Annotated in this window: 48 protein-coding genes and 1 riboswitch (1 of these 49 running past the window's edge); of the genes, 25 read left to right on the top strand and 23 right to left on the bottom strand. The window is 46.3% G+C overall.

Features of this window, described 5'->3' with window-relative positions; genetic code table 11:
- On the bottom strand, positions 1–1,881 hold the 5' portion of the coding sequence (locus IEW69_RS11220; protein WP_188626955.1) for a TonB-dependent receptor. 696 nt of this gene lie to the left of the window's left edge; the window shows 1,881 of its 2,577 coding nt (coding positions 1–1,881); the start codon lies at positions 1,879–1,881; its stop codon lies beyond the left edge, outside the window.
- 147 nt (positions 1,882–2,028) lie between these two features.
- Here IEW69_RS11220 and IEW69_RS11215 point away from each other — a divergent pair, with 147 nt between their 5' ends.
- Together IEW69_RS11215 and IEW69_RS11210 are read left to right on the top strand one after the other, a co-directional pair.
- A complete protein-coding gene (locus IEW69_RS11215) occupies positions 2,029–3,093 on the top strand; it encodes a sensor histidine kinase (protein ID WP_188626954.1) in 1,065 nt (354 codons plus the stop codon).
- A 5-nt stretch (positions 3,094–3,098) separates the two neighbouring features.
- Complete coding sequence (locus tag IEW69_RS11210) at positions 3,099–3,851, top strand: LytR/AlgR family response regulator transcription factor (RefSeq protein WP_188626953.1); 753 nt, start codon at positions 3,099–3,101, stop codon at positions 3,849–3,851.
- A 60-nt stretch (positions 3,852–3,911) separates the two neighbouring features.
- Here the strand turns inward: IEW69_RS11210 and IEW69_RS11205 are convergent, their stop codons facing one another.
- The 3 genes from IEW69_RS11205 to bla form a co-directional block, all read right to left on the bottom strand.
- Positions 3,912–4,796, bottom strand: coding sequence for a PfkB family carbohydrate kinase (locus IEW69_RS11205; protein WP_188626952.1), 885 nt, complete (start codon positions 4,794–4,796; stop codon positions 3,912–3,914).
- 133 nt (positions 4,797–4,929) lie between these two features.
- On the bottom strand, positions 4,930–5,640 hold the full coding sequence (locus tag IEW69_RS11200) for a DUF421 domain-containing protein (RefSeq protein WP_188626951.1): 711 nt from the start codon (positions 5,638–5,640) through the stop codon (positions 4,930–4,932).
- A gap of 216 nt (positions 5,641–5,856) precedes the next feature.
- On the bottom strand, positions 5,857–6,585 hold the full coding sequence (gene bla, locus IEW69_RS11195) for a subclass B1 metallo-beta-lactamase (RefSeq protein ID WP_188626950.1): 729 nt from the start codon (positions 6,583–6,585) through the stop codon (positions 5,857–5,859).
- 168 nt (positions 6,586–6,753) lie between these two features.
- Here bla and IEW69_RS11190 point away from each other — a divergent pair, with 168 nt between their 5' ends.
- The 5 genes from IEW69_RS11190 (at position 6,754) to IEW69_RS11170 (ending at position 9,959) form a co-directional block, all read left to right on the top strand.
- Positions 6,754–7,116, top strand: a complete 363-nt coding sequence (locus IEW69_RS11190) for a response regulator transcription factor (protein ID WP_188626949.1) — start codon at positions 6,754–6,756, stop codon at positions 7,114–7,116.
- A 54-nt stretch (positions 7,117–7,170) separates the two neighbouring features.
- Complete coding sequence (locus IEW69_RS11185) at positions 7,171–8,373, top strand: GAF domain-containing sensor histidine kinase (protein ID WP_188626948.1); 1,203 nt, start codon at positions 7,171–7,173, stop codon at positions 8,371–8,373.
- Positions 8,374–8,478: 105 nt separating this feature from the next.
- Positions 8,479–8,994 carry an RNA polymerase sigma factor gene (locus tag IEW69_RS11180; protein WP_188626947.1) on the top strand — a complete coding sequence of 172 codons (516 nt, stop codon included), beginning with the start codon at positions 8,479–8,481 and terminating at the stop codon, positions 8,992–8,994.
- Complete coding sequence (locus IEW69_RS11175; RefSeq protein WP_188626946.1) at positions 8,984–9,586, top strand: hypothetical protein; 603 nt, start codon at positions 8,984–8,986, stop codon at positions 9,584–9,586. Before IEW69_RS11180 ends, IEW69_RS11175 begins: the two co-directional genes overlap by 11 nt.
- 76 nt (positions 9,587–9,662) lie before the next feature.
- The gene (locus IEW69_RS11170; protein WP_188626945.1) at positions 9,663–9,959 is read left to right on the top strand and encodes a hypothetical protein; all 297 of its coding nucleotides are present in this window, start codon (positions 9,663–9,665) and stop codon (positions 9,957–9,959) included.
- Position 9,960: 1 nt separating this feature from the next.
- Here IEW69_RS11170 and IEW69_RS11165 read toward each other — a convergent pair whose 3' ends face one another.
- Complete coding sequence (locus IEW69_RS11165; RefSeq protein WP_188626944.1) at positions 9,961–10,413, bottom strand: rhodanese-like domain-containing protein; 453 nt, start codon at positions 10,411–10,413, stop codon at positions 9,961–9,963.
- 214 nt (positions 10,414–10,627) lie between these two features.
- Positions 10,628–10,738, top strand: a riboswitch (SAM riboswitch).
- A 90-nt stretch (positions 10,739–10,828) separates the two neighbouring features.
- On the opposite strand from IEW69_RS11165, the gene metH reads away from it, so the two are divergent.
- Positions 10,829–14,488, top strand: a complete 3,660-nt coding sequence (gene metH, locus IEW69_RS11160) for a methionine synthase (RefSeq protein WP_188626943.1) — start codon at positions 10,829–10,831, stop codon at positions 14,486–14,488.
- 19 nt (positions 14,489–14,507) lie between these two features.
- Positions 14,508–15,461 (top strand): methylenetetrahydrofolate reductase [NAD(P)H], encoded by a 954-nt coding sequence (metF, locus tag IEW69_RS11155; protein ID WP_188626942.1) that lies wholly within the window; start codon positions 14,508–14,510, stop codon positions 15,459–15,461.
- 93 nt (positions 15,462–15,554) lie between these two features.
- On the opposite strand, the gene thrC is transcribed toward metF, so the two are convergent.
- The 3 genes from thrC to thrA are packed head-to-tail and all read right to left on the bottom strand — an operon-like array spanning position 15,555 to position 20,261.
- Complete coding sequence (thrC, locus tag IEW69_RS11150; RefSeq protein WP_188626941.1) at positions 15,555–16,862, bottom strand: threonine synthase; 1,308 nt, start codon at positions 16,860–16,862, stop codon at positions 15,555–15,557.
- Between the two features lie 19 nt (positions 16,863–16,881).
- A complete protein-coding gene (locus tag IEW69_RS11145) occupies positions 16,882–17,817 on the bottom strand; it encodes a homoserine kinase (RefSeq protein ID WP_188626940.1) in 936 nt (311 codons plus the stop codon).
- Positions 17,814–20,261: a bifunctional aspartate kinase/homoserine dehydrogenase I gene (gene thrA / locus IEW69_RS11140; RefSeq protein ID WP_188626939.1), complete on the bottom strand. Its 2,448-nt coding sequence runs from the start codon at positions 20,259–20,261 to the stop codon at positions 17,814–17,816. Before thrA ends, IEW69_RS11145 begins: the two co-directional genes overlap by 4 nt.
- Positions 20,262–20,561: 300 nt before the next feature.
- On the opposite strand from thrA, the gene rsgA reads away from it, so the two are divergent.
- From rsgA to IEW69_RS11125, 3 genes are read left to right on the top strand one after another with little or no spacing between them, the layout of a single operon-like run.
- A complete protein-coding gene (rsgA, locus tag IEW69_RS11135) occupies positions 20,562–21,482 on the top strand; it encodes a ribosome small subunit-dependent GTPase A (protein WP_188626938.1) in 921 nt (306 codons plus the stop codon).
- A gap of 1 nt (position 21,483) precedes the next feature.
- On the top strand, positions 21,484–21,936 hold the full coding sequence (gene dtd / locus IEW69_RS11130; protein WP_188626937.1) for a D-aminoacyl-tRNA deacylase: 453 nt from the start codon (positions 21,484–21,486) through the stop codon (positions 21,934–21,936).
- Position 21,937: 1 nt separating this feature from the next.
- Positions 21,938–22,264, top strand: a complete 327-nt coding sequence (locus tag IEW69_RS11125) for a nucleotide pyrophosphohydrolase (RefSeq protein ID WP_188626936.1) — start codon at positions 21,938–21,940, stop codon at positions 22,262–22,264.
- 81 nt (positions 22,265–22,345) lie between these two features.
- Here the strand turns inward: IEW69_RS11125 and IEW69_RS11120 are convergent, their stop codons facing one another.
- From IEW69_RS11120 to IEW69_RS11105, 4 genes are all read right to left on the bottom strand, one after another.
- Entirely contained in the window at positions 22,346–22,888 is a 543-nt protein-coding gene (locus IEW69_RS11120) for a hypothetical protein (RefSeq protein ID WP_188626935.1), read from the bottom strand.
- A gap of 437 nt (positions 22,889–23,325) precedes the next feature.
- Entirely contained in the window at positions 23,326–23,724 is a 399-nt protein-coding gene (locus tag IEW69_RS11115) for an HIT family protein (RefSeq protein WP_188626934.1), read from the bottom strand.
- A gap of 10 nt (positions 23,725–23,734) precedes the next feature.
- Positions 23,735–24,208 carry a transcription elongation factor GreA gene (gene greA / locus IEW69_RS11110; protein ID WP_188626933.1) on the bottom strand — a complete coding sequence of 158 codons (474 nt, stop codon included), beginning with the start codon at positions 24,206–24,208 and terminating at the stop codon, positions 23,735–23,737.
- Between the two features lie 170 nt (positions 24,209–24,378).
- A complete protein-coding gene (locus IEW69_RS11105) occupies positions 24,379–24,840 on the bottom strand; it encodes a hypothetical protein (RefSeq protein WP_188626932.1) in 462 nt (153 codons plus the stop codon).
- Positions 24,841–25,089: 249 nt separating this feature from the next.
- Between IEW69_RS11105 and IEW69_RS11100 the strand changes: the two genes are divergently transcribed.
- Positions 25,090–26,967 (top strand): M1 family metallopeptidase, encoded by a 1,878-nt coding sequence (locus IEW69_RS11100; RefSeq protein ID WP_188626931.1) that lies wholly within the window; start codon positions 25,090–25,092, stop codon positions 26,965–26,967.
- 2 nt (positions 26,968–26,969) lie between these two features.
- Here IEW69_RS11100 and IEW69_RS11095 read toward each other — a convergent pair whose 3' ends face one another.
- Both IEW69_RS11095 and rsmA read right to left on the bottom strand, forming a co-directional pair.
- The gene (locus tag IEW69_RS11095) at positions 26,970–27,902 is read right to left on the bottom strand and encodes a 2-hydroxyacid dehydrogenase (protein ID WP_188626930.1); all 933 of its coding nucleotides are present in this window, start codon (positions 27,900–27,902) and stop codon (positions 26,970–26,972) included.
- Between the two features lie 2 nt (positions 27,903–27,904).
- Positions 27,905–28,687 carry a 16S rRNA (adenine(1518)-N(6)/adenine(1519)-N(6))-dimethyltransferase RsmA gene (gene rsmA / locus IEW69_RS11090; protein ID WP_188626929.1) on the bottom strand — a complete coding sequence of 261 codons (783 nt, stop codon included), beginning with the start codon at positions 28,685–28,687 and terminating at the stop codon, positions 27,905–27,907.
- A 97-nt stretch (positions 28,688–28,784) separates the two neighbouring features.
- On the opposite strand from rsmA, the gene pdxA reads away from it, so the two are divergent.
- The 12 genes from pdxA (at position 28,785) to IEW69_RS11030 (ending at position 40,348) form a co-directional block, all read left to right on the top strand.
- Complete coding sequence (gene pdxA, locus IEW69_RS11085) at positions 28,785–29,864, top strand: 4-hydroxythreonine-4-phosphate dehydrogenase PdxA (RefSeq protein ID WP_188626928.1); 1,080 nt, start codon at positions 28,785–28,787, stop codon at positions 29,862–29,864.
- A gap of 97 nt (positions 29,865–29,961) precedes the next feature.
- Positions 29,962–30,495, top strand: coding sequence for a YceD family protein (locus tag IEW69_RS11080; protein ID WP_188626927.1), 534 nt, complete (start codon positions 29,962–29,964; stop codon positions 30,493–30,495).
- Positions 30,496–30,512: 17 nt separating this feature from the next.
- Complete coding sequence (rpmF, locus tag IEW69_RS11075) at positions 30,513–30,704, top strand: 50S ribosomal protein L32 (protein WP_073238280.1); 192 nt, start codon at positions 30,513–30,515, stop codon at positions 30,702–30,704.
- A 99-nt stretch (positions 30,705–30,803) separates the two neighbouring features.
- Positions 30,804–31,742 carry a phosphate acyltransferase PlsX gene (plsX, locus tag IEW69_RS11070; protein ID WP_188626926.1) on the top strand — a complete coding sequence of 313 codons (939 nt, stop codon included), beginning with the start codon at positions 30,804–30,806 and terminating at the stop codon, positions 31,740–31,742.
- 10 nt (positions 31,743–31,752) lie between these two features.
- Positions 31,753–32,742 (top strand): beta-ketoacyl-ACP synthase III, encoded by a 990-nt coding sequence (locus IEW69_RS11065; RefSeq protein ID WP_188626925.1) that lies wholly within the window; start codon positions 31,753–31,755, stop codon positions 32,740–32,742.
- Between the two features lie 73 nt (positions 32,743–32,815).
- Positions 32,816–33,295, top strand: coding sequence for an acetyl-CoA carboxylase biotin carboxyl carrier protein (accB, locus tag IEW69_RS11060; protein WP_188626924.1), 480 nt, complete (start codon positions 32,816–32,818; stop codon positions 33,293–33,295).
- Between the two features lie 37 nt (positions 33,296–33,332).
- Positions 33,333–34,673, top strand: a complete 1,341-nt coding sequence (gene accC, locus IEW69_RS11055) for an acetyl-CoA carboxylase biotin carboxylase subunit (RefSeq protein WP_188626923.1) — start codon at positions 33,333–33,335, stop codon at positions 34,671–34,673.
- Between the two features lie 81 nt (positions 34,674–34,754).
- Positions 34,755–35,642: a twin-arginine translocase subunit TatC gene (gene tatC / locus IEW69_RS11050; protein WP_188626922.1), complete on the top strand. Its 888-nt coding sequence runs from the start codon at positions 34,755–34,757 to the stop codon at positions 35,640–35,642.
- Positions 35,643–35,687: 45 nt separating this feature from the next.
- Positions 35,688–36,128, top strand: coding sequence for a ribose 5-phosphate isomerase B (gene rpiB, locus IEW69_RS11045; RefSeq protein WP_188626921.1), 441 nt, complete (start codon positions 35,688–35,690; stop codon positions 36,126–36,128).
- A 67-nt stretch (positions 36,129–36,195) separates the two neighbouring features.
- A complete protein-coding gene (locus IEW69_RS11040) occupies positions 36,196–37,821 on the top strand; it encodes a M28 family peptidase (protein ID WP_188626920.1) in 1,626 nt (541 codons plus the stop codon).
- 108 nt (positions 37,822–37,929) lie between these two features.
- Complete coding sequence (locus IEW69_RS11035) at positions 37,930–39,315, top strand: LutB/LldF family L-lactate oxidation iron-sulfur protein (RefSeq protein WP_188626919.1); 1,386 nt, start codon at positions 37,930–37,932, stop codon at positions 39,313–39,315.
- A gap of 220 nt (positions 39,316–39,535) precedes the next feature.
- Positions 39,536–40,348: a hypothetical protein gene (locus tag IEW69_RS11030; protein WP_188626918.1), complete on the top strand. Its 813-nt coding sequence runs from the start codon at positions 39,536–39,538 to the stop codon at positions 40,346–40,348.
- Here the strand turns inward: IEW69_RS11030 and IEW69_RS11025 are convergent.
- From IEW69_RS11025 to IEW69_RS10985, 9 genes are all read right to left on the bottom strand, one after another.
- Entirely contained in the window at positions 40,297–40,914 is a 618-nt protein-coding gene (locus IEW69_RS11025; RefSeq protein ID WP_188626917.1) for a SprT-like domain-containing protein, read from the bottom strand. The genes IEW69_RS11030 and IEW69_RS11025 overlap by 52 nt on opposite strands.
- Positions 40,915–40,950: 36 nt before the next feature.
- A complete protein-coding gene (gene feoB / locus IEW69_RS11020; RefSeq protein WP_188626916.1) occupies positions 40,951–43,062 on the bottom strand; it encodes a ferrous iron transport protein B in 2,112 nt (703 codons plus the stop codon).
- A 4-nt stretch (positions 43,063–43,066) separates the two neighbouring features.
- The gene (locus tag IEW69_RS11015; RefSeq protein ID WP_188626915.1) at positions 43,067–43,282 is read right to left on the bottom strand and encodes a FeoA family protein; all 216 of its coding nucleotides are present in this window, start codon (positions 43,280–43,282) and stop codon (positions 43,067–43,069) included.
- Between the two features lie 147 nt (positions 43,283–43,429).
- A complete protein-coding gene (locus IEW69_RS11010) occupies positions 43,430–46,249 on the bottom strand; it encodes an outer membrane beta-barrel family protein (RefSeq protein WP_188626914.1) in 2,820 nt (939 codons plus the stop codon).
- A gap of 288 nt (positions 46,250–46,537) precedes the next feature.
- On the bottom strand, positions 46,538–46,933 hold the full coding sequence (locus IEW69_RS11005) for a VanZ family protein (RefSeq protein WP_188626913.1): 396 nt from the start codon (positions 46,931–46,933) through the stop codon (positions 46,538–46,540).
- Between the two features lie 3 nt (positions 46,934–46,936).
- Positions 46,937–47,317 carry a glycine cleavage system protein GcvH gene (gene gcvH / locus IEW69_RS11000; protein WP_188626912.1) on the bottom strand — a complete coding sequence of 127 codons (381 nt, stop codon included), beginning with the start codon at positions 47,315–47,317 and terminating at the stop codon, positions 46,937–46,939.
- A gap of 69 nt (positions 47,318–47,386) precedes the next feature.
- The gene (sov, locus tag IEW69_RS10995; protein ID WP_188626911.1) at positions 47,387–54,520 is read right to left on the bottom strand and encodes a T9SS outer membrane translocon Sov/SprA; all 7,134 of its coding nucleotides are present in this window, start codon (positions 54,518–54,520) and stop codon (positions 47,387–47,389) included.
- An 18-nt stretch (positions 54,521–54,538) separates the two neighbouring features.
- Positions 54,539–55,123, bottom strand: coding sequence for a Holliday junction branch migration protein RuvA (gene ruvA, locus IEW69_RS10990; protein ID WP_188626910.1), 585 nt, complete (start codon positions 55,121–55,123; stop codon positions 54,539–54,541).
- Between the two features lie 15 nt (positions 55,124–55,138).
- Positions 55,139–57,430 carry an NADP-dependent malic enzyme gene (locus IEW69_RS10985; protein WP_188626909.1) on the bottom strand — a complete coding sequence of 764 codons (2,292 nt, stop codon included), beginning with the start codon at positions 57,428–57,430 and terminating at the stop codon, positions 55,139–55,141.
- Positions 57,431–57,671 lie beyond the last annotated feature (241 nt).

The raw sequence follows: 57,671 nt of genomic DNA, 5'->3' as shown, positions 1-57,671 counted from the left end.
GGATGACTTTACAAAAGTAGAGTAGTTGAATTCTAAGGTCTGACCGATCTCCGGCGATAGTTCCGGATTACCCTGACTTTGATTCAGTGGGTCACTGGTGTTCCGGAAAGGGTTCAGGAACTGCAGACTTGGGCGCTGAATACGCTTACTATAGCTCAACTTAATGGTTTGTGTTGGCGTCAGAGATTTAGAAACAATTAAGCTTGGAATAAAATTCAGATAATCGTTTTTAAATGGCTGCAGTCCGCTGGCAGTATTACCAGAGCTACCGTCAATATTGGTGCTTTCCATACGTGCACCGGCCATCAGGGTGTAACCCTTGCTCAGCGATGCCGTTAATAAGCCGTACCCAGCATAAACATCCTGCCCATAATCATAAGCATTGGAAGTAATCGGATTTAACACATACTGTCCTGCCTCATTCGGATTAAAGAAGTCGTAATCACTCTTAATTTCCCGGATAATGGTTTTTGCGCCAGCCTCCACTTTAAACATCTTATTTATTGGAAGTACATAATCTACTTGGACCGTATACTCATTATTTGTACCCAGGTTTTCAGCGCGCTGATTTTGCGTAAAGGCAGAATATTCTGTTGCATAATCCACATCAGCAGTACCATGCGTCCATTGTGCGGCAACGCTGATTTCCTCACCTGCACGTTTAAATTTGTGCGTAAAATCATTATTCCAGTCGAAGTTCGACATGCTGTTTTCATTCCTGTTCGTCGCCGTATAGTTGATCAGTTCACCATCTCGGGAAAGGTTACTATTCGTTGTGGTACCATCATTTTTAAATGATCCACCCCTTCTACTAAAGGACGAAAGGAAACTGTTGTTATCATTAAAATCATAGCCTACGGAAGCCGAACCACTCAAAAACTGGCGGTTCGATGTGCTTTTGCCATTGGAGGAAGATTCCGTACCTAATAAAGTGTTCTTGCTCTCAAACATAGAATACGTTGTTTGTGGCCACCCAGCATTAAAACCCACATTTGCGGTAACACTCAGTTTGTTTTTATTGAAGTTGATGTTGGCATTTTCGTTATTCTGACGTGTGCCGATGCCCAGATTTACGGAACCACTTACACCAGATACTTCTTTCTTTTTGGTGATGATGTTGATGATACCTGCAGAACCTTCCGCATCATATTTCGCCGAAGGCGAGGTAATCACCTCCACGTTTTTAATCTGATCAGAAGGCATGGATTTTAATACATCCGCAGCATTTGTGGTTAGTGCACCGGAAGGTTTACCGTTGATCAGGATACGAACATTTTGGCTGCCACGAAGCGCAACGTTGCCATCCATATCCACTGATACCATCGGTACCTTACGCAGAATATCTGTCACGTTACCACCCGCGCTGGTTACGTCTTTCTCCGCATTAAATACAAGCTTGTCGATCTTGTTCTCAATCAACGCTTGCTGACCGGTGATCTGAACAGCTTCAAGCAGGTTTGCTCCGGGTGAAATGATGATGCGACCCATGTTTCTATCCAGCTTTCCTGGTGCTAAAACCAGTCCGCCAACATTCTTTACATCATAGCCAATGTAGTTCACTTGCAAGCGATACGTACCTGCAGGCACATTGGTGATTCTGAAAGCACCTTTTTCATCACTTAAACCGCCGCTGAAAGGCGTTGTTGCACCAGCTTTAAACAAACTAACTGTTGCATAATCTACCGGTTTTTTAGTTACGGAGTCGATCACGATGCCACTTACAGTGCCACCTGCTGCTGCTGCTGCCGGCTGGCCCGCTCCAGGCACCTGGGCCTGAACCGAGCCGGCCCAACTAACCGCAAAAAATAGCATCAGTAATACAAGTCCTGTTCTAAAACTTGCTACCTTAATTCTTATAATATCGTAAACATTCATCTTCATAATCATCGTGATTTGACGCAAATCAAAGGATTTAAAGGCACGTTAATTTGCATTATAGATGGTTGTACGGAAATAATCGACGGGACTGCCATTTGAATCGACGGGCGCTGTCCCGCGCCAGCGATAAATCTTACATCTTTGTTTATTATGACGACAGCATTCTCCGGCATCAGCAAAAAGCTTCCTTCCGTACACTACTTTATCATTGCAGCCTTGCTGGTGCTGACCTTCTTTCCGCTGACCTGGCCGATCCGTCTGCCCGCAGAATTCTGGATCAAACAAGTCCTGATCAATCTGATGTGGGCAGGTTTATTCTATGCCAACTTCTTTGTATTTACCCCCAAGTTGTTGTATAAACATCGATCCGGCACCTTTGTCATCCTGGTAATCGCCACCCTGTTTGCGGTCGTATTCCTGAATGACTGGCTCGACAGATCTCTGGGCGTGCCCGAAGCCATGGAAAAGATTTTCAAGAACCGGATGCACAAAGACCCGGAAAATGAAGATCATTCTGCTTCCTACATCACCATCATTATGGCCATGGTCATCTATGGCGTAAGCACCATCATCGCCATGACGAAGAAGCTGCAGCATGATCAGCTCGCTTTTCAGGCAACAGAAAAGGATAAAATCAACTCAGAACTTTCGTTGTTGAAATCCCAGATCAATCCACATTTCTTTTTCAATACCCTACACACCATTTACGCCTTAACCGACCGCAATACGAACGCGGCGAAGGATGCCATTTACACCCTATCTCACATGATGCGCTATGTGATTTATGACACCAAAACCGACCTGACTACCCTGGAAAATGAACTAAAGTTTGTAGAGGATTACATCAAGCTGATGAAGCTACGCTTATCCGGAGACGTGCAGGTGATCATTGAAAAGCAGGCCAACATGAAGAACTATGAAGTTGCCCCAATGCTACTCCTGCCTTTCATTGAGAATGCATTCAAACATGGCATCAGTGGTGTTCACCCAAGCTACGTGTATATTGACATCCGCCAATTACAAGATGCTGTGAAAGTTGAAATCAAGAACTCTACCTTTGAAGCTCGGGAACACCTGGAAGAAAGTAATGGCATCGGCCTGGCCAATACCAAACGGCGACTGGATCTGCTTTATCCAGGAAAACATACCTTGCTCGTAGATAACAATACCACCACCAGGGAATTTACCGTCGCGCTCACCATAAACTTCAATTAACAAACATGAAAATCAACTGTATTGCTGTAGATGATGAACCCTTCGCCTTGAGCCTGATCAGCTCCTATGTGGAGAAAACGCCGTTTTTAAATCTCGTGGCGGCATACAGCAATGGTGTTGAAGGTCTTAAAAGCATTCACGAAAACCCTGCGATACAATTGATCTTCCTCGACATCCGCATGGCGGATCTAAGTGGAATTGAGCTGGCACGAATTGTTGAACAAACGGGCCGCAAAAAGCACCTGCGCATTGTATTTACCACGGCATACGACCAGTATGCTTTAGAGGGTTTTAAGGTTGATGCATTGGATTACCTGCTCAAACCCTTTAACTTTGTGGATTTCTCAAGAGCCGCAACCAAAGCCTACGATTACTTCACCATGCTGGAAAACAGCATGAATACCGCACCAGCAGTCCTTCCGCCAAGCACGCCCCAAAAGAAATATCTCTATCTTAAAGTAGATTACCAGCTGCAAAAAGTAGACACCTCGGAAATCCTGTACATTGAGGGCTTGAAAGACTACGTAAAACTCTACCTGAAAGGTGAAGAAAAGCCGCTACTCACCCTTACCAGCTTAAAAAGTCTCGAAGAAAAGCTAAACGCCCCGGCCTTCCTGAGAATTCACCGCTCGTATATTGTGGGTGTGGAGCACATCAGATCCCTCACGAAGAATTCCGTTCAAATCGGACAAACGACCATTCCTGTTACCGAGCAGTACAAAGAAGGATTTGCAGAACTGCTGAAGAACTGGCTGTAAAACGAGCGCAAATTTGCAATCTTATAATCCGCACTTCCGCGACATTACACTACATTTATGCTATCGAGCTTCGCTTGAATACTGTTCTAATAAAACCTGCACATCTTCAAGCTGTCCTTGAAATGGCCCTGCAGATTCCAGCTTTAGCGTCGCCAATGCTGCTGCAAAACGTCCAGACTGCTGCTCATCGGCGCCTTTAATGCGCTGATACAGATACCCAGCCATATAGGTGTCACCGCAACCTGTAGCATCCACCAGGGTGCGTGGCGGAAACGCCGGAATGGCGTGGAATACGCCCTGACTGTAGATCATGGAGCCCTGACTGCCATTTGTGATGACAACTTCTTTCACCCCCCAGTCAGCAACTAGTGCCGCAGCGCTTTTAATATCTTCCACACCAGTCAACGTTCTCAGTTCTGTTTCATCAGCTTTGAGGATATCTACATAAGCTAAAACTTCCTGCTTTTCCGGCCAGGCGGCATGAAAAACCTTTCCGTCCTTTACCACGCGTAAATATCCCTGTACATCCATACTCACCCGGCCTTTTGCAGCAAGCGAACGGATCAGGGACACTGAAAAATCATCAGCCAATAAAGGGCCCAGATGAAAGATCTTTGCTTCCACGTCCGCTAAAGTCTCCTCGATGAAAGCATCTGCTTTCTGAGACACGTACTGCGTGCGGAAATCTGTGTTCGCCTCATAAACATTCTCAAAGCATACGGTATGTTCACTCTCCTGCACTTTTACCGCAATGTTCCGATGCTCGAGTTCTGCGACATAGCGGCTTTCGGCTTTCGCCAGCGCAGTCACCAATAAATAATTTACATCAAAACCAGCAAGTGGAAAAGAGAAATAGTAAGCAGTGCCTCCAGGCATATAGAGGGTGGTGTTTGAAGTTACTACTTTATCAGACGTGATGTGCCCTACGCAACAGATATCAACCATAGTGAAAAATATAGCTCAAAATACATCTTTTCCATGATTTACCATAAAGCGCCTAGGCACTGAGCCGAATATAAAACCTAATCGGCTCACAAATTGATTCTATTTGAGCCGATTAGTACAGCTAATCGGCTCATTACCCAATCCTTTTCCGATGAACCGCCTCTACCCAATCCAGATTCTTACAGGTTGGGCAAGGATGGTCTTCCACAGGTTGAAGTTCATACGTTCTCGCGCATTTTGCACAAGCATACAGACCGGCTTTAACGACCTTCCGGCCTTTACTTTGGTATTCATCCGGCAGGATCGGCAATCCGGGCAACACTTCATCATCTGGAAAATAAAAGACACTCAAACTTCCGGTATCTTCCAGCACGGCATATTTAACCTGTCCGAGCTGATCCACATGCTGCCCACGCAGCGTACCCAGGAATTCATCAGAGCCAAGTTCCTTTGATTTCAACTCATCCAGACACATTTTACCATCGCGAATGATGTAGATCGGCTTGCCTTCAATCATCAATTCAAACCAATCAAACTTGGTAATTAACCAGATGAGTACCCGGTAAACGGCAAGTACAAGGGCAAAGACCGCAACCGCATGCAAAAGGCCTACGTCGTCGTAAAACATGGAGTCCCCTGCCGCAGAACCCAGCGAGATGATCATGACCATCTCGAAAATCGAGAGTTGCTGCACGCCCCTTTTTCCGGTAAACTTTAGGACGACCACCACCGCAAGGAACATGAGGGGTGTTCTAAAAAGGATTTCCCAAAAGAAGGAATACTCCTGATCGCTGAATAAAATTCTATGCCAGTCGAAATCCATGATATTGCTGATTTCTACCATAAGGTAAATAGCCTGCGATTTGTTTTGATACGTACAAAGCTGCTTAGTTCAGCCAGCTGATCAAGACCAATTCAGTGACAGCCAGGTACCAGGTAGGTACCAGCTTCGCTGTCAATGCGGCCTCAACCCGGCCTCTATGCGGGGTCCATGCGGGTTGACACGCTAATGGCCGTATGAACCCCCTATTAACACCCTGAATACACCGTATTGATCAGGTTACTGGAACAAATTCCTGGTGTACTCAAGCAGCTTTATCCCGCCAACGGCACCATGTCCTGGGATAATCAGCTTCACATTTGGATAGCGGTTCCTGACGCGCTGCACCGTTCCCGGCCATGCCGCCGTATCGGCATCTTCAAGGTTGCCTTTTCCTGCGCCTTGTTCTTTAATCAGACAACCGCCAAACATAATCTTCGCCGAAGGCACATAAGCTATGATATTATCTTGGGTATGGCCAGCGCCATAATATTCAACGGATACACTTGTACGACCGGCAGTAAAGCGCAGCGACTTATCGAAGGCATGCATTGGTATGGGAAATTGCTTTTGCGCTGCCAGCTTTAACGTGAGTGCTTGTGCATAGGATGGGATGTTCTTCGCATGAAAAACATCCAGACCGGCCAGGCAATCGGCATGAAAGTGTGTTGCAACGACTGCTTTCACCTTGCTTTTTAAGGTGGATTCAATCCAACTGATCAATTCTTCCGAAGCCGCAGTGTCCGCCGGTGTATCGAATACGAGCGCCTCAGCCCCATCTACGACGATCATGCCGTTACAGGAAACTTTTCCAAAATCCTGCGTCTTCAGGAAAGAAATATGCTGATAGACGTTTTCTGCAAGCTTGCTCACCTCCAGGTTATCCGACTTATAATGCTGTGCCTTTAGGGATGAAGAGAGACTTAAAAAAGTAAAAATGAACGCGAGACTTAAAAGGGAGAATTTCATCTGCTTAAAAAATGGATTAAAGCATTATATCAACGTGTGCAAGCTATCAAAAACGGTATATTTACTTGTTTAGTATGAAAGCCTTATCCATTTTAAAAATTTCCTTTCTAAATTGCTTTAAAGTTGATACTTTGCGTAGACCTATAAACATCCTTAACCTACCTCAACATGAATAAAAGTGATATCTATATCATTGAAGACAACGAGGATATTGGATACGTGTTAACCTACTTTTTACAAGATGAAGGCTATAATGTGTCTTTGTTCCCAACTGTTGCCGATTTCACGAAGGCTTTTGAGAAAAGCTGTCCTGACCTCTTTCTGATTGACGTGATGTTACCCGACGGGAACGGCATTAACGTGTGCACCAACATCAAAGCAGATACCCGTACCGGTGAGATTCCCGTGATCCTGATGTCGGCACATGCCCCCGCAGAAATCATGAGCAAGGAGTCTTGCGCCAACGCATTTTTGAACAAGCCGTTCGACCTGCAGGTACTGCTCGGCACAATAAAGACGCACCTGCACTAGAGGTATTTATACTTGAGGGTTTATATTGCCGTTATCATAAGTTCAAAACATCCTATGGCGAACAACTCTATACCCATTCCAGAAAATGAGCTGGCAAGAATAATGACCCTTTCTAACCTGGACCTGGATTTTACGAACCTGGAAGACAGCTTTAAGGACCTCACGCTGCTGGCAACGAAGGTTACTGGCACGGAGATTTCGTTAATCAACATTGTAGATTCTTACACCCAATGGACCATTGCCAATCAGGGCATCGACTTGCAACAGATGCCCAGAGAAGATTCGGTATGCCAATACACGCTGATGTCGCAACAGCCTTTCGAGGTGAAGGACATGTCCATAGACGATCGCTTCAGCAGTAAATTCTATGTAAACAGTCCTGGAGGGTTGCGCTACTATTACGGACTGCCGCTTCAGATTGCAAAAGGCCTGAATATCGGTGCCCTGTGTGTACTGGATACGCAGGTAAAGGCCCTGAGCCCAGAAAAGATTGAGCTACTGGAAATCATTGCACAAACTGTTGTAAAACGTTTAAAGTCTATCCATGCCATGGAGCTCCTCAACGCAAAGCTGGCAGAATCTAATGCGGCCAAGAAAAAGGCTGCGCACGATATCCGTGGCCCATTGGCTGGGATCGTGGGCCTATCGGAGCTGATTTCCGATCAGGGAGCCGCGACCAATGTGCCAGAGTTAATGGAATATATTGGCATGATCAACAAGAGTGGACTGTCGCTTCTGGAACTTGCAGAAGAGATTCTCTCCGAAGATCAGCAGCAGGCGCTGGCCGATAACGAATTTAACTTACCATTGTTTAAAGAAAAACTGCTAAAGCTATATCAGCCGCAGGCTAAAGTCAAAGCCTTGGATTTTGAGGTTTATCTCGAAGCAGGCAACGAAAACGTCCCTTTTTCAAAGAACAAACTGCTGCAGATTGCCGGAAACCTGATTTCCAATGCCATTAAGTTTACGCCTGAACGCGGTAAAGTTGTGGTGAGTCTCGGCTTGGTACTTAATGCCGATGAAAAGCTCCTGAACATTACCGTGAACGATACCGGCGTTGGCATTGATGCCGATGCGGTAGAGCGGATCATCATCGGAAAAGCGGAATCTACACCGGGTACGCAAGGCGAAAAAGGCTATGGCTTTGGCTTAAGCCTGGTTTCACATCTGGTGGAAGCTCTTAATGGTAAAATAACGGTGAGCTCCAGTCCAGGCTCGGGCACCAGATTCGAAGTACTGCTGCCACAAAAACTTTAATAGCTTACATGCTGCAACGCCCCAGTTGCAGCATGGCTAATCCTTGAAAAAAAATTAACTTGTCGGCCTGTAATATTTTACAAACCCCTCCTACTAATACCGTATATGGAGAAGCCCGACGAAGAATCCTTCAATAAACTTATTGTATCTAACCGCGCAAGTATTTACCGGATATGCCGTGCATACATTTACGATGCCTCGCTTGCCGATGATCTTTACCAGGAAATCCTGTACCAGATCTGGAAAAGCATAAGGAATTTTAAAGGACATGCAAAGGTAAGCACCTGGGTGTACCGGATTGCGGTGAACACGGCAATCAGTTTCAACCTGAAAAACAAACGCCAGCAACATGAGCCACTACCAGAATTCTTTCAGGTGGCTTATGAGGATACAATGGATGAAAAGAAGGCCTCTGAGGCGAAGCTTGATCACCTACGGTACTGCATTAATCAACTTGAGCCGGCAGACAGGCTGATTATTTCGCTGGTATTGGAAGACAAAAGCTATAAAGATATTGCAGAAATCACCGGGAGTAATGCAAATCTGGTTGGCGTCAAGATCAACAGGATAAAAGGTAGATTATTAAAATTAATGACAACAAAACAGCATTATGAACTTTGATGAACTTAAAAGTAGCTGGCAGACACAGCCTTTAAACTCCGGAATGGAGATCAACGAACTCAAAGCAACCCTGGATAACAAGTGGAACAAGTACCAGCAAAGCCTGTATCGAACGAATATTTGCATGACTCTGGGCTTTCTTGCCGCCACAATCGTGATTACCTGGGTATTCTTCGCCTTTCAGGCGGAATTTGGACTGGCTTTTAAACTTAGCCTGGCGTCAACCTGCCTGCTGATGATCGTGTTCGCAGCAATCGCCTGGAGAAGTTATGACTTTAAAAAAGACCATCTGGAAGTTGCCAGCACCGACTTCATCAAATACCAGCTTCAGAAAATCAGCTGGCAGCGTAAGGTGATCAGTCAATACATCTGGATCTATATGGTTTTGCTCTGGCTGGCGGTGATGACCTATATGGTTGAGATTTTGGCACCTGCAAGCGCAACACTGAGGTACTCGGCAATTGGGATCACCACACTTTTCCTGGTGATTGTAGCCTTCAGGGACGCCAGAAAACAGAAATCACGACTGGCAAGGCTGGACGATATGACTGCTGAACTAGAGCAGCAACAAAAGATGCTGATTTCCAACTGAACTTAATTAATTGGCATCCAACAACTTCTTGGCTTGGTAATTGGGTAATCATTCCTATAAACTTAAACCAAAAGATATGGATACGATTAAGAAGTTTGATTTGATGCAGAAGATTGCGAACGAATTGATAGACCTGCAAAATTCTCAGCAAGCATTAATTCAAAAGTTGGGTAAAATAGAGGTGGACAATATCGAATTGGGTGATAAGCGTCTTGAGAAAGATCTTCCGGATATGCACCAACGTGTTTCCGATAACCTGGACACCATTAGCGGCATCCTGGAGTACTTCGACGAAAAGAAGGATAACTTCGGCGAGAAAAACAATGTGGAAGCATTGAAAGAACAACAGATTATCGACAACCTGAACATCTAGGCTATTTAGCCATAGGATAACCTTTATCGATCCAATCGGCCTTAATGCTGGTTGGGAGATTCAGGATCTTCACATTAGTATAACCCAGCTTTTGCAACATTGTAAAAGCTGGTTTTACATTAGGGCAGTGCTCAAAAGGGCAACAGCCACAGTAAATAACCACAGCACTGGCCTTAGGCTTGCCTTTCAACTCCGATCTGAGTTGTGCAAGTCCCGCTTCCTTACTCGCCGCAGCAAGTTTCTTCGCACCTTGAATATTCCCTACAAAGCCAATGTTATAAATGGCTGGCTTTGCCGCAGCTGGTTTCTTCAGCGCCGCCACCAACGTGTTGGTTTGCATAAGATACTTATCTGGCCAAACCTGCTTCTTTAGTCCCAAATTCTGCGCATTTGCGCCAAAACTGAACAATAAACAGGCGATCACATTTATGAAAAGGTATTTAATGTACTTCATGGGGGCTAATTTTAAGTAAAGATAGTACCTGTACATGGAACAGCCACCTCAGCGGTTATAATATTACTTAAAGATGCAAGTTGCCCATTTCACAGGAACTTCGATTTTCAAAATTATATTCGGACTGAAGCGCTTAGACACACCATCATTACAATTTAATTGGCCTGAAATGTGAATTTCTTGTTTTATTCTATTCTTTGTTGCATTTTTGCACTGCTTATAAAGAAAGACGGAGGGACAGACCCTGCGAAGTCTTAGCAACCTGTGCTTACAAGGTGCTACATTCTACTGGAGCCATTTCAACGCGGTACCAGAAAGATAAGTGATTCGAATCTTACCCCGGAATCTTGACTAAGCCTTTTGTATACATGCCTTTGCTATTGTTGCGAACGCAGTATGCTTAATAATCCAGAAAATGAGCATTAGAGCAGAACTCGAAAAACGCATACTTGTTATAGATGGTGCTATGGGTACCATGATCCAACGTTATCAGCTTACAGAAGCTGATTTCAGAGGTGAAAGATTTAAAGATCACCCTTGTGATCTGAAAGGAAATAACGACTTACTAAACCTTACCCGCCCTGACGTGATCAAGGCCATCCACCTGGAATACCTTCAGGCAGGAGCGGACATCATTGAAACCAATACTTTCAGCACGCAAAGGATTTCCATGGCCGACTACCAGATGGAAGATCTTTCTTATGAATTGAGCTATGAAGGCGCGCGGGTAGCCAAAGATACCGTGCTGGAGTTTATGGCGGACAATCCTGACCGCAGGTGTTTTGTGGCCGGCGCAATTGGTCCGACAAACCGGACGCTTTCTATGTCGCCCGACGTGAACGACCCGGGCTACCGTGCCATCTACTTCGATGAACTTGAAGCCGCTTATACGGAGCAGGTCCGCGGACTGGTTGATGGCGGTGCCGATGTGCTACTGATTGAAACCATCTTTGATACGCTGAATGCGAAAGCAGCCATCGTGGCGATTAAGAAATATGAACACGAGATTGGCCGCAAACTGGAGATCATGATCTCGGGAACCATTACGGATGCTTCCGGCAGGACCTTATCCGGGCAAACTGCAGAAGCATTCCTGAACTCGGTAGCGCATGCAAAGCCACTTAGCATCGGCTTCAACTGTGCTTTGGGTGCAAAAGAAATGCGCCCGCACATTGAAGAGCTATCTGCGAAAGCAGCCTGCTACATCTCCGCTTACCCGAATGCCGGTTTGCCCAATGAGTTTGGCGCCTATGATGAGCAACCCCATGAAACCGCACATTTGGTGGAAGATTTTATTGACCATGGTTTTGTGAACATTGTGGGTGGCTGTTGTGGCACCACGCCGGATCACATCCGGTGTATCGCTGCTAAGGCTAAACATGTTAAGCCACGGAAGATTCCTGCGGTAGAGACACATTTGCGCCTCAGCGGGCTGGAGCCTGTAACCATAAAGCCAGACAGCATCTTCGTGAACATTGGCGAGCGAACCAACATCACGGGCTCTCCCAAGTTCTCCAAGTTAATTCTTGGAGGTGATTACGAAGCTGCACTAAGCGTGGCACGGCAGCAGGTAGAAGGTGGTGCGCAAATCATCGATGTGAACATGGATGAAGGTATGCTGGACTCCGAGGGGGCAATGACCAAGTTCCTGAACCTCATTGCCTCTGAACCGGATATCTCTAAACTGCCCATCATGATCGACTCCTCCAAATGGACGGTTATTGAAGCGGGTTTAAAGTGTATTCAAGGAAAGGGGATCGTAAACTCGATCTCCTTGAAAGAAGGTGAAGAGAAGTTTAAGGAAAGTGCCAGAAAGATCATGCAGTATGGCGCAGCCGTGGTGGTAATGGCCTTCGATGAGAAAGGGCAGGCGGATAATCTGGAGCGCAGGATAGAGATTTGTCAGCGTTCCTATGATATTCTGGTAAATGAAGTCGGCTTCTACCCTGCCGACATCATCTTCGACCCGAACATTCTAACCGTTGCGACGGGACTGGAAGAACATAATAACTATGCAGTTGATTTTATCAATGCAACACGCTGGATTAAAGAAAACTTGCCCCATGCACATGTAAGTGGTGGAGTTTCCAACATATCCTTTTCTTTCCGTGGGAACAACACGGTGCGGGAAGCCATGCACTCGGCATTCCTGTACCATGCCATCAAGGCAGGCCTGGACATGGGGATTGTAAACGCGGGAATGCTGGAGGTCTATGAAGCCATTCCACCGGTACTGCTGGAGCTGGTGGAAGATGTACTCTTCAACCGCCGCGACGACGCCACGGAACGCCTCGTGGAATATGCAGATACGATTAAAAGTAAAGGCAAGGAAGTGGTGCGCGACGAAGCCTGGCGCAAGGGCAGCGTAGCGGAACGGCTGTCGCACGCCCTGGTAAAAGGTATTATAGAATACCTGGATGACGACGTGGAAGAAGCGCGGCAGCAATTTGCCAAGCCTATCGAGGTGATTGAAGGTCCTTTGATGGACGGCATGAACATCGTGGGCGACCTTTTTGGCGCAGGAAAAATGTTCCTACCACAGGTTGTAAAATCTGCGCGGGTGATGAAAAAGGCGGTTGCTTACCTACTGCCTTTCATTGAAAAGGAAAAGCTCGACAACCCAGATGGCAATCAGCGTTCCTCTGCCGGCCGGGTATTGATGGCCACGGTGAAAGGCGACGTTCATGATATTGGAAAAAACATTGTGGGTGTGGTACTTGCCTGCAACAACTTTGAAGTCGTGGATATGGGGGTGATGGTACCTGCACAGGATATCATCAAGAAAGCCCGCGAGATCAACGCAGACATCATTGGCTTAAGTGGTTTAATTACCCCTTCCCTGGATGAAATGGTCCATTTCGCGAAAGAGATGGAGCGGGAAGGTTTTACCATGCCTTTGATCATCGGCGGGGCAACAACTTCGAGAATCCACGTCGCCGTGAAAGTGGCACCACATTATTCAGGTCCTACAATCCACGTGCTTGATGCTTCGAGAAGTGTTACGGTCTGCAGCTCCCTGTTGAGTCAGCAGCATAAAGAAACCTACATCAGCGGCATCCGTGCGGAATACGAGAAAGCAAGGATCGCCCATTTAAATAAGAAATCTGACAAACGCTTCAAGGACATCGAAGAAGCGCGAGCGCAGAAATTCCAGATCGATCTGTCTAAGGTTGCACCAAAACCCACATTTCTGGGCACCAGGGTGATCCATGATTTCCCGCTGGAAGAACTTGTACCTTATATCGACTGGACGCCGTTCTTCCACACCTGGGAGTTGAGGGGCAGCTTCCCTAAGATCTTCGAAGATGCTTACGTGGGTGAGGTTGCCAAAAAGCTCTATGCGGATGCACAGATCATGCTGGAGCAGATCGTGTCCGAGAAGCTGCTGAAAGCAAAAGCGGTGATTGGCTTCTGGCCTGCGAGTGCCATTGGCGACGACATCCGCCTGGATGTGGATGGCAGCCCGGTTACCATTCACACTTTACGCCAGCAGGGCGAGAAGGTGGCCGGAGACCCATACTATGCACTTTCTGATTTTATTGCGCCGCAGGAAGCTGGCCTGGAAGACTACTTCGGTGGATTTGCGCTGACCGCAGGTCTAGGCTGTGATGAGCTGGTTGCCGAATACGAGCGCAACCATGATGATTACAACAGCATCCTGGTGAAGGCCCTTGCAGACCGGCTAGCAGAAGCTTTCGCAGAGAAAATGCATGAACTAGTGCGTACCGAATACTGGGGCTATGCGCCGCAGGAAAAGTTCAGCAATGAAGAATTGATCAAAGAGAAATACGTCGGCATCCGCCCGGCACCAGGCTATCCGGCTTGCCCGGATCATACCGAAAAGGAGACGCTCTTCGCCCTGCTTGATGCAGAAGCACAAATCGGGTTGAAGATCACGGAAAGTTATGCCATGTACCCCACAGCCGCGGTAAGTGGCTTCTACTTCTCACACCCGGAATCCAGGTATTTCGGACTGGGTAAGATCGAAAAGGACCAGGTTGCCGATTACGCTGTTCGTAAAGGCATGTCGCTGGAAGAAGCGGAACGCTGGCTGGGACCAAATTTAGCCTACTAATCACACCATCACGACGTAAATGAAAATCACCGAACATATAAGCAAAGCCGCAGGCAAGACTTTATTTTCTTTTGAACTACTTCCGCCAATTAAAGGGAAAAGCATCAACGACATCTACAATGCGATCGATCCTTTGATGGAATTCAATCCGCCATTCATAGATGTAACCTACCACAGGGAAGATTATATTTATAAGCAGCACGACAGCGGACTGCTGGAGAAACTCACCTACCGCAAGCGGCCAGGGACAGTCGCCATCTGTGCAGCAATCATGAACCGCTACAAGGTAGATGCCGTGCCGCATTTAATTTGCGGGGGTTTTACCAAGGAGGAAACAGAAAATGCGCTAATCGATCTTCAGTTCCTGGGCATTGATAACGTGCTGGTGCTACGTGGAGATGCACGCCATGCGGATGCGCATTTCGTGCCAACACCGGGCGGCCATGCTTACGCCACCGAACTGCTGAACCAGGTCATCGAGATGAATAACGGCAAGTACCTCTACGAAGATCATTCCGCCTTTAAGACCGAGTTCTGCGTAGGTGTTGCAGGTTACCCAGAGAAACACTTCGAATCCCCAAACATGAAGACGGACTTCAAGTACCTAAAGCAAAAGGTAGATATGGGCGCTGAATTCATTGTGACCCAGATGTTCTTCGATAACCAGAAGTATGTAGATTTCGTGCGGTGCTGCCGCGAAAACGGAATCAACGTACCGATCATTCCGGGACTAAAGCCAATTACTGCTTCCAAGCAGTTGATTAGCCTGCCGAAAATCTTCCACATCGACCTGCCGGAAGATCTAAGTGAAGCCATATCAGACTGCAAGAATGAGGCTGCGGTAAAAGAACTCGGCATAGAATGGATGATTGCCCAATGTAAAGAGCTGATGGCACTTGGCGCACCCGTTTTGCATTTCTACACCATGAGTAATCCCGAGCCAACCAGAAAGATTGCACAGGCCATATTCTAGCGTAATTTACTTGTTATAAATTTAAGCGCCTGCAGGGAAGCTTTGTATTTCGGTACATGCTTCTCTGCAGGCGCTTTAAGTTTAATCAGATTTTTAGCGCGCCATTAAATACGCTTTAAACTGCGGAAAACTGACCGGCATAGCGGTGGATTGCCGCGGTTTATCTTTCATCACTTTTACTTCTTCCGGCACCACAACCTTTGAGGCGATGTCCTCTGGCAGTGCGTCCGGGAATTTGCAGGGATGCGCGGTAGACAAGAAAACGCATACCGCATCCGAATCCGAGTTTTCTGCCTTATAAGCTTTTGTAGCAAGCCATGCAACGGCCGTATGCGGGCAGGCAATGTATCCATGCAGCTCATGTAGTCTCCTGATGGCGTCAATGGTTTCGTCATCTGTGAAGCGGTATCCTTTTAGCACCTGCTTTAACGCCTCGGCATCTCCCTTAAAGAGCTCCATAATGCGCACCCAATTGCTTGGCGCACCAACATCCATGGCATTTGAGTAGGTTTGCACAGACGGCCGTGTTTCATAAACACCCGTTTCGAGGAATCGCGGAACAGTATCATTGGCGTTCGTCGCAGCGATGAACTGCTCCACAGGCAAGCCCATACGTTGGGCAAGCAAGCCGGCGGCGATATTGCCGAAATTGCCGCTTGGTACCGCAACCACCATCTTTTCAATCCCCTGTCGCCGCAGCTGCGAATAAGCATTGAAATAGTAGAAAGTCTGTGGGATGAGCCTGGCGATGTTAATGGAATTGGCCGAAGTTAAGCGATGCCTGGCATTAAGTTCTGCATCCGCAAAAGCTTCCTTTACCAATTGCTGGCAGTCATCGAACGTACCCGCGATTTCCAGCACCTGAATGTTCTGGCCATTGGTGCAGAGCTGCAGCTCCTGAATCTCACTGACCTTCCCTTTGGGGAACAGGATGGTCACCCGCGTATTCGGCACGCCCAGGAAGCCAAGCGCTACAGCCCCTCCCGTATCCCCGGAAGTGGCCACAAGCACGTCCAGCAGCTGCTCCCCTTCCCGGAGGAAGTACGACATCACCCGGCTCATGAACCGCGCCCCGAAATCCTTGAAGGCCAGCGAAGGGCCGTGGAAAAGCTCCAGCACCTGGGTATGTTTATCAAGTGGCTTTAGCGGTGCCTCGAAGGATATGGCATCGTCAATGATAGCCTTCAAATCTTCGGCAGGCATAGCATCACCAATCAGAGCGCTTGCTACTTCGAAGGCGATTTCCGGCAGGCTATACTGCCCGATGTTGTCCAGGAAAGCCTGGCTCAAGCGGGGAATCTCTGCGGGCATATACAAGCCTTTGTCCAAAGGCATGCTGTTGAAAACAGCAGTCTTGAAATCCACCAGCTGTTCAGGGTTGTTGGTACTATATAATTTCATGGTTTAAGGTTAGGTTGGTTTAGGAGATGACTTTTGGTCCTTCGCTGTTCACCTGAGACACGAAGGCCAGGCTCTTGATGCCGCTGGTTTTTAACCGGGTTTGCAGTAGCGCCGTAACCTGCGCGGCGGTTTCTTGCGATTTGCAGAGTGCGAACACGGAAGGTCCGGAGCCAGAAATCCCGAAGCTTATGGCGCCGTTTGCCATTGCCAAATCGCGCATCACGTAGAAGTCGGGGATCAGAATCGAACGGATGGGTTCAATAAGCACATCCTGCATGCTCCTGCCGATCAGGTCGTAGTCTTTCATGAACAACCCTGCAACCAAACCTGCGACGTTACCCATCTGCGTAACGGCATCTTTCAGCAGTACTTTACTGCGGATCATGGCACGCGCGTCTTTGGTAGGCACGTCCACCTCGGGGTACACCACCGCAGCATAAAGTGCTTCCGGGAATGGCAACCGCAGAATGTCCAGCGGTTCGTAACTGCGGATCAGCACAAAGCCTCCAAGCAGTGCCGGCGCCACATTGTCGGCATGCCCGTAACCGCAGGCCAGCTCCTCCCCCTTCATCGCAAAGGGAATGAGGTCATGGTTGCTCAGCAAGCCATCCATCAGCGTGTTGATGGCGAATAACCCAGCCACGGTACTTGCCGAGCTGGAGCCCAGGCCACTGCCGATGGGCATCTTTTTGTGCAGCTCAATTTCAAGTCCGAGCTCAGGCTGCCCGATATGATTAAGGTAATGCTGTACACTCGAACTCACGGTATTTTTCTTTGGATCCAGGGGCAGCTTACCCTCATCACCTGTAATTTTTGTGATGCGAATACCAGGGCTGGAAGTCCTGCGCATGATCACTTCATCCCCCGGCGCGTTGATTGCAAAACCAAGGACGTCAAACCCGCAGACCACATTGGCGACCGTCGCGGGTGCAAAGACTTTTACAGAAGCGCTCATCGTTTACCAATGTTTATGATGTCCGCAAATACACCAGCAGCAGTAACTTCTGCGCCAGCACCAGGTCCTTTAACCACCATCGGTCGCTGCGAATAGCGGTTTGTGGTGAAAGAAATGATGTTATCACTGCCCGACATCATGTAAAAAGGGTGACTTTCATCTACGCTCTGCAGGGTAATTTCTACTTTACCGTGCTCCAGCTTTCCAATATAGCGCAGCACCTTGCCTGCTGCTTCTGCCTGCGACTTCAAATTTTCAAAGTAACTTGCGTTAGCCTCAAGGGAAGTGTAGAATTCCGCAACTGTAGTTGCCGCCATGCATGCCGCCGGCAGCATATTTTCAATACTCACATCCGAGGATTCCATCGGGTGCCCGGCGTCCCGCGCCAGGATCAGCATCTTACGCATGAAATCTTTCCCATTCAGATCATCACGTGGATCGGGTTCTGTATACCCTTTTTCCTGCGCTTCACGCACCACATCATGGAACTTTCGGTCGCCCCTGAAGTTGTTAAAAATGTAAGAGATCGTCCCCGAAAGGATGGCCTCTATTCGGCTGATCTTGTCGCCACTTAACATCAGGTCGCGCAGTGTTCTGATGATCGGCAACCCTGCCCCCACATTCGTCTCATAGTAGAAATCCACGCCGGCCGTGCGGGCCGCCTTCTTAAAAGCCTGGTACTGGCTGTAATCCCCGGAGTTACCGATCTTATTGCAAGTCACCACCGAGATGCTCGATTTCAGCACCTGCTCATAAAACTGCACGGGCTCCGCACTGGCAGTGTTGTCTACAAACACGCAGTTCGGCAGGTTCATGGCGCGCATGCGCTTGACGAAATGCTGCAGATCCGCTTTCTCGGAGTAGGTTTCAAGTGTCTCTTCCCAGCTGGACAAGTCGATCCCCTCCATGCTCAGGTGCATCTTTCTGCTGTTGCTGATGCCCATTACTTTCACCTCCAGGTCGTTATGTTGCGCGAGGTAAGGCATCTGACTGTGCAGCTGGCTGAATAGCGTTTTCCCAATATTACCTGTGCCCAGACAGAACACATGCAGTGTTTTTTTAAGCTGCGAGAAGAAGGCATCATGTACCGCATTCACCGCTTTGGACAGGTCCTCTTTGGAAAGAATCACAGAGATGTTGTACTCGGAAGAGCCCTGCGCAATCGCGCGCACATTCACCCCGTTACGGCCAAGCGCATTAAACAACCTGGCACTCATGCCCGGCGTGTGGCGCATGTTTTCACCAACAATGGCGATTACGGAAAGGTTACTTTCCAGGCTCGGATACTCCAGTTTGTTCGTCTGCAGTTCCAGTTCAAACTCCTTATTAATCATCTGCAATGCATTCACCGCATCGTCAGGTTTCACCGCAAAAGTAATGCTGTGCTCAGATGAAGATTGCGTAATCAGAATAACGTTGATCTGCTCGCGCGAAAGCAGCGAAAACAACCTGCCGCTGAAGCCGGATTTACCGACCATGCCACTACCAGAAAGATTGAGGATGGTCACGTCGTTTATTGATGATATCCCTTTGATCGGAAGATCTGAAGGCTGGGTATCCGGCCGGATATAAGTACCCTCAAAAGCAGGGTTGAAGGTATTCTTAATGACGATAGGTATCTTCTTCAGGAATGCCGGGGTCATGGTCGGCGGATAAACCACCTTGGCACCAAAATACGAAAGTTCCATGGCTTCGGTGTAGCTGAGCTCCTTTAGCGGGAAAGCCTTTTCCACGATCCGCGGATCGGCGGTAAGCATCCCATCAACGTCGGTCCAGATCTGAATCTCGCTTGCAGCAAGTGCCGAGCCCCAGATGGCAGCGGTATAGTCGCTTCCACCCCTGCCGAGCGTTGTAATACGGCCATCATCTGTACTGGCGATGAAGCCTGTAACAAACAATAAAGACGCCTGATGAAGGTTGTAGAAATTCTGAATCAGCAGGTCTGATAAGGCCGTGTTCACCCTGGCGTTCCCAAACGCCGCATCTGTCTTGATGTACTCCGAGCCATCAACCGCCAGTACATCTTTAAAATGCTGGCGTGCCAGATGTGAGATGGTGAAAGTGGAGCAACGCTCGCCGAAGCTGAGAATCAGATCGCGGGTTTGCGGGCTCAGCTCTTTCAGCACGGAAACGGATTGTAGAATATCCTCCAGCTGGTTAAAATAGATGGTCAGCTTGCTGAACACCGGGTTCTGGGCCGCAGCGGGCAGCAATGCACGGACCACGTCGAAATGCCGGTTCTCAATGCTCTTCAGCTCCGCGGAATAATCCTGCTCTTGCCTGGCTTTCTCTGCGATGTCAATCAGCTGGTTGGTCACACCACTAAATGCAGAGAGCACCACAATGGGATTTCCTTGCGGCAGTTCGCTTTCAAGAATGCTCATCAAGGCCTTGATGCTTGCTATGGAACCGACCGAAGTACCTCCAAATTTTAAAATCTTCATGTTTGTTTCAGGTTAAAAAAAAGCGCCTTCCCGGTTTAGAGGAAGGCGCTTTCTATGTTGTTTATCAGTTTAATGAACACATTAGATTACCACCCTCCGGTTAGGCCCGGTGGTTGTAATAATAATGCTTGTAATGGTTCTGAAATTGCTCATTGTATTTTTCACACTAAGTGCGTTGACATAAAGTAAAGTTATATTCCTCACATTAGCAAATGATTTTCAAATAATTATAAACTGAAAGCATACACCAGCGTTTAAATCTCAACAGAAAGGCAGGCTTTTCTTACCTTTACTTTATATATGCAAGGATTAGTTATTAAATCAACTGGAAGCTGGTACCAGGTACATGCCGAAGACGGTGAAATTTACGATTGCAGGATCAAGGGCAAATTCAGGATTAAAGGTATTCAAACCACCAATCCACTTGCCGTGGGTGATCAGGTGGACTTCGAGCTGGAGCCCAATTCAGGCAATGGCGTCATTGACAAGCTTCATGAGCGTAAAAACTACATCATCCGTAAATCCATCAACCTTTCCAAGCAGGCACAGATCATCGCGGCCAATATGGATCAGGCTTTTCTGGTGGTTACGCTTGCCTCACCGCGCACCTCCATGGGCTTTATCGACCGCTTTCTGGCAACTGCCGAAGCATACGGTATCCCAGCGGTGCTGATTTTCAACAAACTCGACTTATTCAACGACGCAGGACTAGAGATCCTGGAAGATTATAAAGCCATTTACGAGAACATCGGCTATCCGTGTTACACCGTTTCTGCACTTGAAGGCACCAATATTCACATTATTGAAGATCTGCTGAAAGATAAAACCACCCTGTTTTCAGGGCACTCCGGTGTGGGTAAATCAAGCCTGATCAATGCTTTGATGCCTGATCTGGATATTAAAACCGGAGAAGTGTCGGAAGCAAGTGATAAAGGACAGCACACCACGACTTTCGCGGAAATGCATGAACTGCCATTTGGCGGCTACTTGATTGACACGCCCGGCATCCGGGAGCTTGGTATTTTCGATATCCGGCCGGAAGAACTGGGCCACTACTTCGTGGAGATGCGTGCCCTGCTGAACCAGTGCAAATTCCACAACTGCCGCCATGTGAACGAACCAGGTTGCGCCGTAATCAAGGCGGTAGAAGAAGGCGAAATCGAGCTGAGCAGGTATGAGAGCTACCTGAGCATCTATCACGGAAACGAAACCAGAGCTTAACATGAGGGCCGTAATACAAAGGGTAACCGAGGCGAGCTGCACCGTAGAAGGTGTGGTTACGGGCGCAATAGCGGAAGGCTTCCTGGTTTTGCTGGGCATTGAAGATGCGGATACGCAGGAAGACCTGGATTGGCTGGCACAGAAGATTGCCGGTATGCGGATCTTCAGCGATGAAAATGGCCTGATGAACAAATCACTGACCGATGTAGATGGAAATATCTTATTGATCAGTCAGTTTACGCTCTTTGCTGCGACAAAGAAAGGCAACCGACCAGGCTTTACACGTGCGGCGAGGCCAGATAAGGCCATTCCGATGTATGAAAGCATGATCAGCAAACTGTCTTCCTTGATCAACAAAGACGTCCAAACCGGCATTTTCGGTGCAGACATGAAGATCAGATTGCTGAATGACGGTCCGGTAACCATCACGATAGACACCAAAAACAAAGAATAAGATGACCATCAAAGAAGCGCAGGAAGCGGTTGATCAATGGATCAACAAGACAGGTGTACGTTATTTTAACGAACTGACCAATACGGCAATATTGATGGAAGAAGTGGGTGAAGTTGCCCGGATCATGTCGAGAAAATACGGCGAACAATCTTTTAAAAAGAGCGACGAAGCCGTTGATCTTGGTGGTGAAATGGCGGATGTGTTGTTTGTGCTGATCTGCCTGGCCAATCAGACGGGGATCGATCTTACGGAAGCGTTGGCGCAGAACATGCAGAAGAAAAGCATCCGTGATGCCGACCGGCACCATAATAATCCGAAGCTGAAGTAAAGTCTGGTTTAGAATTTTGTCATGTGCTTCCTGAGCCATGCAGGATTCATTTGCTGATGCTTAAATCCTGTGCTTTCGCATTCAATGTCCAGTTTTTGGTGGTGGAGCGGTCGTGACTTCTATACGTCCCTTCTCTGGCTTTACATACGCAGAGATGTCATCATTGATTTTTACTAAATGGAAGCTCGTTTCTTGCTTGTGGCGCTTATCATCAGCCCTTGCGTTGCCAACAAGCAACAACTTGCCGTCCGCACCGTTTCTTCTGAGCTTTAGGGTAAACGTTCGCTTATTTTCATTCTTGTGAAACGCAATTACAAAAACACTGTCGATGTAAGTGCCTTTATACATTTCTCTCAGAGGTTTTTCAATTTCAGCACCGTCATGGAAACGCTGTCCCATATCTGTAAGCTCAACCTGTTTACGTTTGGCATTGATACGGTGAATACGCCAAACTATAGTTGTGGGCTCCTTATTACCGGCATTTTCATTTGTTTGCTTAAGAATACCTATCCAAGTCCCCAACAAATCGTTAGCAGTAGTGGGCTTTACACTGGTTTGTGACCTTGCAGTGTTGAAGATCAGCACCAATGCGAGCAAAAGAAAAGCTTTGCGAATTAAACTCATGAGGAACCTATCGGTCGTATAATTTAAATGTAGTGCAAACAGGCTGAAAAACAAACGAATTCAGAATGTTATATTTATGTATAGGGACCGTACACAGGGAGAAATTGTTAAGGCAACCTGTTAGTCGTTCAGCGAATTTCAAAAGAGTGGTTTAACATGACTAACAAAGATCAAAACATTAACAATAAGCCAGGCAGCAAACAGCCCCCTAGGCCTGGCGCAGTGTCGTCGGACGACTTATACTTTACTTCCGAGATGATTGAGCGAATAAAAGAATCTCAAAGAGAAATTAAGGAAGGAAAACACATTGTTGTTAGAACGAAGGAAGATTTGGATAAGTTTTTTGAGGAGCTATAAGCGATTTTTCTAGCTAAATGGTTAAAAAAAAGCCTGATCAAACACATGACCAGGCTCTTCCTAAAATAGCTATCCTTTTTTTACAACGTCAGCGCTGCTTTAATCTTCTGCGCGGCTTCTTCTAAAGCTTCCTGAGAAGGATTCAGCTTAGGCTTGCTGAAGTTCATGTCGTCCACGTAATTCATCGGGATCAGGTGGATGTGTGCATGTGGCACTTCCAATCCGATCACCGCCATACCCACTTTAATACAAGGAAAAGCTTGCTTAATACCAGCAGCTACAATCTTGGCGAACAAGGTTAAGCCGAAATAGCTCTCCTCATCCATATCAAAAATGTAGTCAATTTCCTTTTTGGGAATCACCAGCACATGACCCATCGTTAAAGGGTTAATGTCCAGGAAAGCCAGGAACTCGGTCGTTTCTGCAACCACGTGTGCGGGAATTTCACCGTCTATTATTTTTGAAAAGATTGTAGACATATTTTTCTGTTTACCTGCTGATTTCTAATATTTCAAATTCCATTTTACCTGCAGGAACCTGGATCTCTGCTTTATCGCCAACAGATTTACCCAAAAGTCCTTGTGCAATGGGCGACTTCACCGAGATCTTTCCGGTTTTTAAGTCTGCTTCTGTTTCCGCCACCAACTGGTAAGTCATGGTTGCGCCGTTTTTAACATTCTTAATTTTAACAATTGACAAAGCCAGCACTTTCGATGTGTCTAGTTTAGACTCGTCAATTAAACGTGCATTGGAAAGCGTATTCTCCAGCTTCGCAATTTTGGCTTCATGCAAACCTTGTGCTTCTTTGGCTGCATCGTATTCGGCGTTCTCCGAAAGGTCCCCTTTATCTCTTGCTTCAGCTATTTGCTTAGATATCATCTGCCTCCCCTTCGTCTTCAAATACTGTACTTCCTGCTTTAGTTTATCTAAACCATCTTGGGTATAATAAGTAACCTCTGTCATAGCTCAATTTATTTTATGATTCCTATAAAAAAGAAACAAGACTACATCGGCTCTTCGCCTACATAGTCTTGCTTCAATGAAAACGAAGATAACAGCCTGTATTTACAAATGCAAATCTTTTTAGTGAACTGCAGACACACAGGGAAAGTAAAAATCCAGGTAACCAGGTTCTAAAATATCCCCTGAAAGGCGATGCGAACCCCAACCACCGGCCTTAGCGCATTGTTGAAGTGCGCTAAATCTACTTGAAAGTTGAAATCCACCACACTGATTCTGGAGACCTTTTGCGACAGACCAACACCCGCTGATCCCCCCAAGCCAAAATCGCCATGTTCCAAGCTAACTAGGTTCCAAAGGGGCCCTGCATTTACGTATAGACTTTCATCGAAAAAGTATCGACCGTTTAAAGATAAATTAAGTCCGGAGGGAACTACATACCCCAGGGCCGGCACAACAGACACCGCTTTGGCGACTTTAATTTCTCCGAAAAACATGCCACCATAGCCTATGCCGTATTCGGAAGTATTCAGGCCGGCGTTAATCCCAAGCCCACTTCTGGCTTGCGCCTGCACAGCGTCAGTATTCAGCATCAGCATCATGCTGAAGAAAAGGAGCGTCAATATAGATTTCATTATAACATATTAAACAGCAAACATACATAAACTGCTTGAGCTACAAACACACATTAACCCCATATTAGAAACACAGCATACGCACATCAAACGCACAGTTTTGTGGGTCTGGTGTGCGCTTCCTGTGCGTTTCGTGTGCGTCTGGTCTGCGTTTGACCCAACGCTTGTCCCTCCGTATCCAAGGTCTGATATTTTATAATTTTATGTAAGTTAGCTACCTTAAATTCACCAACAATCAAGACATTTTCAATGCAACTTAAAAGCATCTCTCTAATAGCCTTGTGTTTACTGGGGCTTACAGAACTGAAGGCACAGGAGCTTTACATGCCTAGAAATATTAAGCAAGCCTATCAGGCTGGTACCAGATCGCCAGATGGTAAACCCTCAAAAGCATACTGGCAAAACCATGGTAAGTACGACATGAACATCAAGGTTACGCCCCAAACGCGCATGGTTGATGGGCAGGAAACCATATTGTACACAAACAACAGTAAAGACACCCTGAAACGGGTGATGATCCGCTTTGTAAATAACGTCCATAAAACAGAAGCGCCAAGGGCGAGTTACGCCAGCAAAGATTTCCTGACATCTGGATTGGTGATCAACGCCTTTGCGGTAGATGGCGAAGCCATAAAGGTCGACAGCAAAAACTGGGGGACAGTCGCCAGTGTACCTTTGAAAAAACCCATCCTTCCCGGACACTCGGCGAACTTCGCCATTGGCTGGAGCTATCCGCTATCCAAGGAAAGCGGTCGCGAAGGGCAGATTGACAGCACGACCTTCTTTGTCGCCTATGCCTACCCAAGGATCTCAGTTTATGACGATACGGATGGCTGGGACTGGTTGCCGCATCTTGGCCGAAATGAATTCTACAACGACTTCAACGATTATAAATTCACGATCAAAGTACCAAAGAACTATGTGGTTTGGGCTACAGGTGACCTGCTGAACCCCAATGAAGTGCTGCAGCCGGCATTTGCGGCAAAGCTGAACCGTTCCTATCAATCGGATGAAATCATAAACATCGCTTCTGCATCGGAAATGAAAAAAGGCGTGGTGACTAAGCAGCAGGAATGGAACAGCTGGAAATTTTCCGTGAACAACATTACCGATGTAACCTTCGGTCTGAGCAACCACTATGTCTGGGATGCCGGAAGTGTGGTGGTCGATAAAAAAACCGGCAGAAGGGCAAGTACACAGGCCGCTTATGACAGCAAAACAAAAGACTTTCCACACGCCGCAAAATGGACGCAACAGGCACTGGATTTCTTTTCCAACCAGATGCCGGCAGTACCTTACCCCTACTCAAAAATGACTGCCTTTCAGGGGTATGCGGATATGGAGTTTCCAATGATGATAAATGATAGCTCCACACCGGACCTGCAGTTCTCGCAGTTTGTGCTGAACCATGAGGTGGCTCATACTTACTTCCCATTTTATATGGGCACCAATGAGACCAACTATCCTTTTATGGATGAAGGCTGGGTAACCACAATGGAATACTTCATCAACACGCATCAGTTTGGTAAAGCAGCAGCAGACACGCTATACAAGGATTTCCGGGTGAAGCGATGGATTCTGGATCCATCTGCGGAGGAGGATCAGCCGGTGATCAGCCTGGGTACGCAGGTATCTGGCTCCGGATACGGCAACAATGCCTATGTAAAACCATCGCTAGCCTACCTGGGGCTGCGGGACATGCTTGGTGAGGCGCAGTTTATGAAAGCTTTACACGAGTATATGGTACGCTGGAATGGCAAGCACCCACTACCATGGGATTTCTTCAACAGCTTCAATGATGCCTTAAATCAGGATCTGAACTGGTACTGGAACAACTGGTTCTTTAGCAATAATTATATTGACCTGGCTATAGAAAAGGTTTCTGTAAAAGGCAACAACTACAATATTGACCTGAAGAATGTCGGTGGCTTTGCGGTGCCCTTTGATGTGGTGCTACGCTTTGAGGATGGTAAACAAACCGTGGTGCATAAAACGCCTGCCATCTGGAAAAACAATACGAAAGCAACCAGCTTTACGGTGAATGGTGCCGCAAACCTGAAGTCGATCAGCATTGAAGGTGGCTTATTTATGGATGCCACGCCAGCTGATAATACCTGGAAGAAATAAGTTTATGCGATCGGAAGTGCCTGGAGTTTATCCGCCAGCACTTCCGATATTTTACGGTAAGAATCGAAAGTCCAGCCAGCAATATGCGGCGTCAACAACACCTTCCCCGAGTTTACAAGTGCTGGGTACCAGGCTTGTTCAGCGAGTTTAGGGAATTTCTCCACCTCCAGCACATCTAGTGCTGCCCCCATTATCTTTCCGCTTGCTATGGCATTAAGCACCGCCTGTGTGCTGGTCACTTCACCCCTTGCCGTGCTGATGAAGAAAATTGGCTTTTTGAAGTGAAAAAAGTATTCATCATCAACCATCTGCCGCGTTTCTGCAGTTAATGGAATGTGTAAACTTAAAACATCGCTATGTTTCACAATCTCTTCCATGCTCACCTCGGTTGCATAGGCGTCTGAGAAACCTGTTTTGTACTTATCATAGGCGATAACCTTTACACCGAAGCCAGAAAGCTTACGTGCGAAGCTGCTGCCCATAAAACCGTAACCAATAATACCCACGGTTTTCCCTTTCAACTCCCAGCCGCGATTGCCTTCACGGTCCCATGTGCCCTGGCGAATTTGCATATCCGCTTGTCGGAAGTTGTTCGCAAGGCTCAGTAGCATACCGATGGCATGCTCCCCAACAGCATCACAATTACCTTCCGGTGCATTCATCAGGTGGATATTGTGCGCTGCAGCATAGGCTTCGTCGATGTTGTCTAAGCCTGCACCTGCGCGCGCGACAAACTTCAGGTTTGGTGCCGCTTTAAACAACTCCTCATCAATTCTGAATTTCGTGCGTACCGCGATGCCCGTGTAGTTCGCAATTATGTCTAGCGTTTCCTGGCGGGTAATGTTTGGAAAATCATCTACTTGGAAACCCTGAGCAGTAGCACGTTCTTTGAACACCGGATGCAGATCGTCGACAATTAGAATTTTTCCTTTCATTACTACTGATTTAGGTGGGTTAGGTGTTGAGTGAGGGTGATAAAGTCTTCAACGCTGAGTTGTTCTGCCCGCTTGTCGAAGAAGGCATGGTCGTCCATCTTATCTTTTGCTATTGTGCCGGAAAGGGCATTGCGTAAAGTTTTGCGGCGCTGATTGAAACCACCTTTGACCACTCTCCAGAAGAGTTTTTCGTCACATGGCAGTTCCGCAACGTTGTTACGGCTCAGGCGGATGACACCCGAGTTCACTTTTGGCGGCGGGTTAAAGGTACCCGGCTTTACCGTGAACAGGTATTCTATATTATAATAAGCTTGTATTAAAACGCTCAGGATGCCGTACACCTTGGTACCGCTTTTAGCGGCACAACGTTCAGCCACTTCCTTTTGAAACATACCCACCATCTCGACCACATTGTCGCGGTGCTCCAGCACTTTGAAAAGGATCTGTGAAGAGATGTTGTAAGGGAAATTACCAATGATGGCAAACTTTTCAGGGAAGATGGTACGCAAGTCCAGCGCCAGGAAATCACCAAGAATCAGGCGGCTGCCCAGTTGCGGATATTTCTCCTGCAGGAACTGGTACGACTCTCTATCGATATCAATCAGGTAGGTTTCCAGGTTTTCCTGCTCCAGCAGAATATCCGAGAGGATACCCATACCCGGCCCTACTTCAAGTACCTTATTGTATTGATCGGTATGAATGAGGCCATCGACAATTTTAGCGGCAATCTTTTTATCGGTTAAAAAATGTTGCCCTAAATGTTTCTTTGCCTTTACCAAACTCATATCTCCTGATTAAACCGCAAAATAACTAAAGTTTTGCCAGTATCATCGTAAGATTAACCCAAATTCTGTAATTTGCGCTAAATTCTAAAGCATTACAATGAGTGAAAAAGTAAAAATAGGAATCAGCATAGGTGACGTAAATGGTATTGGGTTGGAAGTGATTTTGAAGACACTTATAGAGCCTGCAATTTTAAATTACTGCACTCCTATTGTATATGGACATACCAAGGTGACTTCTTTTCACCGCAAGGCACTGCGCTTAGGTGAGCTTTCCTTCAACGTGATCGCAGATGCGGCATCGGCAAATCCGAAGCGCGTGAACCTGATCAACTGCTGGGAAGAAGATGTTAAGATTGAACTTGGCCAGTCTACCCCTACTGGTGGTAAATATGCTTTATTATCCCTTGAAAAAGCTACAGAAGATCTGACCAGCGGCGCTATCGACGCATTGGTTACGGCACCTATTAATAAACACAACATCCAGTCGGAAACCTTCAACTTTCCTGGCCATACTGAATACCTGCAGCAAAAGAGCGGCAGTTCGGATGTGTTGATGTTTCTGGTAAGTGAAAATCTGCGTGTTGGTGTGGTAACCGGACACATTCCGGTAAGCAGCGTATCGACACAGATCACTGCGGAGAAAATCATCCGCAAGCTGACACTGATGAATGAGAGCCTAAAAAAGGATTTCTGGATTGAGAAACCGAAGATTGCTGTTTTGGGCTTAAACCCACATGCAGGTGACAACGGTTTATTGGGCAAGGAAGACCAAGAGATTATTGCACCTGCAATACAGGCAGCCTTTGACAAAGGAGTGATCTGTTTCGGTCCATATGCCGCCGATGGATTTTTCGGTAACGGCACGTACAAGCAGTTTGATGCGGTACTGGGCATGTACCATGATCAGGGCTTGATTCCTTTTAAGACGATTGCTTTTGGCAGTGGTGTAAACTTTACCGCAGGACTGAAGTTTGTACGCACCTCTCCGGATCATGGCACCGGCTACGATATTGCAGGAAAAAATGTGGCAGATCCATCTTCATTTACGGAGGCTTTGTTTGCTGCGATTCACATTGTGAAAAGCAGAAGGGAGCAGCAGGATTTGTTCAACAACAGATTGCGTCCGGGTGGCAGACTGATTGAAACAGCTGCCGACATTAAAGATGATGGCAATTAGGATCTTAAAAATTGAGGCATTACATAGTTAAATAACAAACATTAGTTTTTATCTAACAAAATTATTCATACATTTGCGGGCTAAAATTTAAGTAAAATTGAAACCGCTAAAACAATTTTCAATCCCCTTCACAGGCTTAAAAATTGGCAAACATCAATTTGATTTTGAGATTGATAACAGCTTTTTTGACGCGTTTGAGTACTCTTTAGTAAAAAAAGGGAACTTAAAGGTTGAGCTTGAATTGGATAAACAGGAGACGATGCTGATTCTTCAGTTTCATATTTTTGGAACGATTGGATTGGATTGTGACAAATGTTTATCGGAATTTGATGCGCCGATTGACGTTAAAGAGCGCCAGATTGTAAAGTTTGCGGAGGACGATTTACAGAGTGATGATCTGGAGATCATCATGCTAAACAGAAGTGAAAGCGAAATTGATGTTTCAACAATGATATATGAATTCATCACAGTTTCGGTTCCATATATAAAGATTTGCGAAGAGAACGGCACCGGTATTCAGTGCGACCAGGAAATGATTGAACGGTTAAACAGGCTATCGATAAGTAATCAAGCAGAAGAAGAGAAAACAGTTGACGACCCACGGTGGGAAGCCTTAAAAAAATTAAAATAATAATTAAATAAAAAGCAATGGCACATCCAAAACGCAAGATCTCTAAGAGTAGAAGAGACAAAAGAAGAACCCACTATAAAGCAGTAGCGCCTTCTTTAGCTACTTGTCAAACTACTGGTGCGATACATGTACCTCACCATGCATACAACGTTGATGGTAACTTGTACTACAACGGTAAATTGGTTATTGAAAACACCTCTATAGGGTAATTTTCTTAAAAAATAGTTTGTGTTTTAACAGGCTTTAAGTTTAACTTAGACCCTTTTAATTGGCGCAATAATGCTGCATAACACATACTGATTTTTACTATGAAAATAGGTCTCGATATAATGGGTGGAGACTATGCTCCCAAAGCGAATGTTTTGGGAGCAATAGCTGCCCATGAATTACTGTCCCCGGATGAACAACTTGTTCTGATTGGTGACACAGCGCAGTTCAAGCCTCTAATCGTTGAAGCCGGCTTTGATCCGGATAAATTCGAATACGTTCATACCGACGAAGTTATAGGTATGGGCGAACATCCCACCAAGGCTATCTTTCAAAAGCCTAACTCCAGTATAGCCGTTGGCTATAATCTATTAAAAGAAGGTAAACTCGATTCATTTGCAAGTGCAGGTAACTCTGGCGCTATGCTCGTTGGTGCTGTTTTTAGTGTAAAAACGGTTCCTGGCATCATTCGCCCTTGTTTATGTACACATGTTCCAAAGCTTAGCGGCGGCGTGGGTGTAATGCTCGACGTAGGTGCTAATGCCGATTGTAAACCAGACACATTGCTTCAGTTTGGTGCTTTAGGAAGTTTATATGCAGAACATGTGATGCAGATTAACAATCCCAAAGTTGCCTTGATGAACATTGGTGAGGAAGATGAAAAAGGAAACATGCTTAGCCTGGCAACTTTCCCCCTAATGAAAGATACCTGCCTGTTCCAATTTGTTGGAAACGTTGAAGGACGCGATCTTTTTAATGATAAAGCGGATGTTATTGTCTGCGATGGATTTACAGGGAATGTGTTGTTAAAGCTTGCGGAATCCTTCTATATCGTAACCTTAAAAAAAGGCATAAAGGACGAGTTTTTTGACCGTTTTAATTATGAAAATTACGGAGGCAGCCCGGTATTGGGTGTGAATGCCCCTGTAATCATCGGCCATGGAATTTCCAGCCCTCTTGCTGTAAAAAACATGATCATGCAATCAAGAGACATGATTGCTACCGGCTTGGTAGAAAAAATACAGGCCGCGTTCAAATAAACACATTAAAATGAATAAAATTCACGCTGCCATTACCGCAGTACATGGTTATGTTCCTGATTATGTTTTAACAAACAAGGAACTTGAATCCATCGTTGAAACCACAGACGAATGGATTGTATCTAGAACGGGTATTAAAGAGCGAAGGATATTAAAAGGTGAAGGCTTAGGTGTTTCAGACATGGCGGTGCATGCCGTTAATGGTTTACTGGAAAAAAGAGGAATTACTGCGGAAGAACTTGATCTGATCATCTTCTGCACCACCACACCAGACCTGCCCTTCCCTGCTTCTGCAAACATATTGGGCGCAAAGATCGGCGCAAAGAACGCATGGGGTTACGACCTGAATGCCGCTTGCTCCGGATTTATCTACGGCCTTTCTACAGGTGCACAATTTATTGAAGCCGGCAAACATAAAAAAGTGCTGGTTGTTGGTGGAGATAAAATGTCTTCTATCGTGAACTATCAGGACCGTACCACCTGCATCATCTTCGGTGATGGTTGTGGTGCCGTGTTGCTGGAGCCAAATGAAGAAGGCAACGGTGTAATGGACTCCATTTTGAAAAGCGACGGTAATGGTATGCCTTACCTGCATCAAAAAGCAGGTGGCTCGGCAAGACCAGCATCGCATGAAACGGTAGATGCAAACGAACACGTGGTGTACCAGGAAGGTCAGACGGTGTTTAAGTTTGCCGTGACCAATATGGCGAACGTGGCCGCAGAGATCATGGACAGAAATGGCCTGACTTCGGATGATGTAACCTGGCTGGTACCACACCAGGCAAATAAAAGAATTATTGATGCAACCTCTTCCCGTATGGGTGTAGGCAGTGAAAAGGTAATGGTAAACATAGACCGTTATGGGAATACCACAAACGGGACCATACCTTTATGCTTATGGGAATGGGAAAGCCAACTTCATAAAGGAGATACCCTTATTCTTGCGGCTTTTGGCGGCGGGTTTACCTGGGGCTCCGTTTACTTAAAGTGGGCATATTAATTTAATAACAATAATTAATCTTAACTTAGTTTATTCTAAGACATAATTTTTTCAAAAAAATAACATCTAGAAAATGGATATCAAACAAATTCAGGAACTCATTAAATTTGTTTCTCGTTCTGGCGTAAACGAAGTTGCTATTGAGCAGGAAAACTTCAAAATCACCATCAAAACCAATCAGGCGCCGACGGTAATTACAACCACTGTTCCGGCAGCAGCACCTGCAGCAGCGGTATTGCCTGCAGCACCAGCAGCTTCCCCACAAGCGGTAAGCACCCCAGTTGAAACTAAAGAAGCAGCAGAATCTTCAAAATACATCACCATTAAATCTCCGATGATCGGTACATTCTACCGTTCTTCAAGCCCTGATAAACCATCATTTGTAAATGTTGGTGACGAGGTGAGCAGCGGAAAAGTGATTTGCATTATTGAAGCAATGAAGTTATTCAATGAGATTGAAAGTGAAGTGTCTGGTAGAATTGTTAAAGTATTGGTAGAGAATGCTTCACCAGTAGAATATGACCAACCGTTATTTTTAGTTGAACCCATGTAATTTTGCTTAACAGCAATCTTATCATCTTAACCATTCTATGTTTAAAAAAATACTAATTGCCAACAGGGGCGAAATCGCTTTGCGCATTATCCGTACCTGTAAAGAAATGGGCATTAAAACCGTTGCTGTATATTCAACTGCGGACAGAGAAAGCTTACATGTCAGGTTCGCTGATGAAGCGGTATGCATCGGTCCACCTCCGAGTAAAGATTCTTACCTAAGTATTCCTAATATTATTTCTGCGGCTGAGTTAACCAATGCGGATGCGATTCATCCAGGTTACGGCTTCTTGTCAGAAAACGCGAAATTCTCTTCTGTTTGCCGTGATTACGGGATCAAATTTATCGGTGCAACGCCTGAGCAGATCAACTCCATGGGCGATAAAGCTTCGGCCAAAGAGACCATGAAAAAAGCGGGTGTACCAACCATTCCAGGTTCTGAAGGACTATTGGAAAGTGTTAAAGAAGGTATTGCCATTGCAAATGAAATGGGCTACCCCGTAATTCTGAAAGCAACTGCCGGTGGTGGTGGCCGTGGAATGCGCGTGGTATGGAAAGATGAAGAATTTGAAAATGCCTGGGATAGCGCAAGACAAGAGTCTGGTGCAGCCTTTGGCAATGATGGTCTTTATCTGGAGAAATATATTGAAGATCCACGCCACATTGAGATCCAGATTATCGGTGATCAGTATGGTAAAGCATGTCACTTATCAGAAAGAGATTGTTCTATTCAACGTAGACACCAGAAGTTGGTTGAAGAGGCACCATCTCCTTTCATGACGCCTGAACTGCGTGAAAGAATGGGTGATGCTGCCATTAAAGGTGCTGTAGCTGTTGCATATGAAGGCGCAGGTACCATCGAGTTTTTGGTTGACAAGCACCGTAACTTCTACTTCATGGAGATGAACACCAGGATTCAGGTGGAGCATCCGGTGACAGAAGAAGTAATCAACTACGATTTGATCAAAGAACAGATTAAGGTCGCTGCTGGTGTACCGATTAGTGGTAAAAATTACCACCCGGATATGCATGCGATTGAATGCCGTATCAATGCGGAAGATCCTTTCAACAACTTCAGACCGTCACCAGGTAAAATCACCAACTTCCACTCTCCGGGTGGGCACGGTGTTCGTGTAGATACACACGTTTATGCTGGTTACCAGATTCCACCGAACTACGATTCGATGATCGCCAAACTGATCTGTGTTGCACAAACCAGGGAAGAAGCCATCAGCACCATGGAGCGTGCATTAAGTGAATTTGTGATTGAAGGTGTAAAAACAACGATACCATTCCACTTGAAACTGATGAAAGATCCGAACTTCAGAGCTGGTAACTTTACCACCAAGTTCATGGAAACTTTTGAATTTTCTGAATAGATAAACTATTGACTATAATTAAACGTAAATACCATTCTAAATCTCGATTAGAATGGTATTTTTGTTTTTCAAGTAAGCTACATGAGTGAGAATAAGACGCAAAAACTAATAGATTCTATAAAGGAGAAAGGCAAGACGCTGGAGGCTGAAATGTCTTTCTTTGACCATATTGATGTACTTAGAAAACACCTGTTACGCGTAGTAGCAGTGGTTTTGGTCCTGACAATTGGTGCGTTCTATTTTACAGACTTCATCTTTAACGAGATCATCATGGGCCCCAAGAACGCTGATTTCTGGACCTATCGCATGATGTGTCAACTTGTGCAGAAATTCCCTTCCATTGGGCCGGAGTTCTGTATTACCAAAATAGACGCGAAGATCATCAACACCGAAATGGCGGGTCAGTTCACTTTACAGCTGAACTCCTGTGTGATGGTCGGTATCATTCTCGGTATCCCCTACCTGCTGTTTGAGATCTGGCTTTTTGTTAAACCAGCGCTGCATGAACATGAGCGTAAATCGGCAAGCGGCTTTGTAATCTTTGCATCTACCTTATTTTTCATAGGTATATTGTTCGGTTATTACATCATCTGCCCGCTTTCCATTAACTTCCTGACCAACTTTACGGTGAGTCCGGATATCGAAAACACCTTTACCATTGATTCGTATCTATCGTCTGTAATGACATTGACTTTGGGTGCAGGGGTGATTTTCCAATTACCTGTAATCATCTACATCCTTTCTAAGCTGGGCGTGATGACACCAGCGTTTATGCGTGCAAGCAGAAGATATGCAACGGTATTGATCCTGATTGTGGCAGCGGTGGTAACCCCTACTGCAGATCCATACACCATGCTAATTGTGGCAGCGCCATTGTTCCTGCTGTATGAGCTGAGTATCTACATTTCCGCAGCGATCGAGAAAAAGAAGAATAAAGAAATCTTTGGCACCACAACCCCAAATACCTAACAAATATTTTACGACCCAACTGTTATATTCTAATTAGATTTGAGGATGTCTTCTACAATTAAGATTGCCATAGGCGCGGATCACGCCGGATTTGAATACAAGGAAATGCTTCGGGAAATGCTTGCTGAACTGGGCTACGAGGTTAATGATCACGGTACCTATTCCGCGTCCTCTGTAGACTATCCTGATTTTGCACACCCTGTGGCGGAAGCTGTAGAAAGCAAAGCTTCAGATTTGGGCGTGCTGGTTTGCGGCAGTGCAAACGGCGTAGCCATTACAGCGAACAAACATCAGCAGATCCGTGCAGCGATTTGCTGGACAACGGAAATTGCGGCACTTGCCAGACAACACAATAATGCAAACGTAATCTGTGTTCCGGCACGATTTGTTTCTCAGGAGCTGGCAAAGGAGATGGTGAAAACCTTTCTGAATACTGCTTTTGAAGGCGGCAGACATGGCGACCGGGTAAATAAGATGGCCTGTTAAATTATTGGAATAGCGCTTTGTGTTTGCATCAGGGATTACACGTTAAAAGAAATATCAAAACAAATAAATGAAAAAACAAATTGTTTACACCAGCATGGCTTTATTGCTTGGTTTTGGAGCATGTGCTCAAAACAAAACCGCAATCCAGTTTAGCCAGAGCATCTCAAAAGATAATGCCTACAAGCATTTATCTGTATTGGCATCAGACGAATATGAAGGCCGCGAAACCGGTAAAAAAGGTGCCTGGATGGCCGCTGATTATATCCGCACACAATTCAAAAATCTAGGCTTAACCGCGCCGGTAAATGGAAGCTACTTCCAACCTGTTGGCATGGCAACATACAGCTTGTCGCAAACCGTACTAACCATCAACGGTACGCCGATGGAATCGTTGAAAGACTTTGTGATTCAACCGAATAACGTGACTTTGAAAGGTTTCACTTTTAACGCCTCTGAAGTTCTTTTTGCAGGTTATGGCTTGAACAAAGGTGATTATAACGATTACGCAGGACAGCAAGTTAGTGGTAAAGTGGTGATGATCTTCGCCGCTGGCGACCCGACACAGAAAGGTGCTGCACCTGCTGCAACGGATCGTACCGCAATGCGCAAAGCAATGGCTGAGCGTCAGGCAAAAATTAGCTACCTAATGGACAATGGTGCTGCAGGTATTATTGTGGTAGACCCTACTTTGGACAACATTACGCCGGAAATGAAAGCCAGACTGGCGGGTAGTGACCAGGTGGTATTGCTTAAAGCTGCCAATGTGGAGCGTATGCAAAACCAGAAATCACCAAACGTGGTTAGCGTAAATACAGCTACTGCAAACCAGATTCTAAAAGCGTCGGGTTCAACAGTAGAAGCGTTGCAACAACAAATCACTGCTGCTGGAAAACCAGCGTCTAAAATGGTGAAAGTTGATGTTTCTGCAAGTGCAATGAAACAGGAAAATAAAGTGCGTGCAGAAAACGTGCTTGGTTACCTTGAAGGTTCTGATCCTAAATTGAAGTCTGAAGTTCTTGTGGTTTCTGCACACTATGACCATGAAGGTATGACCACTTCAGGTACGGATAAGGTTTTCAACGGTGCTGATGATGATGGTTCTGGAACAACAGGCGTGATCATGATGGCTGAAGCTTTTGCGAAAGCGAAGAAAGCAGGCAAAGGTCCAAAAAGAAGTATTCTATTCTTAGCTGTTGTAGGTGAAGAAAAAGGACTTCTAGGTTCTGACTGGTACTCGGAAAACCCGATCTTCCCATTGAAGAATACCATTGCGAACTTAAACATCGATATGATTGGCCGTACGGGTACAGAATATCAGACAAAAGCGGATTCCACAAACTACATTTATGTAATTGGCTCGGATAAGTTAAGTACTGAACTTCGTCAGATCAGTGAGGCTACAAATAAAACATATACTAAGCTTCACCTGGATTACAAATTTGATGATCCGAATGATACAGAGCGTATCTACTACCGTTCTGACCACTATAACTTTGCTAAGCATGGTATTCCAATCATTTTCTATTTCAATGGTGTACATGAGGATTACCACAAGCCAAGTGATGAGATTGGTAAAATTAACTTCCCATTATTGGCGAAACGTGCACAACTTGCTTACTATACCGCTTGGGAACTTGCAAATAGAGCAACAAGACCTGTTGTAGATAAAACAGATACTACACCTGCAAGATAATTGCTTGATAAACGTTATTAAAACCTGCCCCCATAAGGCAGGTTTTTTTGTTAGCAGCTGTGCTGGTTAATTAATGCTGAATCTCTTTATATATATTTATATTTGAACATGACGAAAAGTGCTGAAGCGTTTCTGGAGAAGTCGGACGAGAAAGTTTTCGACTTAGACCATAGGAAAACGATCAATCATAATATTGGGAAGTACAATGTTGCCGTGGAACGCGGGTTGTCGAAATTTGAAAACCTGGAGCAGTCAAAGAAGAAAGCACACGTTATTAAATGGCGTGTGATGGAAAACTTAGATAAGTTTCTGCCGGAATTTGAAAGCAACTTTCAGAAGCGTGGCGGAAAAGTGATCTGGGCGAATGACGCTGAAGAGGCGCAAAAAGAGATCCTGAACATCATTAATAAAGCAGGCGGCAAGACGGTTATCAAATCCAAGTCGATGACAACGGAGGAGCTGCACCTGAACGACTTCCTGGAAAATAACGGCATAGAATCATTGGAAAGTGATCTGGGCGAGTATATCGTGCAGTTACTTGGTCAGCCGCCATATCACATTGTTACCCCTGCCATGCACTTGAGCAAGGAGGAGATTGCGAAGCTGTTTCACGATAAATTCGGCACGCCGATAGATGCTACACCGGCGCAGCTTACGCAGAAAGCGCGTGAACTGCTACGGGAGAAGTACCTGCAGGCAGATGTAGGGATTTCGGGTGCGAACTTCCTGGTGGCAGATACGGGTAGTATCTCGCTGACGGAGAATGAAGGCAATGCAAGGCTTTGTACGACCTTTCCGAAGATCCACATCGCTATAGCTGGCATTGAGAAGATCATTCCTTCTATGTCAGATCTGGACCTTTTCTGGCCATTACTGGCGAGTCATGGTACGGGTCAAAGTTTAACGGTGTACAACAGCATGATCAGCGGGCCAAGGCAAGCGGATGAAACTGACGGCCCGGAGGAGATGTATGTGATTCTACTGGATAATGGCCGCACGAACCTGCTTGCGCAGAAAGACCAGCGCCAGGGCTTGTACTGCATCAGGTGTGGTGCATGTTTAAATGCCTGCCCGGTTTACAAAAATGTGGGTGGCCATACTTATAATACCACGTACAGCGGACCAATTGGGTCGTTGATTACGCCGCATATGCAGGGCATGAAGGAATTTAAACACCTGAGTTATGCTTCTACCCTATGCGGGAAATGTTCTGAAGTGTGCCCGGTGAAGATCGATATCCACAAGATGTTGCTACTGAACCGCAGGGATGCTACTGCAGAGCATGATAATACCAAAACGGAGGATTTGGGTTGGAAGGTTTGGAAGGCTGGCATGACCAAGCGTAGCCGTATGGACATGGTTGGTGGAAAAGTTAAGAACTTCTTCCTGAAAAACTTGTTCCGTAACATATGGGGCAAGAACCGCTCGAACCCGGAAGTGGCGCCAAAGTCGTTCGCCAAGCTTTGGGACGAGAAGAATAAGGGTAAAGCGTAACGGGTAGCATAGGAAGGCGTAGCGGGTAAACGTAGTAAGTAGAATGCGTAAAGCGTAGCGGGTAGAGCTTAGCAGGTAGCATGGGAAAGCGTAGCGAGTAATGCCTGCAAGTAGCATGGGAAAGCGTTGTTTTAGCATGTGTTGTATTAGTATGTGTTAGCACGATGCTATGCTTACACCTTTATGAACCCCTTTTTTAATTAGACACTTTGAATTATATATGAGCTTCAAAAAAAATCTTTACAGCGCAGTTGGACTGCTTTTAATTTTTTGCAGCTGCCAGCAGCAACCCAAGCATCCACAAGCCGGGATCATCAATCAATCCTCCGCGACAGCGCTGGATGAGAAAGCTGTAATTGCATTTGCAGAAGATATTGAACATTCAAAAGCTAACCTGAAGAAGTTGTCCAGCCTGGTTTATAGCCGCGGACAGGAGAATTTCTTTGTAGAGCACTACTTCAATGATCATGGGGATCAGGTGCTCGTGGCACATCAGCAGACCTTGCCCGCCATGGCGGAATCCAGCAAGCGCTATTATTTCAGAAACGATAGTTTGATACTGGTTACTGCAAGTACGCAAGATGTTGAGGGCAATGAGAAGTCGTACGAGGAAAGCAGGACCTATCTGCGGAACTACACGGTTTTTAAAAGCGAAAGTAAGGTTGCGAATAGCGAGACCGAGCTAAGCACTGCTGCTTTTCAACCCCAGAAAGCTGGCCCTTCGGAAGATTACAAAGCTTCCGTAACCCGGCTAATGGATGCGCTGCAGCGCAGGAATGATTTTGAGTTGGTATTCGACAAGATTACCCGCTTTCCGGACGCTAACTTTATTACTTTGAAGAGCGTGAATCCTAACGGCTATACCGCACAGGTGGCACTGCAAACCGCGGATGCTTTTGTGGATAGCTTAATGCGTGACCCTTTGCATTTCAAGAACAGCAAGATCAACTTCAACTGGAAAGTGGAGGACATGCAGGCGGTTTATGTGCCTTCTGGCAGTAGTTCAACTTCCGCCAGCGGGTTGAACAGGTAGACATGTCCATTGCTTAACTGTACACATCTGAAGCGCTTTCTAAGGCGCATTCCTTTTTTAAATTTACGGCCATCTTTGATGGTGAAGACCGTGTCTTGGGGAATTTCCTCCAGGCGTACATACTTGTGCGGCATATCATACGCGCGCAGCGCTCTGGAGAGGTTTAAGTCTGTACAGCTGGAAGCCGCAGGGTTTTGCAGGTAGTTTGTAATAGCGACTTGAATATCCTGAGGAAAGAGTTTACTTTCCAGAAAGGGACTCATCATCTTTTGAAAGTTGCGTTTCCACTCCAGTCCGTGAGGTTTAACCTTATTATTATGATCATTCCAGGTCACCAGGTGCGCAAACTCATGGACAGTGGTAACGAGAAAGGCGTAAGCATTCAGGTTATTGTTCACCGAAATCTTGTGCCCTGCTTCTTTGAATGGATGGCGGTAATCGCCAAGTTTCGTGCTGCGTGTCTTGGAGATTTTGAACTCACATTGGAAATAGTCGATCCACTTGGCAATAATCGGCGCGGCCGTTGGCGGCATGTACCGTGCTAATACCTCAACCTTATCTGCCATGCTTCTTCCTTTCTCTTGATTTTACTGCAGGTTTGGTTACTTCAGCAACTGGTATGCAATTAAGCTCGCGACATAGGCCAGCGCAGTCATGTAGATGATCTGGATGATTGGCCATTTCCAGGTTTTCGTTTCACGGAAAACCACGGCGACCGTACTCATACACTGCATGGCGAAGGCGTAGAACAGCATCAGGGAAAACCCTGTAGCAAAGGTGAACACCGGTAAGCCGGTATCTGGGTTACGTGCAGCAAGCATCTTGTTGCGGATGGTTGTGCCCTCTTCCCCACCTTCTACACTGTAAATGGTGGCCATGGTGCCAACAAAGGCTTCACGCGCAGCGAAGGAGGTTACCAGCGCAATGCCGATCTTCCAGTCGAAGCCTAGTGGTTTAATCATGGGTTCCAGTACGTGGCCTAAAATGCCTGCATAGGAGTTCTCCAGCTTTTCCGCAGAGCGATCTCGCTCTAAAGTCGCAATCTCCGTCTCGATCTTCTGCGCTTCGATCTGCTCGTATTTACGGTCGATGGCCGCAAACCGTTCCGGCGGACCGTAGGTAGCAAGCACCCATAATACAATAGATATCGCAATGATGACCTTACCCGCTTCGAACACGAAGGTCCGTGATTTCTCATACATCGTGAAGATCACGTTCTTCCACCTTGGCATCCGGTAAACCGGCAGCTCCATGATGAAGTATGATTTCTCTTTGGCTTTAATGATGATTTTCATTACCCAGGCCACAAGGATTGCCGCAATAATGCTGATCAGGTACATGCCCATCAGGGTTAAACCCTGCAGGTTGATGAAGCCAAAAAGCATCTTCTCTGGTATGATGAGGGAGATGAGTAATGTGTATACCGGTAAACGTGCAGAACAGCTCACCAGTGGCGAAACCATGATGGTAATAATCCTGTCTTTCCAGTTTTCGATGTTCCTGGCGCTCATGATTGATGGTACCGCACAGGCTAAACTGCCAATCATAGGCACCACGGATTTACCGCTAAGACCGAACTTCCGCATGATTTTATCCATCATGAAAGTCACCCTGGCCATATATCCGGTATCCTCAAGTATGGAGATAAAGGCAAATAGGATGGCAATCTGCGGGATAAAGATGACGATACCGCCCAGACCAGCCAGAATGCCGTCAAGGAAAAGGTCTGTAAGCAGACCTTCCGGCAGGTGTTCATGACCATACTCGGTCAGCCAGCCGAATCCCCCTTCAATGAGGTCCATCGGGAAGGTAGACCAGGAAAATATCGCGTTGAAAATGAAGAATAGGATCAGGAAAAAGATGATGAAGCCCCAGAACCTGTTCGTTAGCACGGCATCAATCTTATCGCTGAAAGCGAACTTCCGCTTTGCGCCAGTGTCTACCACTACGCCGCTCAAGACACTGCTCAGGTAACGGTACCGGGCGATGGTTTCTGCAGCTTGCAGTTTGCTTACGTCAAAGTTGTTTATGCGCTTGATTTCCTCCAGTGCTTCATGCTCCAGTTCCGTGTATCTGCCAAGGTGTTCGTGCTGGTGCAAGACCTGCAGGCAAAGGTAGGTATGGTCGGTTTGCAGTAACTCACGGGTGTGCTGCAATGCACCCGGCGCAAGGTGATCCATATCAGCACCGGGTAACTGGGTAGCCATGGTGGTGTTCACGATGGCAGCCTTCAGCTTGTCAATACCTTGATTGCTTCTGGCAGAGATTGGCACCACCTGAACGCCAAGGCGCTCGGAAAGCTTATCAACATTGATGTCGATACCCTCCTTTTTGGCCATGTCGGTCATGTTCAAGGCAAGCAACACCGGCAGGCCCAGATCGGCGACCTGCGTATACAGCAGGAGGTTTCTACGAAGGTTCGTGGCGTCGGCAATTACGACAACAAGGTCCGGGTAACTTGGATTTGTGCTATCGGCCAGCACCTGAAAAGCAATACGCTCATCGCGGCTCTTCGGATAAAGGCTGTACGTTCCCGGAAGATCAATGATTTCGGCCTGACGGCCACCTGGAAGCTTACAGTAGCCAAGTTTCTTATCTACAGTTATCCCTGGGAAGTTTCCAATTTTCTGGTTTAAACCAGTAAGTATGTTAAATAACGTTGATTTTCCCGTATTAGGATTACCAACTAAGGCAATTTTAATAGTGGACGTCAAGATTCTATTCGATTATAATAACTGAAGCTTCAGTTTTACGTAAACATAGCTGATATCCTGCAACGCGGATCGCAATAGGATCGCCAAGTGGCGCAATGCGTTCAACTTCTACAACTTCTCCCGGAAGGCAGCCCATCTCTATCAGTTTTACAGACATTTCAAGATCCGTAAATTCTACTATTGTACCGCTTTGTCCTGGAGTTAATTGTGACAGTTTCATATCGTGAATTAGTGGGCAATTTAGCCTTTATCTATAATAATTCCAAATAAAGCCCTTTGATTTGCCCTGCTACCATGAATATTACAAAACTTGTATAAACGCAAAAAGCCACTGAAAGTGGCTTTTTGCTAAGATAATGTACGCTGATTACATGCGCGTTCTGCCGCCGCCACCTGGACCGCCCATGCCTGGACCTCGTCTGCCCTGGCCTTCCATGTTCGCGTCCATGTTCTTTCCGCCCATTCTATTTAGCGAGTAGGTGAAGGAAACCATGTAGTATCTCTTTAGTACATTGAAGTTTAGATCCGTAATGGTGTTGTCGTTACTGGTTCTAAGGATTCCTTTGTTCTGGTTCAATGCGTCATTAACGGCAAGTTTGAAAGTACCGCGGTTCTTGAAGAACTGCTTGCTTACATAGCCATTCAGTAAGGTAAACTTGGTGTCAAATGCTTCACCACGACCGGTATTCTGGAAGTAATCTACATCTGCCGCAAGGCGGATATTACCAGGGAACACATAACTGATGTCCAATGTAGGGTTCAAAGTATAGTAAGTGGTGTTCTGAGCTGGCTGCGCCGAGTAAGTTGCACGGTTCAGGGAACCATTAATGCCAGCAGTGAAGTCGAACTTGTCAAAAGTTGCAACCACTTTATAGCCGTTGGTTAAACTTACATCATTGGTCACGTTTTCCAGTCCACGGGTGATGTTCACGCCTCTTGCGTAAGATCCCCCAAGGTTGATGTTCAGGTTCAGCTTGTTTCCAGGGATGATCGGTAAGCCTACGCTACCAAACACATTCCCCTGGTACACGCCGTCCACGTTAATCGGACGTACAGCAATCTTACCGAAGTTCTCATCGTTTTCATCTGTGATGATTGAGCTGTTGTTACCAAAAGCATTTACCGTCTGGTTGATGTTTGCGAAGACAAACAATGAACGGTAGTTCTTAAAGTCGAAGTTGTTATAGAAAATACTCAGGTTGTTGGTAAATGATGGCTTCAACTCGGGGTTACCGATCGCAATGGTCTGCGTGTTGGAGTTATCAAGTACCGGTTGGATTTGTGAGATCGATGGCTGTTGTGTTCTACCGCGATAGTTCAGGCGTAGACGCTTACTGTTGCTGAAAGTATAGCGGAACTGCGCACTTGGTGTCAGGTTATAGAAGTTCTGGTTGATGATGTTTCCTGTGCTTAAGTTCTCGTTCTTACGGTCGGTGTTCTGTACCGCTAAGCCCGCATTCCAGGTGTACTTTTTAGCGTTCTGATTGAAACTAAAGCCCAATGCGTTGGTGAATGTGGTATTCTCATAAGCATTGGTGTATGTTGGATCTATTAGGTCGTACTTCGATGTAACGTCGTTGAAGTTGTAAGTCAGTCGTTCGGAGTTATCGTAATTGTAACGGTTCTCGTAGTTCAGCTCCAGGCTCATTGTCTTAGAAAGCGGCTCCGTGTAAACTAACCTTGAGGTATTACCAAAAGATTTTCCATCCTGATCGTTAAACTGGTTGGTAAACTCCTGGGAAGTACCAGTCACATTAGTTGTGTTGTTTTCTATTCTGTTGTAGTTTTCTGAGTCGCTATTGTTAATATTTGTGTTTACGTTCAGGGATAATGTTCTTCCCGGACGCATAAACTTCCTTCTCAATAGTAAGTTATTCGACAAGGATGGCGTGGTGCCTTTGTTCTCAAAGTTCTGCGTACCTACAGTTGTGTATTCGTTATAGTTGTTGATGTAAGCGTTACTACGAACCAGGTCTGTGTTCGAGTAACTGAAGTTCGGCTGAATACGAATTGAAGTTAAAGAATCCAGCTGGGTATCAAACAAGAAGTTCAAACGGTGATTTAAACGTTCCGTTGTGCTTCTCAGATCTTCGTCGAAAGTTGTAACGGTGTTCCCAAGTAAGTTCTGACGGAAGCTGTTCTGTTCATTGAACAAAGAAGTATTGTTAAAGAAATAGCTACCGTTAAACTGGGTTTTCCCGCTGTTGTAAACGTCTGCGAAGTTAAAACCAGCTGCATTGGTTGTGGTAATACCTTGTTGAGTAGCGCCACCGCCACCCATCATGCCACCACGGCCACCGCCACCAAACCCGCCGCCACCTCCGCCACCGAAGCTCTGCTTGTTGACGTTGTTGAACTGCGCAACCACTGACATCTGCTGATCACCATTAAACTTGTTCACGTTGATGTTCGCGTCATAGCGGTCATCCGTACCATAGCCTACAGTAGAATTTCCAAAGAAACCTTTCTTTTTATCTTTTCTCGTGGTGATGTTAATAATCTTCTCCCGGTTACCATCATCGATGCCAGTAAACTGCGCCTGATCGGACAGTTGATCAATCACCTGGATTTTATCAATCATATCCGCAGGCAGGTTTTTAGTTGCCAGTAAAGGATCATTTCCGAAGAACTCCTTACCATCAACTTTAACCCTGGTGATTCTTTCACCCTGTGCTTTTACAGATCCATCCTTGTCCACCTCCATACCCGGAACCTTTTTTAGCACATCTTCAACCACGGCATTTTCCCGCACTTTGAATGAGCTTGCATTAAACTCCAGTGTATCCTTTTTCACAATCACCGGAGGCGCGTCGCCTTTAATCTCAACGGTGTTTAGGTTTAAACCATCGTCAGCCATGGCAAGCGTACCAATGTTTACACTGCTGGCAGCCGGTGTTACGGTAAATTCTTTGTTTGTGTTCTTTAAGCCAAGGTAGGCAACATACAAACGGTATGCTCCTGGAGCAAGATTTTTGATAGTAAATACACCTTGTGCATTGGTGGTTGTCGTGCCGACCACACTTGAATCTTTGAGGCTTCTGACAGCGACTGTAGCATATTCTACGGCCGACTGGTCTTTGGCATTGCTAATCTTTCCGGTAACAGAACCAATCTTGTCCTGCGCCCGGGCACAAAAGCCGATAAGTAAAAAGAGAAATAGTGTAAAGGGTTTCGTAAAAGTTTTCATGTATGACCTATTGTAAAAGTACCCCAATAAGACTACACAAACCCTTTAAGGTTTACTAAACGATATTAAATTAAAGGTAACATTTAAAATACACAGCCCAAGAAAATGCCCCATGTGTAAAAGTGTGTGAACAAGCACTGTTAACACACTGAAGATAAATACGGTTAGCTAAGCGTCGAATGCGCCTTAACTTTACTGCTGCTCACTTTAGGGCAGTCACATCCGGATTTAAAAATGCTGCATGCCGTTAAACTACTTAACAAACATACCGCAAGGAAGACTTTTAAGCTATTTTTCATAATCCATTTTATGTAGAAGGACATAGCTGAATACGCCCATAAATACGCCAATCATATCGCAACCAAAATCCCACCATTCTGCCGAGCGGTAGGTAAAGAACGTTGCTTGTAGTACCTCAATTCCGGCGCCAATAAATCCGGTAATTAGTATAATTTTAAAGATGGTCAGTGAGCGAAAGCGGTAGTTATGCTGATAGTTAATTTTCCCATAAAACATCAGCACCGTTAGTACATAGAAAACGCCCAGGTGTACCAGCTTATCAAATCCGACAAAGAAAAAGCCGCTGTTTGTCGCGCCATCTGTACGCATACAGCATATAATTAAAATAAGAAGTGTCCAGGCAATTGCCCATGCCTGGTACTTCAATTCTTTTATTAGCTGCATGTATTAAGCGCCGATTAGTGCCTGGTAAGCTTCAGCATCTAATAAACCGTCAAGATCTGCAGGGTTCGAAAGGGTAACTTTAACCATCCAGCCTTCACCGTAAGCATCTGTATTAACAAGCTCCGGGTTATCATTTAAAGCAGGATTGGTCTCCAGAATTGTTCCGGTAACCGGCATGAAAAGATCAGACACCGTTTTAACAGCTTCTACTGTTCCGAAAACATCATCTGCAGCAACTTCATCACCAACGGTATTGATGTCAACATAAACAATGTCGCCAAGCTCACGCTGTGCGAAATCCGTGATCCCAATAATGGCCTGATCACCATCAACCTTAACCCATTCGTGGTCTTTCGTGTATTTCAACTCTGCTGGAAAATTCATATCGTATTAGTTTTTTTCAAAGGTAATTAATCTGGTCCTTTATGCAAATGTTAATTCGTGCCGCAAATGCTAGTTTAGCGTTACGCGAAGGCTGAAACCGAAGTTGCTGTAAGCGGTATTATAACTCAAAGAGGTATATGGTTTAGTGATGTTCGAATCATAAAACAAGCGCACATTTAATCGCTGATTCAACATGTAATCCACACTTGGGCGCAGGGCGATGTTTTTCGCACCCGATGAAACTTCTGCCACATCCACATCACCCCGGTAAATCACCGTCTTATTATCCCGTACGGCAACATCAAGTTTGATGTCCATTGTATTGTCCATCCGCACCTGCTGAAATAATCCGAATGGAAATCTGAAGCGGTTGGTCCGATAGCCGAGTCCAAAAACCATGTTGTTTTCCGACAACTGTGCCAGTTGATTGTTGCCTAGGCTCAAACCTAGCAAGCGGTTCTTCCCAATCTCAAAGTTCGCCGTCAGATTGTTCTTCAGGCGGGTATCCACCCCGATCAGTGGCGCAAATTGTTCCGTGATGGTCACCTGGCTGTACTGCAATGCCGGCAGGAAGTTGTTGTTCAAATCCCTGCTGCTCACGCTGCCACCGATTTCCTGATACTGCTGCAGCGAGTTGAAGTTGTTCACTGCGTAAGTTGCGCGGTAAGAATGCCTGATGTCGATCGATTTGAAGGTCTCCTGCATAAAGCCCAGTCTGGACAGGCCACCGTAATTGATCCGCCAGTTTGGTAATGGGATCTTTGGAAAACCTTTCAGGCGCACGGCGGATGCATCTTTCCCGGTATATGCCGCCACAAAAGCAGCTACCAGCACATCCTGCGCCTGCTCATTATAGCCATCTGCAAATACACCATTGCTGCCATTGGAGTTCCCGTTCTGCGCACCCAGTCGTTGCGAAACAACCGCTCGGTTCGCCATAAACTGCCTGTACAATCCGGAAGTTGTACTGCCATTCTTATCCGAGAACGCGGTTTTCAGCGAGATGAAAGAGATGTTATAGTCCCCTGTGGTATATGGACTCAAATTCTCAAAGCCACCACGTTCGTTACTGTAACGGAAGTTGCTGGAGAAGTTCATCGTTCTGTTGCGGTTGGCCGTGAGCGTAATCCTCAAATCGCGTAAAGGTTCAACGGTGCTCGTCAAGCTGAGGTCCTCCCGAAGGGTGTTCACGTACAATTGCGACTGCAGCGTATCATTGGTCAGCCATCCTCTTGCTAAAGCGCTGGCGCGCAGGTCACGCTGACTGCCAAATACAAAGCCCAGGCCAGGTGCACCCGTCACATCATCCATCCCCAGGTAGTCAGATTCCGGTAAATAGCCCGGCAGGAACGTACCCTTGGTCTGGGTAAATGCAGCATTCACCGTCTTCACGCTGGTCAATAAACCAATGAAGAATCGTCCCGCGGAAGCTTCTTTTGCTGCACTTAAGCGCTTGATGAAGCCAAACTTGTTATACAGAGCATTCAAGTTTAAAGTTGGATTAACCTGAATGTTCCGCGAGTTCTGTATCGTGTTACCAAGATTTACGTTCGGGTCGCGCAAGGTCGAAAGTGGTTCTGTCTGCCAGTTAAAGTTCGTGCCGTAGCGGGTAGCCACATTGATCCAGTTCAAGCCGGGAATCTTGTTGATCGGCACATTGTACGTAATGTTCAGGTCGTGATTGTAATCCGTGGTTCTGCCAAGGCGCTTCAGGTTCTGCCATAGCGTATCCGTTTTCAGTCCATTGATCCGCCCGTCCGGTTCATCGATAATGGAGTAATTCGTCGCATCAAAGTCCAGCGTCAAAGAACGCGTCAGGTTCCAGGAAATGCCGTAGACACGCGTTACCAGAAAGTTCTTGTTGTAAGTCGTATTGATCGGAATGGAATTCCCGGGATCATTGTTCCGCAGGCTGTTCTCTGAATAGTAACGGTCGAAATCAATCCTGAAATTGATGGCGCTTGGCAGCAGGCTGAAGTTGATGTCCCGCAATAAGGCCAGCGTGTTCGACTTAATCAGCTTCTCAAACGGCTGGTAAGACCTTGCCGGTGCGGCATACCGGTACGCTAAAGATGCGCGGTAACTCTGCTGAATGTTCTGCTCATTGATGAAATCACGATGGTAATACCGCGTATAAGCATAACTCAGATTAAAGTTCTCAATGTCCCATAGCCGCACTTTCTGCTCGGGATCGGTACGTTCCTTATGTATGTTGTTAAAATTAATGCTGTTCCTGGTCGTATAATCCTGTGCATAGTTCAGGATGTTCTTTTTCTCCGCCTTTGAAGCACCATCAAGTGCATTTTTAAGTTCAATGTCTGGCGTCCTTGGATCATACTGCGGCGTACTGATCTGCGCAGAGGAACTTACAAACATCGGTATCACCAAACCGCTTTTCCGCGGGAAAAACCTTCCAAGCTCCAGATTAGAGGATACATCAAAAAACGTGTGATCTGCCCTGTTCCGCTCAGAAACTCTCTTTTCAATAGATCCAAAGCCGATGGTCGATTTACTCGCAGAGATCTGAATGTCGCCGAAATCAGCAAGCTTCGCCGACATGCCAGCCGTTGCTGCCCAGCCACCCCGTTCATCAAACTCGGTTAGTCGCAGTTCATTGAACCAGATCTCGGCATCCTTCTCCAGCCCATCATCCCCTTGTCGCAGGTCCGGATTTCGCAATGGATTTTTCAGCCCTAACATGTACAGCCGCACCTTGCTCATGTCTGGCTGCCCTTTCACCGTAATCGTACTATTGCCATCGGTGTAATCATAAGGAATGTTAATCGGCCATGCCTGCCCATTGGGCAGCACGGCATTGTTCCGGGCGATCTTTGCCCTCTGAAACAGCTCCAGCTCAATGTCTATCTTGTTCCGGTCCGGCCAGATGGCGTTTGGATCACTGGTGTTCGGCTGCGTCACATACAACGGCTTGGTATATTCGTAGTAGTTATCCTGGTTGTCGGTCCCCAGCATAATGAATGCGCTTACATCAAGATCGTTCAGCACCCTGCTGCCAAGGGCTTCCATGTGCACATACATCTCCAGTCTTTTGTAAGACCTGAAGTCATTGGTACCGGTCTTGAAAGTTGCGCGCCCATAACCATCACGCAGGTTACGCACGATGAACGACAACGATTGTTCATTCTGACGGGTGTCACCACGATAATTACTATAGTCCCGCTCCCGCTCGATGCCTGGCGGCACAACATACGGAATGGGCGATCTTTTTCCATTCTCCTCTATGTTTACCGTTGCCAGCTCAACACTGGAGTTATCCGGTGCAGCAGGTACCAGCGCAGGATCTACAATCAACTCCGCTGCCGTATTGTTCGCATTGTACTGCCGCCAATCGCCGCGCACCAGCTGTATCCTCGCAAATCGTAAAACCGCCGTATCTGCGAAATTCGTCAGGAACATCCGGATGAAGCGAATCGACTTAAAGTCCTGTATGTTCCCAACCTTTTGCTCGTAGTTCGCCAAGGGTATGCGAACCTGGTACCAGGTCACCGGCTGCGTCTGACCATTTGCAAGCTTTACCTGTGACACGACTTTATCGGTTATGTAGTTCCGGCCGACCTCAAGATCTGCAGGGCGCATCGAAACTTTGTACTGAAAGTACTCGTCCGACTGCGTCATGTTGTTATCCCTGTTCACATCTTCGCCATCCGGTAAAGATGTAGATGCTGCATTCTCCAATCCCAAATCAGCCATAGCCTGCTGTGCGGTCTTTGAATTGCCTTCTGGCCCGTTATAATTTTCATAACGCTTCAATATGCCGGCGCGCGCCTGATCCAGTGCCGGTCCGCGATAAAAGGTGAAGTTGTCCGATGATGGATCTGCAGTCATGGCCAAGGCAGCGTCCGGATTCAGCTGTGCTTTAATCTGGTCCAGCGCCGCATTGAACTTCTGCTGCTCCTGCAGGTCAGACAAGCCGTCCAGGCCCACATCCTGTGCTCGCCGCGCATCCGGATTGTTATCAAACGCCTGTACCACCGGTTGAAGTTTTGGCACCCTGCCCCACCTGGTTTCATCGAACTTACTCGGATCATTGTCCGCCGGCAGACCGTTCTCCAGCGACTTACGTCCGTCTTTCAAGATGTCCTCCGAGATGTTCCCCAGATTGAAGTACAAATCACCAGCATTCGTATTGTTCGGCTTGTAGATGTTGGGGTCCATCATCCAAAGCTCCAGGTATTCGATGTTCAAAGATTCAAAGTCATTACTCTCAATTTTACGGAATAAACCGCCCCAACGTGAACGCGGATTGTTCAGGCGACCATCAGCACCGAAGCCTGTTGGTGCATAGTTGTAAGGTCCACGCAGATTTGGATAGAACGCCACATCGAGTGTCGGTAAATTCACCGCAAGTCCGGTCAGCGTCTCTTTAAAAGGGAACACTTCCTGTTCTATAATTTCCCGCACATAGTGATTGGAAAGTTCATTGCGGTCCGTCCGGATGTTCGCCGGAATATTAGCACCATCCCGATTGTAGAAACTGGGATCAATATTGTAAAAAGCAACCTTAGCCCTGTTGTAACCATAACCTAAGTCGTCGACCAGCTGTGCTTCCGGAAACAACTGCGGCGTACCCGAAAGCTGCCATGCCAAAGCACTTTTCAAGTCAATCACCGAACGCGCAGCTTCAAAGTCGTCCAGGTAACTGGTTCCACCTTTTCGGCCATTCGCATTCAACGCCTTCGGGTGCCCCGGAATTAACTGCGCAAATTCACCTAAAAACGTTACCGCCGAAGGGGCTTTCGTAGAAATGAATGGCAGCTTATCCACCATGCGCGTCAAAAAGCGGGACGGACTGCTGTAATTAAAGTCCATGCCCCACATGGTATTATTGATCGGCTCCTCGCCATAGTTCACCTTAGCCGTCAGCGGCTTTTCTGAAAGGTTCATAATGGTAGCACCAAGGTTTAGTTTGTTGTTCGCCCGGTAGTCGAAGCGTGTGCCAAACAGCGATCGTTGCTGCAGACCAAAAAGCTCATTGTTCTCCGTCGTGATCCGTATTGGCTGCCCGGAACTCAGTATTGCCGTATTCAGGATCTTCACCCGCCCAGCCATGTAATCCACGGTGAAGTCGTTCCCTTCCTGCAAAGGAATATTCCCAGCGAAAACCCGTACAGAACCTTCCGGTACGTTTATGGAATTCAGACTGAAGTCTGACGACACCTCGCTCTGGTAATTACCTTTTAGGACATAGCGGTTCTGCTTGGTGAACAGCTGTCGGGCAACTACTTGTGTCGAGTCATACAATGCGGGATAGGTGTATTTCGCAGCAAGCAAAGCCTCCGCAGGACTGAACTGTGCCGCCAGATCACGTCCAAAGGGCTCAACAACCGGAAAGATAATCCTGCCGTTTAAAGGATCAATGGTAATGTAACCTTTTCGGCTCTGCATGGCGAAGCCAGACAGTGAAGCATTAGAAGAAGTATTGCTGCTCGTGCCGAAGGGCTGGTCCTCCGCCTGGAAATCAAAAAAGCCATCCGGTTTCTTCTCATCTTGGGGGTTCAGCCGGTCCAATCCGGTAAGATCTATCCACAACCGGTTCTGCGTACGCTGCCCCTCGGTAATGGCGGGTCTTTCGATACCCGAGCTTTCGTCAATCCGGAAGATATCTAATTTAAACTGCTGTTGGGAAATCTGGTAGCCGCCAATGGCATAGATGTTCTTCATCATCAGATCCCAAGTCGGCAGATTGGTTTTAATGGTCTCGTTCTTCAGCAACTTGGCATATAAAACATTGGGCGTCCCCTGATTGAAAGAAACGTCTGTCGAGAACTCCCCCACCTGATATTCTACGCCATTGAAAGTATAACGGTAAGCCACTGCCAGCACCTCATCTGCATTCAAAGCATTGTTCAAAGAGATGTAGCCAAGTTGCGGATGGAAGCTGTACTCCCGATCGGTAAGTTTTCTCGCGTAGGTCAGCCGCGCGAAGTTGTCCGTCGCACCATTGGCCTGAAAGAAGGATATCACCTCGTTGGAATTGGTAAAGCGTGCAGCTGCAGGCAGTCTTTCCAGCAAATTGTTGGAAGCTCGAGGAAAATTTGGCGCGATGAAGCCGGACGGCACGGCCGAATAGCCTGCACCGCCCTGAATCAGGGCCGTATTATAGGGATTGTTTTCCCCCAGGTCCAAAAACCCGAGTACATCCCTGGAGTCTGTGGTGTTACCCGTTTTGTTGGTAATCCAGACTTCTATCTTCGTGATGTTTACACCGGAGTTGATGGTCGGCGGGTTCGCCAGTGCGCTGTTGTAATTGTTCCTGAAGTATTGCGCCAGAAAGTAGTGCTTGTTGGCTTCATATGCATCGCCACTGATCCGGAACTCGTTCTGCTGTGCACCATTCGCGATCCGGATCTCCCGCGATTGGGACTTCTGCTGACTGAACACACTGGTCGCGGTCAATTTGCCGAACTGCAATTGTGTTTTCACACCGAACAGCGCCTGCGTACCGGTAATCAGGCTGGTATTTAAAGGCAGACTTACATTACCGGCTTCTATCTTTTTGATGATGTCATCCTCGCCACCGGTATAATCCAGTTTAATCTGGTTTTCAAAGTCAAACTGTGCTTCCGTGTTGTAATTCATGTTTAGCTTCAACTTCGTGCCGATATTACCGATCACATCCATTTGAATGCGCTGGTTGATGTCGAAGTTGGTTTGCACACGCTGCCGCTCATTAAACAGCGGATTTTCGTTCTTATTTACCCGGCCGAGCACCGTAAATTCCGCTTCTCCACGAGGCTGGATGTCTATGGTATTCCCACCAAACAAGCGCTCAAAGGTTCTGCTGTTTACTGTAAGGGGTGGCAATATGCCGGTCCTGCGGTAGTCAGTGACTTCTGTATCCGAGAAGCTCCGCCAGTGCTGCGCCTTAATTTCCGCGTCCATCAAGCGTTGGTACTCATCTATGCTAAGGTATTGTGGATTACCGAGGAGGCGATCGCCAATCCGGTTTCTGATGATGTATTGTTTGTTGATGGGGTCGTACTCTACTTCCCGTTTAAAGAGTCCGGGTAAGGGGCTATATTGCTTAACGCTGTCCCGAATGCCAAGTCGTACCTTTTCCCATATCCCGAAAGAATTCCTTACGCTATCAGAATTGGTTCTTCCAGGTCTCACTTGCGCGTAAACCTGTTGTATGCCAAAAGAAATAACCAAAAATAAAATTAAGGTAGCTGTTTTTCTCAATAGCAATAAGGTAAATAATTATAGGTTTTTTAGGGCAATCTTGATCATTTCTTGAACTGTCAGATCTGTGCCGCCACTCTTCACGGCCTGATCCAATACCTTCTCTGCAGGTTGTTTTGCAAAGCCAAGCATCATCAATGCCGAGAGCGCTTCTTCTCTGACTGTCGTATTCAGTGGTGCCGCGATCAGTGATCCCGTACCTTCTTTCTTAAGTTTATCTTGTAATTCCAACACCAGACGTTGGGCCGATTTCGCACCGATGCCCTTTATGCGTTGGATAAGTGGCAGGTCGCCATTTACGATAGCTGCCTGAATTTCGTTGGGCGTAATGGATGACAACATCATCCGGCCTGTGTTTGGACCAATACCCGATACGGAAATCAGATGAAGGAAAAGCCTGCGCTCTCCTTCATCTGCAAACCCGTATAAAGTATGTGCATCTTCTTTAATATGTAACCAGGTGTACACTTTGCAGCGTTCCTGATCAGCCAGCAAGCTGTAGGTGTTCAACGAAATATTGATGTGATAACCGATCCCCCCGGCTTCAACAACAATATAGGCCGGACATTTGAACGTTAACTTACCATCAATATAGTCGAACATGAGCGTTTGCTGTTTTTAGTTATTTTGTTTTGCTGCTGCTTCTTCCTCTTTCACTTGTACATCCACTACAGCAATGGTTACCATGTTTACGATCTCTCTTACAGAGCTACCCAGTTGCACAATGTGCACCGGCTTACGCGTACCAAGCAAAATCGGACCTACCGCTTCTGCACCACCAAGTTCCTGTAAAAGCTTGTAAGCAATGTTTCCAGACTCCAGATTCGGGAATACCAGCGTATTTGCCGGTGCATCTGCCAACCTGCTGAATGGGAAGTTATCCTTCAACAAGTCATTGTTCATGGCGAAGTTTCCTTGCATCTCACCGTCTACCAGTACATCAGGATGTTTTTCATGCAGGATCTTCACCGCCTTTTTCACTTTATCAGGCACGGTACCACGGTTTGAGCCGAAGTTAGAGTAAGATAATAAAGCGATTCTTGGCTGGATGTTGAACTTGCGCACCGCACTGTTCATCAATAAAGTAAGGTCTACAAGTTCTTCAACCGTAGGATCAACGTTCACCGTGGTATCGCCAAAGAATACAGGACCTTTTTTGGTCATCATCATATACATACCCGCAACGCGGTTCACGCCATCTTCAATACCGATAACATGAAGCGCCGGCTTAATGGTGCTTGCATAATTCTTGGTCAAACCAGAAATCATGGCATCTGCCTCACCAAACTCCACCATGGAAGCACCGAAGTAGTTGCGATCGCGCATCAGCTTCCCTGCATCCAGTTGTGTAAGGCCTTTACGTTGTCTTTTCTTGAACAATGCATCCGCAAACTTCTTGCTGCGTTCCGGCTCCTGCATTGGATCGATGATCTCTACCCCATCCAGTTCAAGCGCATGCTCTTCAATGATCTGGCTGATGATCGTTTTATTTCCCAATAAAATGGGAATGGCAATGTGCTCTTCTTTTACAATCTGAGCAGCTTTTAAGATTTTATAGTTATCGGCTTCAGCGAAAACAACACGCTTTGCAGCAGATTTCGCGCGACTGGTTACCGCACGCATAATCGCGTCTTCACCACCTAAACGGCCTTTTAACTCTTCTTTGTAAGCATCCCAGTCGGTAATTACCTTTCTGGCAACACCCGATTCGATCGCTGCTTTCGCAACTGCGGAAGAAACGTTCGTCATCAAACGCAAGTCCATCGGTTTCGGAATGATATAATCACTTCCAAACTTCAGGTTCTTGGCATTGTAAGCCATATTAACCGCTTCTGGAACCGATTTCTTAGCCAAGTCTGCAATCGCATGTACTGCCGCGATCTTCATGGCCTCATTAATTGTAGTTGCTCGAACATCCAGCGCACCGCGGAAGATGTACGGGAAACCCAATACGTTGTTCACCTGGTTAGGATAATCCGAACGGCCAGTAGCCATAATTAAATCTTCACGTGAGCTGATAGCAAGTTCATAAGCGATTTCCGGGTTCGGGTTTGCCATGGCAAAAACGATAGGATTCTTAGCCATAGACTTCAACATCTCAACCGTAACACAATCCGCAGATGAAAGTCCGATAAATACATCAGCATCAGCCATTGCTTCTGCAAGGGTATCGATCTCGCGTGTGGTTGCAAATTCAGCTTTAATGGCATCCAGATTGGCGCGTGATGCACGGATCACACCTGTACGATCAAGCATCACCACGTTTTCTTTTTTAGCACCTATTGACACATATAAACGTGTGCAGGAGATTGCTGCCGCACCAGCGCCATTTACAACGATCTTAACGTCTTCAAGGTTTTTACCCTGTAGCTCGCAAGCGTTTAACAATGCTGCTGCAGAAATGATAGCCGTTCCGTGCTGATCATCATGCATCACCGGGATGTTCATGACTTCTTTCAGTCTGCGTTCAATTTCAAAACATTCGGGTGCCTTAATGTCTTCCAGGTTTACACCACCGAAAGTTGGCTCAAGGGCCTTAACGATATTTACGAACTCATCTATATTCTTGGTATTCAACTCCAGGTCGAATACATCAATATCTGCGAAAATTTTAAAAAGAAGGCCTTTACCTTCCATAACGGGTTTACTCGCTTCCGGACCGATGTCTCCAAGTCCAAGCACCGCTGTACCATTACTGATTACAGCAACAAGGTTTCCCTTTGCGGTATATTTGTAAACATCTTCAGTGTGATCAGCAATACGCAGACACGGCTCTGCTACACCTGGAGAGTATGCTAAAGTTAAATCTCTCTGTGATGCGGTAGGTTTGGTTGGTATAACCTGAATTTTACCTGGTCTACCCTGCGCGTGATAATCTAATGCATCTTGCTTCTTATTCGTTTTACTCATTATACTTCCTTCTTTTACTAATGCTTCTTATTGTATACTTCGTCAAAGAGCAAAGTTACAATTCTTTTATCCGGCAAGCACAATAAAATTCAAGGTATTGACATGCAGCAGGATGACAGGTAGTCATAAAAACACAGCTGCTATAGGAATGTAGCAATTTCAAAAACCTGTATATACAAGAAAAGCCTGCAAGTTTTCACTTACAGGCTTTCTTTAAGATTTGGCACCGACCTACTCTCCC

The sequence above is a fragment of the Pedobacter quisquiliarum genome, from assembly GCF_014642175.1.
GTDB classification, from domain to species: Bacteria; Bacteroidota; Bacteroidia; order Sphingobacteriales; family Sphingobacteriaceae; genus Pedobacter; species Pedobacter quisquiliarum.
Note: the sequence above shows the minus strand (reverse complement) of the source record. Positions and strands in the feature narration are given on the sequence as shown.

Bases quoted from the DNA above. Each gene is read 5' to 3' on its own strand.
- IEW69_RS11215 (WP_188626954.1), top strand. From the start codon at position 2,029: ATGACGACAGCATTCTCCGGCATCAGCAAAAAGCTTCCTTCCGTACAC.
- IEW69_RS11210 (WP_188626953.1), top strand. From the start codon at position 3,099: ATGAAAATCAACTGTATTGCTGTAGATGATGAACCCTTCGCCTTGAGC.
- IEW69_RS11205 (WP_188626952.1), bottom strand. From the start codon at position 4,796: ATGGTTGATATCTGTTGCGTAGGGCACATCACGTCTGATAAAGTAGTA.
- IEW69_RS11200 (WP_188626951.1), bottom strand. From the start codon at position 5,640: ATGGTAGAAATCAGCAATATCATGGATTTCGACTGGCATAGAATTTTA.
- bla (WP_188626950.1), bottom strand. From the start codon at position 6,585: ATGAAATTCTCCCTTTTAAGTCTCGCGTTCATTTTTACTTTTTTAAGT.
- IEW69_RS11190 (WP_188626949.1), top strand. From the start codon at position 6,754: ATGAATAAAAGTGATATCTATATCATTGAAGACAACGAGGATATTGGA.
- IEW69_RS11185 (WP_188626948.1), top strand. From the start codon at position 7,171: ATGGCGAACAACTCTATACCCATTCCAGAAAATGAGCTGGCAAGAATA.
- IEW69_RS11180 (WP_188626947.1), top strand. From the start codon at position 8,479: ATGGAGAAGCCCGACGAAGAATCCTTCAATAAACTTATTGTATCTAAC.
- IEW69_RS11175 (WP_188626946.1), top strand. From the start codon at position 8,984: ATGAACTTTGATGAACTTAAAAGTAGCTGGCAGACACAGCCTTTAAAC.
- IEW69_RS11170 (WP_188626945.1), top strand. From the start codon at position 9,663: ATGGATACGATTAAGAAGTTTGATTTGATGCAGAAGATTGCGAACGAA.
- IEW69_RS11165 (WP_188626944.1), bottom strand. From the start codon at position 10,413: ATGAAGTACATTAAATACCTTTTCATAAATGTGATCGCCTGTTTATTG.
- metH (WP_188626943.1), top strand. From the start codon at position 10,829: ATGAGCATTAGAGCAGAACTCGAAAAACGCATACTTGTTATAGATGGT.
- metF (WP_188626942.1), top strand. From the start codon at position 14,508: ATGAAAATCACCGAACATATAAGCAAAGCCGCAGGCAAGACTTTATTT.
- thrC (WP_188626941.1), bottom strand. From the start codon at position 16,862: ATGAAATTATATAGTACCAACAACCCTGAACAGCTGGTGGATTTCAAG.
- IEW69_RS11145 (WP_188626940.1), bottom strand. From the start codon at position 17,817: ATGAGCGCTTCTGTAAAAGTCTTTGCACCCGCGACGGTCGCCAATGTG.
- thrA (WP_188626939.1), bottom strand. From the start codon at position 20,261: ATGAAGATTTTAAAATTTGGAGGTACTTCGGTCGGTTCCATAGCAAGC.
- rsgA (WP_188626938.1), top strand. From the start codon at position 20,562: ATGCAAGGATTAGTTATTAAATCAACTGGAAGCTGGTACCAGGTACAT.
- dtd (WP_188626937.1), top strand. From the start codon at position 21,484: ATGAGGGCCGTAATACAAAGGGTAACCGAGGCGAGCTGCACCGTAGAA.
- IEW69_RS11125 (WP_188626936.1), top strand. From the start codon at position 21,938: ATGACCATCAAAGAAGCGCAGGAAGCGGTTGATCAATGGATCAACAAG.
- IEW69_RS11120 (WP_188626935.1), bottom strand. From the start codon at position 22,888: ATGAGTTTAATTCGCAAAGCTTTTCTTTTGCTCGCATTGGTGCTGATC.
- IEW69_RS11115 (WP_188626934.1), bottom strand. From the start codon at position 23,724: ATGTCTACAATCTTTTCAAAAATAATAGACGGTGAAATTCCCGCACAC.
- greA (WP_188626933.1), bottom strand. From the start codon at position 24,208: ATGACAGAGGTTACTTATTATACCCAAGATGGTTTAGATAAACTAAAG.
- IEW69_RS11105 (WP_188626932.1), bottom strand. From the start codon at position 24,840: ATGAAATCTATATTGACGCTCCTTTTCTTCAGCATGATGCTGATGCTG.
- IEW69_RS11100 (WP_188626931.1), top strand. From the start codon at position 25,090: ATGCAACTTAAAAGCATCTCTCTAATAGCCTTGTGTTTACTGGGGCTT.
- IEW69_RS11095 (WP_188626930.1), bottom strand. From the start codon at position 27,902: ATGAAAGGAAAAATTCTAATTGTCGACGATCTGCATCCGGTGTTCAAA.
- rsmA (WP_188626929.1), bottom strand. From the start codon at position 28,687: ATGAGTTTGGTAAAGGCAAAGAAACATTTAGGGCAACATTTTTTAACC.
- pdxA (WP_188626928.1), top strand. From the start codon at position 28,785: ATGAGTGAAAAAGTAAAAATAGGAATCAGCATAGGTGACGTAAATGGT.
- rpmF (WP_073238280.1), top strand. From the start codon at position 30,513: ATGGCACATCCAAAACGCAAGATCTCTAAGAGTAGAAGAGACAAAAGA.
- plsX (WP_188626926.1), top strand. From the start codon at position 30,804: ATGAAAATAGGTCTCGATATAATGGGTGGAGACTATGCTCCCAAAGCG.
- IEW69_RS11065 (WP_188626925.1), top strand. From the start codon at position 31,753: ATGAATAAAATTCACGCTGCCATTACCGCAGTACATGGTTATGTTCCT.
- accB (WP_188626924.1), top strand. From the start codon at position 32,816: ATGGATATCAAACAAATTCAGGAACTCATTAAATTTGTTTCTCGTTCT.
- accC (WP_188626923.1), top strand. From the start codon at position 33,333: ATGTTTAAAAAAATACTAATTGCCAACAGGGGCGAAATCGCTTTGCGC.
- tatC (WP_188626922.1), top strand. From the start codon at position 34,755: ATGAGTGAGAATAAGACGCAAAAACTAATAGATTCTATAAAGGAGAAA.
- rpiB (WP_188626921.1), top strand. From the start codon at position 35,688: ATGTCTTCTACAATTAAGATTGCCATAGGCGCGGATCACGCCGGATTT.
- IEW69_RS11040 (WP_188626920.1), top strand. From the start codon at position 36,196: ATGAAAAAACAAATTGTTTACACCAGCATGGCTTTATTGCTTGGTTTT.
- IEW69_RS11035 (WP_188626919.1), top strand. From the start codon at position 37,930: ATGACGAAAAGTGCTGAAGCGTTTCTGGAGAAGTCGGACGAGAAAGTT.
- IEW69_RS11030 (WP_188626918.1), top strand. From the start codon at position 39,536: ATGAGCTTCAAAAAAAATCTTTACAGCGCAGTTGGACTGCTTTTAATT.
- IEW69_RS11025 (WP_188626917.1), bottom strand. From the start codon at position 40,914: ATGGCAGATAAGGTTGAGGTATTAGCACGGTACATGCCGCCAACGGCC.
- IEW69_RS11015 (WP_188626915.1), bottom strand. From the start codon at position 43,282: ATGAAACTGTCACAATTAACTCCAGGACAAAGCGGTACAATAGTAGAA.
- IEW69_RS11010 (WP_188626914.1), bottom strand. From the start codon at position 46,249: ATGAAAACTTTTACGAAACCCTTTACACTATTTCTCTTTTTACTTATC.
- IEW69_RS11005 (WP_188626913.1), bottom strand. From the start codon at position 46,933: ATGCAGCTAATAAAAGAATTGAAGTACCAGGCATGGGCAATTGCCTGG.
- gcvH (WP_188626912.1), bottom strand. From the start codon at position 47,317: ATGAATTTTCCAGCAGAGTTGAAATACACGAAAGACCACGAATGGGTT.
- ruvA (WP_188626910.1), bottom strand. From the start codon at position 55,123: ATGTTCGACTATATTGATGGTAAGTTAACGTTCAAATGTCCGGCCTAT.
- IEW69_RS10985 (WP_188626909.1), bottom strand. From the start codon at position 57,430: ATGAGTAAAACGAATAAGAAGCAAGATGCATTAGATTATCACGCGCAG.